The organism is Arthrobacter sp. Ha26, assembly GCF_059091705.1.
Map to the genome: position 1 here is coordinate 1 of NZ_JBNHGX010000005.1, position 55,500 is coordinate 55,500.

Here is a 55,500-nt window from a genome sequence, read left to right on the forward strand (position 1 = left end):
ACTTGGCACACTATTGAGTTCTCAAACAACAGACACACCCGGCACCACCCAAACAAACGTTCAAGATCGCTCCGGAGCAACTTTTCAAACTTACCCGATCTACCAGTCCGACGCAAATCCGCATTTCAGGATTTTCATCGGCAGGAAGACCATCCCCGCCGCTTTCCAGCGCCCTAAAGGGCCACCAGATTTTGGTTTAGATTTTGGGGGTTTGGCCGCCCGGGGTAAACAGCTCTTCGCTGTCTCCCTCGCGGCGACTTAGAAAACAATACACCCCCACGGGCGCCACCGCAAATGCTCACCGGGAGGGGTCGGAACCCCTGTCTTTCCGCGGCATAACAGGCCACGAAGGCACCTGGATGCGCGCCCGCCGTCGTGATTGGTCCATGTGTGCTGCACCACGGCCCTGATTCCCGACGGACTCAAGGATCCGGAGCTCCGAACGGCTTAACGGCAGAAGGGCCGGCAACCGTGAGGTTGCCGGCCCTTCTCAAGCAGCTGGTATCAGCAGGGCTGAATTACCAGGAAGACTTGGTGATGCCCGGAAGTTCGCCCTTGTGGGCCATGTCGCGGAAGCGAACACGGGAGATACCGAACTTCTGGAAGGTTCCGCGGGGGCGGCCGTCGATGATGTCGCGGTTACGCAGACGGATCGGGGACGCGTTGCGGGGCAGCTTCTGCAGGCCCAGGCGGGCCGCTTCGCGTGCTTCGTCGGTTGCGTTTTCGTCAACCAGGGTCTTCTTCAGCTCGAGGCGCTTCGCAGCGTAACGCTCAACGATGACCTTGCGCTGCTCGTTGCGAGCAATCTTGGACTTCTTAGCCATGTTTAGCGCTCCTCTCGGAATTCGACGTGCTGGCGGATCTTGGGGTCGTACTTCTTCAGGACCATGCGGTCCGGATCGTTACGACGGTTCTTGCGGGTTACGTAGGTGTAACCCGTGCCCGCAGTCGACTTGAGCTTGATGATCGGACGTACGTCCTTGTCCTTAGCCACTAGAGCTTCACCCCACGAGCGAGAATGTCGGCGACGACAACGTCGATGCCGCGTACGTCGATGGTCTTGATGCCCTTTGCAGATACCTGCAGAGTGACATTACGGCGCAGGGACGGAACCCAGTAGCGCTTCTTCTGAATGTTCGGATCGAACCGACGCTTGTTGCGGCGGTGCGAGTGCGAAATGCTGTGCCCAAAGCCCGGCTCGGCCCCGGTCACTTGGCAGTGTGCTGCCATGACTTCTCCTCAAGAATTGAAAGTAATGATCCGCATATCTGCTGCTGGACCATGCTGCTAAGGGCGGCCCAAAAGTGAAGAAGGGCAACGGTTAGTCACGCAACTTGAGCCCCTAACTACCGGCCGCCCTGGAGAAATTACCGGGCAACCGGAGCAATTGCGCACGCTCCGCGCACTTAGCGCCTACCAAGTCTACGAGTTCACGCAATTAAAGACCAATCAGGGGGCCGGCGGGTGTATAAGCACCGGGGTCACGACCGACGGCCAGTTGCCGGCAACTCCGGGATTCAGGGCTGGAGCCGGGTGAGCTGCGGGTGCTTCGGCGTGAGGCCATCGCCCGAGGACTTTCCGGTGACCCGGCGCACCACCCAGGGCCCGGCGTACTCGCGGAACCAGCGGGCGTTCGCGCGGACGGCGTCCAGTCCGCTGAGCTCGGGAACGGGGGTCATGGGCGGGATGTCGATGGAGTGGTCGTGCTCCAGGACGTCCAGCACGCGCTTGGCCATATTGGCGTGGCCGGCCGCGGACATGTGCATGCGGTCCTGCGCCCACATGCCCCAGTCGTAGTATTCGCTGAAGCGCCAGTAATCCACCAGCAAGGCGCCATGGTCTCCGGCGATGCCGCGGACCAGTTCGTTGTAGATGGCTGTCCGCCCCCGCATGGTGCTGAACACCTTCGAGCCGCGGGCGTCGAAGCCTGTAAACATCACCACGGTGGCACCGGTGGCGCGCAATTTGGCGATGGCGTCGTCGTACTCCACGAGGAGGTCGTCAATGTCGATCCGGGGCCGGAGGATGTCGTTGGCTCCCGCATAAATGCTCACCAGGGTGGGATTAAGTTCGACGGCGGCGTCCACCTGCTCAGCCAGGATCTGCCTGAGCTTCCTGCCGCGGATGGCGAGATTGGCGTAACCGAAGCCGGGATCCACGGCGCCCAGTTGCTCGGCCACGCGGTCCGCCCAACCACGGACACCGTTGGGGCGGGAGGAATCGTCGTCGCCCACGCCTTCGGTAAAGGAGTCACCAAGGGCTACGAACCGGGTTGTGAAATCCATCAGGTCAGTTTGCCATCCGTTGCTGGGGGCAACCAAGTTCCTGTGCCGCGGCGGGGTTCGCGGCTTTGCGGGCTAAGCCCCCGGAATCTCCCGCAAAATCCAGTGGTCCGAATCCAGCCGGCCCACCACTTTCTCGCCAATCCGCGCCAGGTCCAGGACATCCTGCTCGCTGAGGGCATCGAGGAAAAGATCCCGAACCGTCTCAACGTGCCCTGGCGCCAGGCCCACAATAGTCGCCATACCTTCATCGGTCAGGTGGGCTGTCGTCACGCGGGCATCGTGGGGGTGCGGCCGGCGTTCCACCCATCCCCGCTTCTGCAGCTTGGTGACCACATGCGACAACCGCGACAGGGAAGCGCTGCTGCGGGCCGCCAGTTCGCTCATCGGCAGGAAGCGGTCCTCCGCCTCGGACAGCATGGCCAGGACGGTGTAGTCGAAAAGGGACAGTTTCCCCGCTGCATGGAGCTTCGTATCCAGGGCCGCCGGCAGCAGCGTATTGATACTTACCAGGGCGAGCCAGGCACGGCGTTCGTCGGCGTTAAGCCAGCGGGGTTCGGTCATGAGCCCATTCTACGGTGGGTTGATCTTTCAAGTAGCGCCGGGGACGGCGGCCGGTAGTCTGGGGCCATGTATGTTGTCTCACTGAGCTACCGGGTTCCCCAGGACATCGTGGATTTCCACAACGATGCGCACATCGCCTGGCTGCAGAAGGCCTTCGACGACGGCGTGTTCATCGCTGCCGGCCGCAAGGTCCCGCGGACCGGCGGCCTGCTGCTCTCCCGGGCCGACCGTGCCACCCTGGACGCCAGCCTGGCCCAGGACCCCTTTTACAGCAATGGTGTTGCAGACTTCGAAGTTGTGGAGTTCCACGCCGGCAGGGTGGCTCCAGGTTTTGAAAACCTGCTGGACGGCTAGGTTTACAGCGCGGCGCCTGCAGCCTCCCGGACCAGCTTCTTCAGGCCGCCTTTGCGCGGCACCTCGACCGGTTCGGGCCACCGCGGCCTCAGCGCATCGCCCAGGGTGACTCCCCGCAGCTTGCGCCCGAACAGGGGCAGGACCCAGTCGCGGACCCACCGCCGCTGATGGCGTTCCCATTCCCGAAAGCTGGGCCTGGGCAGCGGGTCCCAGTCCTTGGGCCGGATCTTGTGTGGGACGCCAAGCTGGTCCAGCACCTGCCCCGCCAGGTACTTGTGCCCGGTTTTTGACATATGCAGCCGGTCGGAATCCCACATCCGCCGGTCGTGGAATGCGTCCAGGCACCAGTAGTCCACGAGGACTGCTCCATACTTTTCGGCAATGGCCCGGACCCGCTCGTTGTACAGGGTGTTGCGCTTCTTCAACGGCTCGAGCAGCGCTGAAACCTTGACATCGAAGCCCGTGAAAAGCACCAGCGTGGCACCCGTCCCGGCGAGTTCAGCCACGAGCTTTTCGTAGTCGGCCATAAGGGCGGCCATGTCGGTCTTGAGGTCCAGGATGTCGTTGCCGCCGGCATAGAGCGTCACCAGCGTGGGCCGCATCCGCAACGCCGGTTCCAGTTGCTCGGCAATGACGTGCCGGAGCCGCTTGCTCCGGATGGCCAGGTTGGCATACCGCCAACCTGGCTGTGCCTTCGCCAGTTTCTCGGCTACCCGGTCTGCCCAACCGCGGACCCCGTTGGGCAAGCGCTCGTCCCGGTCCCCCACACCCTCGGTGAAAGAGTCGCCCAAGGCAACAAAAACGCGCCGCCCGGACTCAGGAAGCAAAGGTTCAGGGACCACGGACCAAAGCTAGCGGGCCAAGGAAAAGCCGGAACGACGCCGGGATGAACAGTGTGCGCGGGCGTCGGGTGCCCTCCCTGCGAGACAGCGGAGGCCAACCGCGCCAAACCCAGCCGCCGCAGCTGGCCCGCCTCCCATCATGGTGTGCGGGACCCGCTGTCCGTCTGCATCCCTCCGTGGACCGGACGGAACTCCCAGGTGTAGGAGCCGTCCGCTTTCAAACTCATCCTCAGGTGGCCCCAGGTGTCGCTGAACTTCCGCTGGACGTAGGCCGGGTCACTGGTGAACGAGCGGAGCCCGATACCGCCAGTGGACACCTGGAACTGCTGCATGCCGTCCGGTACACATTGGTCCGCGTTGTTCACCGGGCAGGTCCGCTCATAGTTGTGCTGGGAGCCGGATAGCAACACTTTCACCCGGTTGTTCCAGAACATGTCGATCCAAGGCTTCGCCTGGGTGAAGCGTGTGTGGCTGGACGTGTTGGACGTGAAATATGGGTCATGGTAGACGGCGGCCAGATGCTTCCCCGCCGCCTTAGCCGCCTTCAAGTCAGCGTCCATTTCCGCGGTCATAGCCTGCGCGCGGGACGAGTTGTACCGCCACGTTGCCGTGGGCACGACCAGGATATGCCAGTTCCCCTTGTCGAACGAATACCACTCCATAGCATCCTGGAACCGGCCCAAAGTGGTGCTGGTAGCGGACTTGGTAGTGTTCACGCATTGGCCATCCATGAACCGGTCCACGTCGTCATTGACACCCGGCTCCAGATCGTGGTTCGGGCCAGCGGTCCAGTAGGTCTTGGCCTTCAACCCGCCCCACAGCGTGTTCCACGCCGCCAGCGCGGAGCAGGTCCCCTTGTCGTACTGGAAGTCGCCGATGGCGAGGAAATTATCCAATGAACCGTCGTTGAGGCCGCCGATGATGCTGGCAGCGTTCTTGCCGGACGCTGAGCTCGTCGACGTATTTCCCGAAGGGTTCATATCGCCAACGGCGGCGAACTCGAAAGAATCACCCGACGGCGGAGTGGTCGGGGTAGGGGTCGGGGTGGCAGTCGGGGTAGGCGCCGCGGTCGGGCTCGTCCCTCCTGCTGCCGGGTAAACACGTACCCAGTCCACGCGCATTTCGCCCGCACCGTCAGCAGTGGAATCCGGGAACCAGTCCAGCTGCAGCGTCTGGTGCATGCTGCCTGGAGGCTGATGGGTCGGATCGTTGTCCTCGAACCACTTCACGCCATCCACGTAGCCGACCATCCCGGCGGGGGACCAGTCCACTGCGTAGTTGTGGAACTGGGAAACGTCCAGAGTCTTGCTGGCCCTGGTCTGGGAGTTGCTGCAGGAGAAGTGCTGGAAGAACTTGATCACGTTCCAGTCGCCCGATGTTTCCGCGTAATCCACTTCACCGTCGCAAGGCCAGTTTCCGCTGTCCGGCCACAGGATCGAAACCATGTGGTACTCATTGTCGCCAGACCCGGCGGCGCGGACCTCCCACCGCCCGTACTTCTGTTTGGCGAACTTCGCCGACATGCCCGCGGTGGTCCCGTCCGGGGTTCCGTTCATGACCATTTTGGAGCCGTCCACCTTCACCTGCTGCGGGCTGCGGATGCCTTTGCCCGCGTGCCCTGCACTGTTATACACGCTCCATTTGGTTGCGTCCGGGGCTCCTGTGTAGTTGAACTCGTCCCCGGCGACGGGTGCGCCCCAGTTCTGGGTGGTAGCAGCCTGGACCCCGCCCGGGTCAGTGGGCGCGGGCGTGGGGGTAGCGGTGGGGGTTGGCGTCGGGGTGGGTGCTGTCACCGCGTCAGCGGCCGTGGTGACCACCAGCTTTGGACGGAGTGCCGCGTCCAAGGCTTGGTTCGATTTAAAGCCCAGCCACTTCTGGGCGCTGGACTCCAGCCTAAAATTCTGCTCGCCGCCGGTCGCGGTGACGCCCTTGGTAACGTCCCATTCCACCCACGCGCCCGTGGCGAACCCGCCGGTCTTGCCCAGCCAGGTCCCGCGCGCCGGCGCGTTGTTCCAGGTGACGCCCGTTTCGGTCCAGGTGCCGCTCGTGGTGTAAACGTCCACAAACTCAGTCGATGTTGCCGCCGCCTCCGCGTATGCCCGCAGTTTTGCCGAGACGATGTGTTCCCCGGCGGGGACCTGGACGTTGAACCGCAGCAGGCTGTTCCGCCAGACGCTTGTCCGGCCCTCCGTGGACCATCGGACGCTGGTCCCGAAGTTCTCCGTTGGCCGGTCGGCTTGGACGTAAGTGTCGGCGATCGGTGTGAATGTCAGCGCTCCCACCGCGTTCGCCACGCTGCCCACTACGGCGAGTGAAATGACCATGACTAGAAGTGTCAGGGCAGAGATGATCGACAGACGGATAGTTTTCATGGAATGAGACCTTAATGTTCCAGTTGAAGTATCCGTAGTGTAATGCTTGTCACACCTAATGACACGGCATTAATTCGTTCGGGCAGTTCCCGAATATGTTTGTTACGACGGCGGGTGGCCGAGGCCGCTGTTACCCTTCCGCTTTGCCCTGGCGCCAATACCCCATGAAGGCAACCTGCTTCCTGTCGATCCCCACGTCGCGCACAAGATACCGGCGCATGTCCTTGATAACGGCAGCTTCGCCGGCGATCCAGGCGTAGAAAGGCATGGCACCTGCGGGCATGTCGGGGTTTTTGCTGGCCCGGATTTCGGCGGTCTCCATGCGGGTGGGAGTCTCCCAGAGGATGTCCACATCCACGTTGACGTCCTCGGGTTCGGGGCCTGCACCGCCGTCGGCCGCTTTGATGCCCACCCAGCCGGGCACAGGGACGGCTTTGCGCACAGCATCCTGAAGCAGTTCGCCGTGGGGACGGGAGCGTCCAATGGAGGCGCCGCGTGCGAGCCAGGTGATTTCGACGTCGGCGGGTGAGGTCAGTTCGAGGAAGTCCCCGGCTTCGGGGACTTCCAGGAACGCGTGTCCGGTCATGTATTCGGGCAGGCTTTCGAGGATGGCGGAGATGGCCGGGACGGCGGTTTCATCGCCGGCGAGCAGGATGCGCTGCGCCAGTCCGGGCCGCCATTCGATGCCGGAGTAGATCTCGGCTGTCACGCAGTGGGCGGCGCGGTTGTTGGGTCCGATGATCGTAATGGCATCTCCGGGCTTTGCGTTGAGTGCCCAGTTAGCCGCAGGGCCGCCGTGGCCATAGTCATCGAAGTGCATCACGAAATCGACCTCGATCTCCGGGTACACGGCATCCAGACGGGCGCGGCGCACGGTGTAGGTGCGCATCGAGCCGCGAACGGCCGGATCCATGGCCAGCCATTCGCTGTACCAGCCAGCCTCTGCCATCTCAAAGACCGGAAGCGGGAGCGGTGTGCCGTCCGCGGCCAGCGACGGGATCATGAGCTTGATCCGAAGGTCAAGCGTGTCTCCATGGACGCCGAAGTCCCGCAGCGAGTACCCCCCGAAAGTGATCCGGCGGAAGTTGGGGCTAAGTTCCTGGACAGAGGATACGGTGACCTCGAAGGCCAGGGTCATCGGTTCGGCATTCATCGCCTTTGTGGAGGCAACTTCTCGGGTCTTCATGAAACAAGCTCCAGTTCGGTGGCAGGGACGTGGTGACGGCCGATGGGGATGATCAGCGGAGTTCCGGATACAGGGTCCGGGATGACCCGGGATTCAAGGTTAAATACGCTGCGGACCAGGTCCTCGGTGACCACGTCGCGCGGGTTGCCCACGGCCACTACTGCACCGTCCTTCATGGCGATGACGTTGTCTGCGTAGCGGGCGGCGAGGTTCAGGTCATGCAGGACGATGGCCACGGTGGTCCCGCGCTTGCGGTTCAGGTCGGTCACGAGGTCCAGGACTTCCACCTGGTGCGCAAGGTCCAAATACGTGGTGGGTTCGTCCAGGAGCAGGACGTCGGTTTCCTGCGCGAGGGCCATCGCGATCCAGACCCGCTGGCGCTGGCCGCCGGACAGTTCGTCCACGTCCCGCTCGGCGAGGGCCAGCGTTTCGGTGGCTTCCAGCGCACGCTGCACAGCGAGATCATGTGGGGACATGTCCCCCTCCCTCCAGCCGCGGAAGAGGCCCTGGTGCGGGTAGCGCCCGCGGCCCACCAGGTCACGTACGGTGATGCCGTCGGGGGCGGTGGGATGCTGCGGGAGGAGGCCCAGGGTCCGCGCCAGTTCGCGCGCGGGACGGGCGTGGATGTCCTTGCCGTCCAGGGTGACACTGCCGGCCGCGGGTTTCAGGAGCCGGGACAGGCCGCGGAGCAACGTGGATTTCCCGCAGGCGTTTGCCCCTACGATCATGGTCACCTTGCCTTCGGGGATCTCGGCGCTGAGACCGTCCACCACGCAGCGCTGATCGTATTTCAGCGTCAAATCCTTGGCGTTGAGAACAGCCACGTCAGGCATCCTTTCGGTTGGCCGTGACCAGGAGCCACAGCAGGAACGGGGCACCGAGTGCACCGGTGATCACACCCACCGGCAAAACAGTGCCGTCCAGCAGCAGGGGGGCAAGATTGGCGGCGAAGAAGTCGGCCGCGAGGACGATCAGGGCACCGACCAGGGCCGACGCCGGAAGGCTGGCCTTGCCGGTGAAGCGGCGGGCGATGGGCCCGGCGAGGAAGGCGACGAACGAGACGGGGCCGGCGGCCGCCGTCGCAACTGCCGCCAGCGTTACGGCGATGATGACCAGGGAAAGGCGGGCAGCGTTAACCCGGACCCCGAGGCCGGCCGCGGCGTCGTCGCCCAGCTCCAGGATCCGGAGCCGTCCAGCAATGACGGCAACAGCCGGGACCAGGACAACGAGGGCTAGGAACAGGACTCCGGTGCGGTCCCAGCTGGCGGAGTTCAGGGATCCGTTGAGCCAGACGAGGGCGTCGGCGGCGGTCCGGATGTCCGCGCGGGTCATCAGGAAGTTGACCACGGCGTGGAGGGCTGCCGCGATGCCGACGCCGGCGAGGACCAGGCGGTTGCCGGCGGCGTTCCCACGGCTGGTTCCGCGGATCGCGCCGCCCGTGGAGATGGCGTAAATGAGGGCTGCCACGCCGAGGGCGCCGGCCAGCGCAGCCCCCGACACGGCCGGGCCGGACGCGCCAAAGATAACGATGGCGACGACGGCGGCTGCGCTGGCGCCGTAGCTGATGCCGATGACGTCCGGGCTGGCGAGCGGGTTGCGCAGCATCGTCTGGAACAGCGCGCCGGCCAGGCCGAAGGCGACGCCGATCATGGTGCCGATGACCGCCCGCGGCAGCTTGTTCTCCATCACAATGAAGCTGGCGCCGGGGATCTTTTCACCGCCGGTCAGGTGCGCGATCACGATCCTGAAGAAATCGGGGATGGTCACGGTATAGCTGCCCAGCAGGACGGACACCGCGAAGAGGAGGACGACGGCGGCGGCCAGGACAGCAGTCCGGTTCAGCCGCAGCCTCCCCCGGCGTTGCCCTATCGGTTTTGGTCCCTCCGGCACCGTTTTGGCCACGTTATGTGACAGCGCAACGGGAGTTTTGGCGGCGCTCACAGTCCCGCCCCCTTGCCGCGGCGGATGAGCCAGACGAACACTGGTGCACCAACCAGGGCGGTCATGATGCCGGCGGGAACCTCACCGGGAAGCAGCACCACGCGGCCAATAATGTCCGCGCCGAGCAGCAGGGCCGGCGCCAGGACCATGGAGAACGGCAGGATCCAACGGTAGTCCGGGCCGGTGAGGAAGCGTACGGCGTGCGGAATAACGAGGCCCACGAAGCCAATGGGTCCGGCCAGCGCGGTGGCCGTTCCGCAGAGCAGCACGATGCCCAGCGCTGTCACGGCGCGGGCCAGGCCCACGCGTTGGCCCAGCCCGCGGGCGATGTCGTCACCGAGCGCCAGGCTGTTCAGGACCCGACCGGTCAGGAGCACAATGGCGGCGCCGACAGCCAGGAAGGGAATCCCGGGCAGGACTACCGACCAGTCACGGCCGGCCACGCCGCCTACCTGCCAGAAGCGGAACCGGTCCAGGGTGTCCTGGCTGGAAACCAGGATGACGTTCATCAGCGAGTACAGGCCTGCGCTGAGTGCGGCACCGGCGAGGGCCAGTTTCACCGGAGTGGCACCGTCCCGGCCAAGGGAAGCGATGAGGTAGACCACGACGGCGGCGATTGCTGCCCCGACGAAGGCGAACCAGATGTAGCCGGAGAACGTGGTGACACCGAAAAGGTAGATGCCGGTCACCACTGCCAGGGCGGCGCCGGCGTTGACGCCCATAATGCCCGGATCGGCTAGCGGGTTGCGGGCCACGCCCTGCATGGCTGCGCCCGCCAACCCCAATGCTCCCCCGGCCAGCAGGCCCAGGACGGTGCGCGGGATGCGGGCGTGGACCACGGCGTGGTCACCGTGCGCCGGATCGAAGGCGGCGAGGGCCTGCCACACGGTCTCCAAGGAAAGACCCCGGGCGCCGATGGCCAGCGAGGCCCCGGCCAGGAGTGCCAGCACAACGACGGCGGCCAGCAGCCAGGCGGCCCGCTTCCCGCTGGAACGGGGCCCGCGAAACAGGGCACGCGCTCCCCTTCCCCGCACGTAAGTGGCGGGAAGCAGCGCCTGGCGGGCCGCCGTCGTCGTACTCTGCATCATTGAAAGGTGCTTACTTCACTGCATCCGCTGCGGTGGCCAGCTGCGGCAGGAAGGTATCCAGCGACCACGGCAGGCTCAGCGGGGAGGACGCAGAGATGGACAGCGTGAGGGTGTTGTCCGAATCTGCCACCAGGGCGCCGTTCTTGATGGCGGGGATCTGGCCGAGCAGCGGGTCGGCCTTGATGGCGTCGGCGGTGGAAGCGTCCGGTACCCATGTCACGAACACGTCGGATGCAAGTTCGTTGGCTTTTTCCGCAGACCACGGGATGAAGAATTCCTTGGAGCCCTTGGACTTGTCCTCAACCACGGGAGCCAGCTTCATGCCGATTTCGGAAAGGAAGCGGGGGCGGTTGTCATTGGCGGTGTAGACGTTGACGCCGTCGCCCTTGGCCGGCTCGAGGTTGCCGTAGATGAAGCTCTTGCCCTCGATCTGTGGATATTTGGCGACCTTTTCCTTGATGGTTGCCTCGGTGTCCGAGATGAGCTTGGTTGCTTCGGCGTCCTTGCCGAGGGCCTTGCCAATGATGGAGGTGGAGTCCTGCCAGGAGGTTCCGTAGGCCAGTTCAGGGTGGGCCACTACCGGCGCGATCTCGCTGAGCTTCTTGTAGTCCTCTTCGGTGAGGCCGGAGTAGGCCGCCAGGATGACGTCAGGACTGAGCTTGGCAATTTCGGTGAAGTTGATGCCGTCGGCTTCGGAGTACTGGACCGGAGCTTTGTCGGAGCCGAAGCCGGCGCCGAGGTCTTCCAGGGCTGCGTCCTTCCAGGGGGTGGAGCCCTGATCGTTGCCGCCCCACTCGTTCTTGGGGACACCCGCGGGTACGACGCCCAGGGCAATGGCGACGTCGTCATTGACCCAGGAGACGGTGGCTACGCGGGTGGGCTGCTTCTCGATGATCGTCTTGCCGTAAACATGCTCGATGGTGACCGGGAACTGTGCGCTGCTGGAGTTCGGTGCGGCGTCAGGGGTGGAGGACGCGGGGCCCGTGGAGCATGCGGAGAGAGTGAGCGCCGCGGCGGCGAGGACGGCGGTGGCCTTGCCGGCTGACTTGAACAGCGTGCGGCGGGTGGCGCTCGGGCCGGAGAAGAGGGGGGAAGTCACGGAACTCCTTAGGTCAATGAAGCGAACCCGAGTAAGGCTAGCCTATCCTCAGGAGCATTACGAAAGGTTTGCGTAACTTAATCCAGCGATGGTGACAAAGGACACAGGCTCCTGGCCCCTTCGCCCCTTGGACACAAGCCCGTTCCATTTGGCAGGATGGCACTGCTGGACTGAACCCAGCCGAACAGAAGAAGGAACCGGGACAAATGAGCATGCTGGAGACCGCCGCGGTCGATGCTGCCATGGTTAGCGGGGTGGCCGCCCTGGCCTGCTCCGCGGAGAACAGCTGACACTCCATCCCCTTTTCCCCGCACTCCGGGGCTTCCATCCTTCTCGAAAGTTCAGCCATGCAATCAGTCACGCCCCAGCAAATCCGGTCTTCATTCATCAACGCCAGCCGTTCAGAGGCCGCCAAACTCACCCTGCCCAAGGACTTTGACTCCCTGGACTGGGACAGCCTCGACTTCCTCGGCTGGCGGGACGGAAAAATGCCCCTTCGCGGCTACCTCGTGGTGCCCGGTGCCCAGAGGCTCACCGGCATCATGCTGCGGGCGCCCGAAGGCGGTGCCCGGAAAAACCGCTCGGTGCTCTGCGAGCTCTGCCGCGACGTCTTCTCCAAGGAGGACGTGCTGCTCTGGGTAGCCAAGCGCGCAGGACAATCCGGGCGTGACGGCAACACGGTGGGAACGCTCATCTGCGCCGACTTCCTGTGCTCCGGAAACGTCCGCAGGGAACCGCCCGCGAATGAAATCAATCCCGACCCGGCCGCCGTCGTCCTCCGCCAGATCCAAGGCCTCAAGGACCGGACCGCCCAGTTCCTGGCAAGGGTACAGGCCGCATAGCCGGCACAGGCCAAACTCTGCGGGCAGGAGGAAGCCACCTGGCTATCGCAGCACGATGTCCACCGGGTTGGCCTCCGACCGCCAGGCTCCTTCTTCCCCGGGCCGCGGTTTGATGACGGGAGCCGTCAGCACTCCTGAACGGTTGGTCCGCCTGTCCCGCAGGATCTCCGTGACAGAGCCGAGGTGCCGGGACAGGTCGATCACGTTCTCCGGGGCTGCCAGCAGCAGCTGGAACCCGAATTCGTGCAGCGCCTTGATCCCGGCGCCCGCGAACTCCTCGGAGGCGAGCACAAAGGCCTCGTCCATCATTACTGTGCCGTAGGTGGTGAAGCCCTGTTCGGCGATGCCCAGCTGGTAGCTCAGGGCGGCCGCCATGATGAAGGCCGTGAAGCGCTGCCGCTCGCCGCCGGACATGGATCCGGTGTCCGCGTGCATGTAGACATCGGTCTTTTTGGCACCCCGGGGACCCACTGCCTCCCGGTGTTCCTTGCACTGGATGAACAGGTGGCCGCGCACGTCCAGCACCTCGGCCCGCCATCGACGGTCCTCCGGAGCCTGCGAGCCGAGCCTCTTTACCAGGGCCTCGAGGGACTTGTAGCGGGCGGTCAGCTCGGCGTCGTCGTCCCGTAGACCGTTAGCGCCGTCCGTCCCTGCGCCTTCGGACCGCCCGTTTTCCGTCTTGGCGGGCCGGATGTGCCGGGCCTTCAGGGCGTTCTGGATGGCATCCTTGAACTGCTTGGCCGTGGGCGGCAGGGTCTGTTTGATGTCAAGTTCCAGGAAGCTGCCTTCGTGGAAGTTGACCTGTGACAGGATGCCGTTCAGCGGCAGGATGCGGCTGGTGATGGAACGGCGTTCCTCGTCGAGCAGGTGCAGCAAGGTGCTGAAGGATTCATGGGTGCGCTGGTTGAAGAATTGCCGGAATTCAGCTTCCTGCGCGGGCAGTCCGTCGCTGACGATCGCATGGTAGCGGGTTTCAAATTCGCTGGCCGCGCCGATGGTGGTGCCATGGTCTGCGGAAATAGCGCTTCCCCACTCGCGCACGAAGCCCTCGAAAATACGGGTCAGGCGCTCGGCAGTGGCCTGCCCCCGCGATTCCGCGCTGTGCAGTTCGCCGAGAAGCGCTGTCCGTACCCGGTTGGCGAGGTTGTCCAGCTCGTGCATTTCAGTGACGTCGCCGAACTCAGCGAAGTACGGCTCCAATGCGGCCACCGTGGCGTCCGACGGCGGCGCCTGCGCAACGCGCTCCCGCGCAGCTTCCAGCAGCGCATCGGCAGCGGTCAGCTGCCGGTCCAGGGACTTGTATTCGCTCTGCAAGACGGCAGCCGCCTCGGTGCTGGACTGGTGCTTCTGCCGGACCGCCTCGATGGTGGCGCGGAGCGGCTCAAGGTCCGCCTGCGCGGCCAGGGCGTCTTTCAACCGCTGCTCGATCCGGGCAAGCTCCGCGGCCGCCACCGCCGCGGAAACCTGTTCCCAGGGGCGGTGGTCCTCCGCGATGCGGCGCAGCGCGTCAAGCTGCCGGCTCATGCCGTGGTGCGAATCCTCGCGGCTTTGGGCCAGCTCAGCCGCTTTCGCCACTTCCTGGCGCAGGTCCTCAACCTGGGAAGCCACAAGTTCCAGCTTGGCAGCATTGTCGAAGCCGAGGACGTAATCCTGCCGGCTGGTGAACCGGTCATCCTTTTCCACGGTGTGGCGGTTGCGCTTCACCACACCGCCCAGGCTGAGGCCGCGGTCCAACCCGGCCAGTTCGTCTGGATCCTCCACGCAGGGGTAGGCGAAGTCCAGCGCAATCCGCTCACGGATCCATCCTCCGGCTTCGGCCGCGACGCCCACGGTGAGGATGTCCAGCTTGGTCAGCAGGTCGCCGTCATGCACGTCCTCCACCGCAAGCGCACCGCCGCCGAGCGGCTTGGACACGTCAACGGCCCGCAAGGCACCGCGCACCGCGTGGTCATTGAGGTAACGCGTCACGGCGGCGAAATGCTCGCCCGGAACCAGCAGGGTGGTGGCGAGGTTCCGGAGCGCCCGCTCGGCGGCGGGACGCCACCGCTCCTCTCCTTCTGCCAGGTCCATAAGCTCACCGGCGAACGGCATCCGGTCCTCCGGAATGCCGGTTGCCGCGGCAATGGCCGCACGGTTTTCAATGCTCGACGGCGGCAGCAGGGATTTGCGCGTCTTCAGCGAAAGGAGCTCCTGCTCAGCCGCTGCCAGCTCCCGCTTCTTCGTTGCATGGGCGTCGAAGGCTTCAAAGCGGAGCTCCTGCAGGGCTTGGGAGTCATCCTTGAGCTCAGCGGCCCTGGCGGCCGCCTGCTCATGCGCCTGCTCCCAGCCGTCCTCAGTCCACTCGAGCTGCAGGCCGGCATCGGCCAGTGCCTGGCGCGCCGCCTCCTCCACCTGACGGCGAAGCTTCAGCCCCACCCGGGAGTTTTCCAGCGACTGCTCGATGGCGGAGATGGCGTTGCCGCCCTGGTTGTTGTAGTCCGCCTCCAGCTGGCGCAGTTCCTTCGCCAAGCCATCCCGGACAGTGCGTTCGGCACCGAGCTCCTTGGCCTTTGCCTGGGCAAGCTCCTTGAAGCGAGCCAGCGTTTTCTCGTGGACCGTGACGGCCAGTTTCTGCCTGTACGCCTCGAATTCCCCGCCCGCGAGGTCGCGCAGCCGGTTCGCGTCCAGCAGCGACTGCGCATACTCCCGGTTCAGGCCGGGGACCGGAGCCAGCTGGTCCCGCTGCTGCCGGACATCCTCCAGCCGCTGCCGGATGGACATCAGGTTGCTGAACTCCTCCACCACATCATCGGCTGCAGTAAGTGTTGCCGGGGCGTCGAGGACCTGGTCCCGGAAGAACGTGTTGACGCTGCCGCCCAGGCCCTTGCCCGCCTGGATGACCCGCAGGAGTGGCAGGGCCTGGTCCGAGTTGATGCCCAGCAGCCGGCGGAAGCGCTCGGCGAAAGCCTTGTGCACATCAAAAACCTGCGCGTCCGGGAAAACCATCTCCAGGCCCGCCTTGGTGAACCGTTTGTCCGCGATGCCTTCCAGCGCCTCCAGGTCCAGCGGGGCATGGTCGATCAGGTAGAAGCGGCCCACGCTGGACTCCGTGCCGTTCTTCGGCAGATCGAACAGCGCCGAGATGGTCACCCGGGTGCCGGCGGCGTTATCGAACGTCAGCGCGACGGCGGACCAGGTTGCACCGGGCCGCTGGAACGCACTCGCCGAGCCCTCCCCCACGGCCTTGTCGCCCACCTTGCCGCGCATGTACGTAAACGTGGTGCGCTTGTCCTCCACGGCACCACCGGAACGCTGGGCAGCCGCCTCATTGGACCGTGGCCGTGCATCAAAGACCCGCAGCATGGCATCAAACAGCGTGGACTTGCCCACGCCCGAGTTGCCGGTCAGCAGCGTCCCGTTCCGGTCCACGTGCATGGTGTGCGCCCCGTGGAACGTGCCCCAGTTGACCACCTGCACCAAGGCAAGACGCATCTGGCCAGGGTTCGTCACGTCGCCGATGGGCAGCATGCTGGCGATACTCACTTGGCTGCCTCCGCTTCACTCTGGTCAGTCGTAGCGAGGTTCGGCTCCCTGTCCTCATCGGGTGCGGTATCGCCGTCGAGCTCTATCAGGGCCTCGGTGCCCGTGGGGTCTGTTGTGGCTGCTGCCAGGGCTTCTATTTGGGCGGGGATGTCGCCGATGTTTTCGAACGGGAGGGCCAGGGGCAGGGCGTTGGAGATGGTGTAGACGTCGTCCAGGCCGGTGGGGAGGAGGAGTTGGCGGGCCAGGAGCTTGGTGATGGCCCTGTTCACCACGTCCGAATCGCGCAGGGCATCCTGCTGGCCTGCGGGCTGGTAGTGGGTAACCAGGTCGGCAATTTCTTCACGGGTGATGGTGGGATCTGTCTGGGCGGTGACATGCCGGTCCAGGAGCAGGCGCATCCTTAGCAGCACGATGGTCTCCACCCGGCTAAGCGCACGCTGCTGCCGGAGGATGGTGGAGCGGGCACTGCCGCCGATGGCGTCCGGATCGACCGGGCGCAGGACAGCGATCTTCCGTTCATGGTCCAACTGCAGGGTGAGGAACAGCTCGGACAACCGGCTCCGAAGGATGACCTGGTGATCCAACAGGACCGTCCAGAGTTTTTCGTCGCGCCCGCCGTCCACGTAGGGGCCCTTGAGGAGCTTTACCAGTGCCTGCCGCACCTTCATGGAGAGCACGCCGGTATCGCCGGGAAACAGCGCCGCACCGTCTACAAACGTGTCGCGGGGAGTGACCTGGAACGGATCCTGCCGGGCTTCGGCTGGCTCGACCACCGGGTCGGAGGCGGGCTCGACCAGCGCGTCGGAGGCGGGCTCAACCTCCGGGGCGGCCGCCGTCGTCAATTCGTCAGTCATGGTCAATCCTTTTTGAGCGTGACCAGCGGCAGGTAGGCCCTGCGCGTGGTGCCGTCGATCTGTTCGAAGTCCAGGGCGTCCACCGCTTGGGTGTTGAACTCAGCGCCTTCGTGGAGGGCGTGCGAGAGGAGTGCCCGGATGGTGTTGATGTGCTTCTCGTCCGGCGGCAGCTGCTGCCAGGCCTCGGAAAGGGTGGACGCGCCGGCCATGGCGGACCGCACCACCTCAGGCTTCGCCTTGCCGGTCCTCGGCGAGCGCACGCGGTCGGAGTCGCTGAAGGCGATGGGGTCTGCCAGCCTGGGTGGGGCGGCGAACTCATCAGGATCGAAGAGCTTCACCATGGACAACGACTCGAACCCTGCGTTAAAGAGGACAGGCCCGCGCACCAGGCCGGGGCGCTCCCGTTCATACGGAAGGGAACGGATGGCCTGCTCAGCTTCGCGCAGGACCTGCCGGAGCCGGACTGACTGGCGGAAGTCGTCACTTTGGACGTACGTGTTGAGGCTTTCGCTCAGTTTGCCGTAAATCCGCTGGATCTGGCTGTGCTGCTGCCGGAGTTCAGCTACCAGGTTCTTCAGGGTCTCCCGGTCCTCGGGCGAAAGGTCGTCCGCGAACTGCCGGCTGAGGACTTCCCCGATGGCGGACCGGAACCGCAGCTGCTGCTGCGGATCCTCCAGGAACGCCGTGAAGGAACGGAACGTCCGGCCTTCCGGGCTCTGGCGGAGCCGCTTGTCGGCGTCCAGCACCTGGGCCATGGTGGCCCCTTTGGTCAGTGACTCCTCGATGATCTGGTTGCGCAGTTCGCCCACCAGTTCCTCGATCCGGTCACGCATCTTCTTGTAATCCGCCGGCAGGCTCGCAGCGAGGTCCAGGATGTTCCCGGCAGCCTCCACAGCTTCGTCGTCATCCAGCAGGCCGTCGAACTCGCCGGTGCTGATGTCACGGATCAGCTGCCGGCGTTCCCCGATCTCCTCTTCCAACGCCTCAAGGCGGGCGCTCTGGTCCGGGTTGGTCTCGTTGGCGAGCTTTTCCACGTCGCCGAGCAGCGTTCCCAGGCGGGACCCGTTGAGGGTGGACCGCTCACTGGACAGGCTGTCCAGGAAGGCGAGCACGCGGGCCGCCGGCTCGGTGACCTCGTAGACGATCTGGCCGGACTGGTTCCGGCGCGTCAGGAACTGCCGCCGCGTCCACTCGTCACCGAAGGCTTTTCCGTTGGCCCCACCACCCAGCCCGGGCTCCCGCCGGCGGAGCTCCTCAAGGAAGGAGTCGACGTCGGCATGGAATTCCTCGAGCGGCAGCTGCGGCCGGGTGCGGGTAAAGGACGCCTGCAGCACCGCAATCACCCAGGGTGCGGAGCGCGTCAGAGCCCACGCAGGTCCTTTGGTGAGGAGTTCGAGGTCCCGGAGCCGGGCGCTGATGGCGTCAGCGGATGACCTGGCGGAGCGGGGCACACACTCTCCTTGGACGGTTTAAGGGGCTGGGACAAAGGGCACGGACGGAAAAGTGCCAACTACAAGGTTAACGCAGGCACCCGCAACCGCTCCGTGACCTACTTCGGCGTAGTATCTCGATCCCATATCAAGAGCTTCCGGGGCCTGCTGCGGCTCTGGCCGGGCGTGCCTTCTGCCCCTACGCTCGTGCTACTGACTTCAGACCACGCAACGTCGCAGCAGGGGGATTCATGCAGTTCGATCTAAGTTCGGTGGAAAACGCAACCTTGGTATTCATTGGCACGCTCGTGTTCGGCCTTGTCCTGGCCGGGTTCGTACTGACCGCCGGGCTGGCAGCGCTGGTGCTGCTGGGCGCCGGCAAGCTCAGCTGGACGGTGGTCTCCAGGACGCTCCTCGCCGTGGTCCATGGCATCAACGCCGGCTGGGACCGGCTGGTGCACCACGCGACTGCAATGGATGCCGGCGCGGACTTTCAGCCTCAACCAACCCCTAGCACCGGAACCTACCCGCGGGTAATATTGAGAGACAGCTGAAGGGTTCTCCAAGCCGGCGGATCCGTGGCTGAGCCTGCTATCCGGCCAAGGAGATAACCCATGAGCTCCGCCACTGAAAGCCCCTCAAAGTCCACTTCCGCCCCCGCGGGAACCAAGGCCGCCACGGACGCGCCCGCCGAAGATACCCCGGTCCCGGCCGGCAACATCGGCGCAGGCGTCACAGCGGATGAGGCGCGGGCGGTCGCGGAGGCCGCCCGGGAATCCGGCTGGGACCGCCCCAGTTTTGCCAAAGGCCTCTACCTTGGCAGCTTCGACCTGGACCTGGTGCACCCCTGGCCCACCCCGGACCCTGGCGACGTGGAACGGGGCGAGGCATTTATGGCGCGCCTGACGGATTACGCACGGACCATGGACGGCCGGATCATCGAGCGGGACGCCAAAATCCCGGACGAGTACCTCAAAGGCCTGGCAGAGCTCGGCGTTTTCGGCATGAAGATCCCGGCGGAGTACGGCGGCCTGGGCCTGTCGCTGGTGTACTACGGCCGGGCGCTGGCGCTGCTGGGCAGCGTCCATCCAAGCCTCGGCGCCCTCCTTTCCGCGCACCAGTCCATCGGGGTGCCCGAACCGGTCAAAGTCTTCGGCACTGCAGGGCAAAAGCAGGAGTTCCTGCCGCGGTGCGCGGCCGGCGCCGTCACTGCCTTCCTCCTTACCGAACCAGATGTGGGCAGCGATCCCGCCCGGATGGGCAGCACGGCAACACCTACGGACGACGGCGAGGCGTACCTTCTGGACGGCGTCAAGCTATGGACCACCAACGGAGTCATTGCCGAGTTGGTGGTGGTGATGGCCGTGGTGCCCGCCCGCACCGATGCGGACGGTACCCGGCATAAGGGCGGCATCACCGCGTTTGTGGTGGACATGGACTCCCCGGGAATCACTGTGGAGAACCGGAACGCCTTTATGGGCCTGCGCGGCATTGAAAACGGCGTCACAAGGTTCCACCAGGTGCGCGTTCCTGCAGCCAATCGGCTGGGCCGCGAGGGCCAGGGCCTCAAAATTGCGCTCACCACCCTGAACACGGGCAGGCTCTCCATCCCGGCGCTCTGCGTAGCCTCCGGCCGCTGGAGCCTGAAAATCGCGCGGGAGTGGTCGAACGCGCGGACGCAATGGGGCCGGCCGGTAGGCGAGCACGAGGCAGTGGGCAAGAAGATCGCCTTCATTGCAGCGTCCGCCTTCGCGCTGGACGCCGTGTTCGAGCTCTCCGCCGAGCTTGCGGACGCCGGCCAGAAGGACGTCCGGATCGAGGCCGCCCTCGCCAAGCTCTGGTCCACGGAGATCAGTTGCCGGATCGCCGACGAACTGGTCCAGATCCGCGGCGGACGGGGCTTCGAGACGGCCGAATCGCTCGCGGCGCGCGGTGAACGGGCCGTCCCTGCCGAGCAGCAATTGAGGGATCTGCGCATTAACAGGATCTTTGAAGGTTCCTCCGAAATCATGCGGCTGCTCATTGCCCGGGAAGCGGTGGATGCGCACCTTGCCGCCGCAGGAGACCTCGCATCCCTGGACGCCAGCCTGTCCGACAAAGCCAAGGCCGCCGTCGGCGCGTCCGGCTTTTACGTCCGCTGGCTGCCCAAGCTGGTGGCCGGGGCAGGCATGGACCCGCGCTCGTATGGGGAGTTCGGCCGCCTGGCCAAGCACCTGCGGTTCGTGGAGCGCTCGTCGCGGCGCCTGGCCCGGCAGACGTTTTACGGCATGGGCCGCTGGCAGGCAAAGCTGGAACGCAAGCAGGCATTCCTTGGCCGCGTGGTGGACATCGGGGCGGAACTGTTCGCCATGACCGCGTGCTGCTCGCGCGCAGAGATGCTGCTCCACACCGCACCGGAGAAGGCCGCAAGCGCCTACGAGTTGGCCGACGCCTATTGTGAGCAAGCACGCGTGCGGGTTGAGGAGTACTTTGACCAGCTGTGGCGAAACACGGACGACGGCGACCATCGGCTCACCCGCAAGGTCCTCGCCGGCGAGTACACCTGGCTGGAGGCCGGGGTGCTGGACCAGTCCGAAGGCACCGGCCCATGGATCGCTGACGCCTCCCCCGGCCCGTCCCGGCGCGAAAACCTGCACCGCAACTACCGCTGACCCGCGGGTCACAAAATAGTAAGCATCCTTGCTATCTCTGCGGCCCGATGGTTGAGTGGAACCATGAGCAGCTCAACAGACCCAGAGAACCTGCCCCCGCGGCGAGCGCGCGAGGATGTTGACCGAAACGGAAGCTACCGTGCCGCCTCGGCCGATGACGATTCCACGCGCACCTTTAATCAGGTGCCTGCAACCGACTCCGCACCCACGTCGAGCTACGAACAGGTTCCGGCGGGCCGCCACGAACGCTCCACCGGCGCCTACGCCGAGCGGGACTACGTGCCAGCGGCCGCAGCGCCCGCTGTGGACCCCAACCTGACGGACCGGCAGACGGCCGTGGCCCGTGAAAAAGAGCAGTTCGGCGGCATCAAGGTGGGCTCGGCGTTCTTTGGCTGGCTCACCGCCACAGGCATGGCCGTGCTCCTGACAGCCCTTGTAGCGGCGGCCGGAACAGCTGTAGGCCTGGCCACCAACACTGACGTCAATGAGGCAGTAAACCAGGCCGCCTCGAACAGCGGCACCGTGGGCTTGGTCGGCATCATTATGCTGCTGGTCATCCTCTTCCTTTCGTACTACTGCGGCGGCTACGTGGCAGGACGGATGGCGCGGTTCAACGGTGCCAAGCAGGGCCTGATGGTATGGATCTGGGCGCTGATCGTCGCCGTCCTGGTAGCGATCCTGGGTCTCGTTGCCGGACAGCAGTTCAACGTGCTGGCCAACCTCAACAGCTTCCCGCGGATCCCCATCAACGAAGGCCAGCTCAACACCATGAGCATCATTGCGGCGGTGGTGGTTGCCCTGGTGGCCCTGCTCGGGGCCGTGCTGGGCGGACTGGCCGGCATGCGGTTCCACCGCAAGGTGGACAAGGCAGGCTTTACCCCGGATGCGGACTACGACGACGAGTAGTCAGGCCAGGATCTTCCCGTTCAGATAGAACCAGCGGCCGTTTTCCCGGACGAACCGACTCACCTCGTGCAGGACCCCGCGCTCGCTGCCGTGCCGGAAGTAGGCCTTGAACTCCACAGTTCCCTGGACATCCAGCGGACCTCCCCGCTCGGTGGACAGGATGTCCAGGCGCCGCCACTCCATCCCGGGGTCCAGGTCCAGGTCCTTCGGGGCTTCGGACGGGTGCCAGGTCCGGAGCAGATACTTTTCATCAAGGAGCGCGAATGCGCTGTAGCGGGACCGCATCAGCTGCTCTGCGGTAGCTGCCTCTGCCGTTCCGGAGTGGAACCTGCCACAGCACAACCGGTACTGCTCACCGGACAGGCACAAGCAGTTCATGCTTCCCGTGTCCTCCGCCATCCGTGCTCCGCCTCCCTTTTCCGCCGCCGTGTGATAGCCCGCTTTTCCCGTCCGACTATAGGCCCGGACGGTTGTCATAGGGGATAACAGCTTTAAAACAACCTCGCCCGGCCGACGGGTCCGGCGGCATCGCCCACCAAAAATCCGTATGGTGGAGAAGGAGCTGTTGACCAGGCCCAGGGACGCCTGCCCCGGCCCCGCTGCCGGCAGAGAGGAGAGATGACGTGGAGAATCCGGATACGCTCATCCTCAACCTGACCTTTTTGGGCACCGTGGGAATCGCCCTCCTGATGTTCGGGGTCCTTTTCCTGCTGGGCGTCATCACCCTGGTCCTCGCCGGGATCGGCAGGCTTGCGGCCGTCACCCTGATGGCCCTGTTTGGGCGGCGCTTCCGCAGGGAAAGTGTGCCCTTGGTCCGTCTCGGCGGTGCCGCCAGGACAACCTCCGACGACGGCCCGGGGTCTTCCGCCGCGGCTTCGGCCGACAGCGCGCAATCCACTGCACAGGCTTCAAAGCCGGACGGTACCCCCCGTGGCTGGCGGGCTGCACTTAAGCCGGCCCGCCTGCGTTCGGCGCTGCGCACCGCCGTCGTCCGTCATCCCGCCTTGGCGTCCGCCCGCCGCGAACCTCCGGTCCTCGCCGAGGATTGGGCCTCCGCCGTTGCCGAAGCGGATGCACGGGCCATGGCGCGTGCACGTGCCGCCGCGCCGGAAATCAAGCTTTCAGTCCGGGACCTGCCGGATCCCCGGGTTCCTGCCGACAAAGTGGTGGAGGTTGCTCCACTGGTGGAGTCCAAACTTGATGACCCCCGCGCCGCACACGCCCCGCGGTCGTTCACCAAGCCGCAGGTCCCCCAACCGCTGTCACCGCTGGACACGGGATCGCTCGTGTCCCTGTCCGGCCCGGCGCAGGTGCTCAAGAGCAGGGCAGCCAACGGCAAACAGCCCTTACCCTGAGCAACCATCTGGGTTAGCGTGAAACCCATGGAATTCAGATACCTCGGAAACAGCGGCTTCAAAGTCTCGGAAATCACCTTCGGCAACTGGCTCACCCACGGCTCCCAGGTTGAGAACGACGTCGCCAGCCAGTGCGTGCGGGCCGCGCTGGATGCAGGCATCAGCACCTTCGACACGGCCGACGTCTACGCCAATACCGCCGCGGAAACGGTCCTGGGCGAAGCCCTGAAGGGCGAGCGCCGTGAGTCGCTGGAGATCTTCACCAAGGTCTACGGCCCCACCGGCCCCAAGGGCAAAAATGATCTGGGCTTGTCCCGCAAGCACATCATGGAGTCCATCAACGGCTCGCTGCGGAGGCTCCAGACCGATTACGTGGACCTGTACCAGGCCCACCGCTACGACTTTGAAACCCCGCTGGAAGAGACCATGCAGGCGTTCGCTGACATCGTCCGGCAGGGCAAGGCGCTGTACATCGGCGTGAGCGAGTGGACCGCCGAGCAGCTGCGCGCGGGCCACGCGTTGTCCAAGGAGCTCGGCTTCCAGCTCATTTCCAACCAGCCGCAGTACTCCATGCTGTGGCGGGTCATCGAGGCGGACGTTGTGCCGGCGTCCGAGGAGCTGGGCATCTCCCAGATCGTGTGGTCCCCCATGGCCCAGGGCGTCCTCAGCGGCAAGTACCTGCCCGGCCAGCCGGCTCCCGAGGGCACCCGCGCCACGGACGAAAAGGGCGGCGCCAAAATGATCCAGCGCTGGATGCGGGACGACGTCCTGGCCGGCGTGCAGGAGCTGAAGCCCGTCGCGGAGGAAGCCGGGCTCTCCATGCCGCAGCTCGCCGTCGCCTGGGTGCTGCAGAACCCCAACGTGGCGTCGGCCATCATCGGCGCCTCCCGGCCCGAGCAGATCGCTGACAGTGTTGAGGCCGCAGGGGTGAAGCTGGAACCGGACGTCATGAAGAAGATCGACGACGCCATCGGGTCCCTGGCCGAGCGCGACCCTGCACAGACCAAGTCGCCGGCCGCCCGCGAAGCCTAGGATTCCTGGTGGCTGATTCCCTGGACCTGCCGGGCCTCGCCGTCACCGGTTCCACCGGAGGCCTGGGCGGAATGGTGGCGCGGCAGCTCGCCGCGGCCGGTTCCGCCCAGCGCCTACTGGTGCGCGACGCCGCCCGCGCGCCGGAGCTGGAGAACGCGGCGCCCGTGGTGTGCAGCTACAGTGATTCGGCTGCTGCCCTGCGGGCCCTGGACAGCGTGAAGGTCCTGTTTATGGTCTCCGCAGCGGAGGACGAGGACCGGGTGCAGCAGCACTACGCCTTTGTGGACGCCGCCGCCGAGGCAGGGGTGCAGCACGTGGTGTACACGTCGTTCTACGGCGCGTCCCCGGACGCCACCTTTACCCTGGCACGGGACCATTACGCCACAGAGCAACGGATCCAGGATTCCGGGATGGACTACACCTTCCTCCGGAACAACCTCTACCTGGATTTCCTGCCGCTCATGGCCGGGGAGGACGGCGTGATCCGAGGTCCCGCCGCCGAAGGCGTGTTTTCCGCCGTTGCCCGCGAGGACATCGCGGGCTGTGCCGTGGCCGTACTCCGCGACCCCGCCATCCACAAAGGCAAGACCTACAACCTCACCGGCCCCGAGGAAGTCACCATGGGCCAGGCTGCCCGGATCCTCACGGAAGAAACCGGACGGACCATCTCTTACCAAACCGAAACCGTGGAGGAAGCGTACGCATCCAGGGCCTCCTATGGGGCGCCGCCCTGGCAGGTGGACGCGTGGGTGAGCACCTACACCGCCATCGCCGCCGGGGAGATGGCGGGAGTTTCCCCGGACGTCCATGGCCTGACGGGGCAGGACCCTTCGAGCCTTGCGGAGTTCCTGAAGCGGCCGCAGCTTTAGCCACTTGGGGCGTTGACGGGCCGGCGGCGCGGGCGTAAACCTGAGGCAAGGAACGCTCCCTGCAGGAGCGCTCCAAACCGCAGGAACCGCAGCCCAGCAGAATGGCAGCGCCATGACCCAGATCCAGCCAAACCCGCAAACCGCCCACCAGCCTGCTGCCCCGCCGCAGCAGGCCCCTGCCGCTGCTGACCCTGCAGCCGGACCAACCACCGGGCCGCTCACTCCTGAGGAACTCCAGTTGGGCGCCCGGAACCACTCGATGCCGCTGGAGGCCCTCCGGCGCGACATCACACCACCGGGGCTCCACTATGTGCTCACCCACTTCGACATCCCGGACATCGATACCGGGTCCTGGCACCTGCGGATCAGCGGTGCGGTGGAGCGGGCCCTTGAGCTGAGCATGGCGGCGCTGCGCAAGGATCCCGCCATCACGGTGCCGGTCACCCTGGAGTGTGCAGGAAACGGCCGCTCGCTCCTGACTCCACGGCCGCTCAGCCAACCGTGGATCCTGGAAGGAGTGGGCACGGCGGCCTGGACGGGTGTTCCGCTCGCCTACCTCCTCGGGAAAGCGGGCATCCTTCCGCACGCCGTGGAGGTGGTGTTCACGGGCGCCGATGCCGGGATCCAGGGCGGCGTCACCCAGCGTTACGCACGGAGCCTGCCGATCCGTGAGGCCTTGCGTGCCGACGTCGTGCTCGCGTACAAGATGAACGGCAGCGAACTGCCGCCCCAGCATGGCTACCCGCTCCGGCTGGTAGTCCCGGGCTGGTACGGCATGGCGAGCGTGAAGTGGCTGGAAACCATCGAGGTGGTCACCGCGCCGTTCGCCGGCTACCAGCAGCAGGTGGCGTACCGCTACCAGGAGTCGGCGGACGACGACGGTACGCCGGTTTCGCGGATCAGGGTACGTTCGCTGATGGTTCCGCCGGGCATCCCGGACTTTTTCACCCGGAAGCGGGTGATGGCGCCCGGCCCTGTGATGCTGCAGGGCAGGGCATGGTCCGGGCACGCCGCTGTTACTGCCGTTGAGGTTGGTATCGACGGAAAGTGGCTGCCCGCGCACCTTGAAGAAGCTGCGGGCGGGTTTGCCTGGCGGAAGTGGACCCTGCCCTGGGTGGCGGATCGGGGCGAACATGAGCTGGCCTGCCGGGCCACGGATGCGTCCGGCGCCACCCAGCCCTTGGAGCAGAACTGGAATTACCAGGGGCTGGGCAACAACATGGTACAGCGGGTCAGCGTCCGCGTGGAGTAGCCGCCCTCCGGGCCGCTGTCCGGTGAGCTGCCGTTGCGAGTAGCGGGGCTATACTCGGTGCCAGCCATGACAAGCCTTCCTTCCTCCCCCGCCAGCGTCCGAATTGATGCGTGGCTGTGGGCCATCCGGGCCTACAAGACCCGCTCCGCGGCAACGGCTGCCTGCCGAGCGGGGCACGTCCGGCTGAACGGCAGCCCGGCGAAGGCTTCCGCCACCCTGGTCAACGGGGATAGCGTGACGGTGCGAATGCCGGGGTACGAACGCATCCTCGAAGTACGGCGCTTGATCAACAAACGGGTGGGCGCCGAGGCCGCATCACACTGCTTCACGGACCACACTCCGCCGCGTCCCGCCGCCCCGGCGCTGGGCCTTCCGCAGCGCGACCGGGGCGCCGGGCGGCCCACCAAGAAGGACCGGCGCGAGATGGAACGCCTGCGCGGTCCCGCTTAGGCTTGTTCCGCAGATTCCGACGGCCTTCCCGCTTTGTTCTTGGGCCGCGCCCTCACGAGGTTCGCGAAGGGCAGCTTCCCATACTCCTCAACAAAGGCTGTGTGGTAATCCGCTTCAGCCTCATTGAGGGCTTCGGCGGGCAGTTCCTTCCAGGTGATCAGCAGCTGCCCGGCCTCCTTGAGCTGCCAGACCAGCCGGCCGTCCCAATGCCCCGGAGGCTTGCCCTGCCCGAAGTCCAGGAACTCCTGGATCTGGCGCCTTAGCCCCCGGTTACCTTTGCTGCCCGGGCCTGCTTTGCCGATGTAAAGGACGACGGCGGCGTCCACCCACGCAGCTTTAAGGTCCGGCTCCGGCAACGATGGATCCTTCTTCTTGAAGACGCCCGCGGTGCTCTTCTTCAGGAAGTCCGGGTGGAACCCCTCCGGCCTCAGGACCATGAAAACGCCGGTTCCCTGCGGGATCCGCATGGCGTCAAGATCCGCGAATTGCCTGAAGCCCGCGAAGCCCTCGTTTTTCAGGCCCTTCCTGGTGAACTGCATCCCTACATTGAACAGCATGGCTGCCGGGCTGTTGCCGCTTTATCCACTGACTGGTTGTTCACTGTGGGTGTGGGCACAACGCCGCCAGCCAAAGGGAGACAGAACTTCTCCTGCCCACCCCCAAGCCCGGAAGCGTAGAGTGGCATAAGACGCCTGTTTCTGGACGCCTTGCTGCTGAGGAGAAATCGTGACGATTGATTGGGACGAAAAGAAAGCCCTGCTACAGGAACCGAACATCGCAAAGGTAACCCAGCTTTGCGACGAATTGATGGAAAAGAAGCCGGGCTCCACTGTCCCCTACATCGACCCTGTGCACGACGAGGATGAATGCCGGATCGTCAGCCTGCAGGTCAGCCCCGGGAAGGGCACCGAGTCCGGTTTCGTGTCGCACTACAACGATGATGAGGCGGCCCGCCGGGCCACCCAGATCTATGAACTCGCTGAGCTGGACCCACGCTACGTGATGCCGTGGAACGCCTACCCCTGGGTCCGCGACCCGGGCATGCCATCGGCGCTGAGCGTGCAGGAAAAAACTGACGGCCTGAGGCCCTTCCGCCAATTCCTCAAAATTAACTCGCGGGTTTCCGCGATCATCGCCCACGGCACGGACGCTTCCACTTTCCTCACCCTGTTCGAAAAGACCTACCATTCATCGCTGAAGAACAGTGGCATCAAAATTTACAAGGCCTCGGCCCTCGGGGGCCGGGCCTTTGCCGTCTCCGAAGCCAAGCAGGAAGAGCTGCTGACCAAGAGCGTGGAGATCTACAAGGACGCCATGCAGCGGGCGGGCATCCAGCACCTCTGAACCGGGCTACGCCGATGGATGTACTCGATTGGCTACTCGACGGCGATCCCGCCATCCGCTGGCAGGTCCTGCGGGACCTGACGGTCGCTTCGCCCACGGAGGTTGCGGCTGAACGGGTCCGGGTTGCAACGGAAGGGTGGGGCGCCAGGCTCCTGGCCTTGCAGGACAAGGACGGACAATGGGCCGGCGGCACGTACTGGCCGGCGAACGACACCGACCCCAGCCAGCCCTGGACGGCGACAACATACAGCTTGCTGCTCCTTCGGGACTTCGGCCTCGACCCCGGGAGCCGGGAAGCCCGCCAGGCCGTTGCGCTGGTCCGTGAGAACAGCCGCTGGGAGGAAGGCAACCAACGCTTCTTCGACGGTGAGGTGGAACCCTGCATTAACGGGATGACCGCCGCCCTGGGAGCTTACTTCGGTGAGAACGTGGGCAACGTGGTGGAGCGGCTGACCCGTGAACAGCTCGCTGACGGCGGCTGGAATTGCGAGGCCGGACGAGGCTCCACCCGCTCCTCATTCCACACCACCATCTGCGTTCTGGAGGGGCTTCTTGACCACGAGCGGTCCACAGGGGGAACACGGCAATCCCGGGAGGCCCGGCACCGCGGAGAAGAGTACCTGCTGGAGCGCGGGCTGCTGCGCCACAAGTCCTCCGGTGAACTCATCAGCAGAAACTGGCTGCGCTTCTCTTACCCCACCCGCTGGTACTACGACGTCCTCCGCGGGCTCGACTACTTCCGCGCCGCCGGGGGCACGCCGGACCAGCGTCTGGATGAGGCCATCGACATGGTCCGGTCCAAGGAGCAGCCGGACGGCCGGTGGCTGCTGGAGAACACCCATCCCGGAAAGGTCCACTTTGCGCTGGAGGACGGCGACGGACAACCCAGCCGGTGGAACACCCTCCGCGCACTGCGGGTGCTCCGGTGGTTCGACGGCACATAAGAGCCGCCCCTGCTCAACCTTCCACTAACCTGCGGCGGTGCTTCAGCTCCTTGACCCATGACTTGGTGACCAACTCCGGAAACGGCGAGCCGGCGTCGTCGTTACCCCTTGGCCCGCTCAAACCGCGGAAGGCCGTCCCCGATTCCAAATCCGCGATCAAGGGGCCCGAGGCTTTCAGCGCGATCTCCACTGCATGAGCGGCGGCGCGGTCGGTCAGACCCAGCTCTGTAGCCCAACCCACAAAATGGCGGCGCGAGATCCCGGTGCGTTTTCCGTTCATGGCCAGCGCGAGGGTCTTGTCGCCGTAAACCACCGTGGAGGGGATGTCGTAGACCGGGGCGATGGTCCACTCCCCGTGCGGCTGCTGGACCATGGACACGTTCTTCGCGTGCAGGTCACCGTTGCCGGTCAGCCACGCGAAGGCGGCCTGGATCGCCAGGTTCCGGAGGGCGGGAAGCGGCGCCGAACAGTAGTCAGCGAGGGCGTGGCACACCTGGCCGTACCCTACGTTGTACTTGTCCGCCGGGTAGAGCTTCAGTACCTGCGCCCCGTCCTCCACCGGCAGTCGCCTCACGCCGGCTGATTCGTTTCCGGCCTCGGGTGCGGGTTCGGAATCGGGCATCCGGTCGAAGCGTTCCACCAGCAGTCCTGGCCGCCCCACGACATCCCGGATCAGCTGGACACGGCTGAGCGGGATCCGAAGTTTGGCGGCGTAACGGAACATCACCAGCTCGTTCTCCACCACATGCGGGAACTCGGGCGCGTTCAGTTTCAGGATGAACTGGCGCCCGGTACTGGCCACGGGCACCGAAATCATGCCGGCGGAGAGCTTGTCCTGCACACCGGCCAGGGCCACCGGGTCAATGAGGTCAGGGTCGCCAAGCAATTGGTCGAAGTCGACAGGCCGGTGCGGATCCAACTGGACGGCGTGCTCTTCCCGGTTCAGGGGCTCCCCGTGCCCGACGATCTGGACGTCGCCCACCGGATTACCCCCAGCGGCAATCAGCAGGGACAGATCGTCGTCCGCGCTGGTCTTGATGGAACGCCGCAACGCGTTGAGCCGTCGGCCCTCCGGCAGCAGCCCGGTGAAATAGGGCGGGGCGGCCCCGGCGGCAGAGAAGACAGGCTCACTGGTGAGCGGCAGGGAAGTGGCGACGGCGGGGCCGCCGCTTTGGAGGTAGGCGGGCAGATAGCTGAACTTCGTGCCGCCATCGTGCCGCTCAAGACGAGCGGCCAGCACGCCCGCTTTATAGACATCGGCAATGCGGTGCCTCACGCCTGTTCCTCCTGCCGGCCGGGCGCTGCAGTCCTGCCTTGACGGCCGGCCGGCCGTGACCGTGTAGCCAGCTGCAGCTCCAGCCCGAGTGTGTCCAGCAGTGCCAGGAGTGAATCCAGCTGCACGCTGGGTTTGCCCTGTTCCACGAACCGCACGAAACGTTCAGATATCCCGGCCAGTTCGGCGAGATCGTGCTGCGTCAACCGGAGGACCGCGCGTCGGGCACGCACTTCGGAAGCGAGATTGTCAGAGAAGGAAGCGTTGATGAGAACTCCTTCGGCACGAACGTTCCGATTACTGCTTGCCCGAGAACTGTATCGCGATACCTGGTGTCAGCACAGGGGAAATCCGGCACGAACGTTCCGCTCGTGCACCGATGCCCGCCCTGGGCGGGACATCCCGGATGCCCTATGGCCGGCTCCTGACTTCTCATGCGGCGGGCGGCCTGGCCTGGGGCGCCGACTTTGTCCTGCTGGGCTATCTGGCCGCCAACTCCTATGAGGCGGTGGCCAAGGCAGCCGGCCGGGACATCGCAGCCGTGCTGGCTGCGGTCGCTGTAGCGGCACTGGTGGCCTGGCGTCTGCGCTCCTCGAAGAGCGGACAAACACGGCCGCCGGCGGCGGGGCAAAATACGGAGGGCGGCTAGACGTTCCCCTCCCGCATTGACATCCCGTGTGACCCCTGCCATATTTAAGGCGTGAACCTGTCAGACAGCCGGACAGCAGGACAGCCTGCAGTCCTTCCGCTCGCACGGCTTAGTGCTGCCGAAGCAGTGTTCAACGCCATCCGTCAGGACATTGAGTCGGGGCGGATGGAGGTGGGGAGCAGGCTCAGCTCGGAGGCCACGCTTTCCCAGCAGTATGGCGTGAGCCGGTCAGTGATCCGTGAAGCGCTCCGCTCCTGCACCGCACTGGGACTCACCGTCACCAAAACAGGCAAGGGAACGTTCGTGGTTTCCAACAAGGTGGCCAATGATCTCACCCTCGGCCAGTACTCTGCCCGGGACCTGACGGAAGCACGCCCCCACATCGAAGTTCCCGCAGCCGGGCTCGCCGCGGAGCGCCGCACCGACGAGGAGCTCGAAACGCTCCGGCAAATCGTCGCCGCAATGGCCACGGAAACAGACCCCGAGTCCTGGGTAGCGCTGGACTCCAGCTTCCACGCAGCCATCGCCCAGGCCAGCGGCAACAGAGTGTTCGCCAGCGTGGTGGCGGACATCCGTGGTGCACTGGCCCACCAGTCCGAGACGCTGAACATGGTGGCTGACCGGCAGCATGCCTCGGACATGGAACACCAGGAGATCCTGGCCGCCATCGAGGCGGGCTCCGGCGAGAAGGCGCGTGCCGCCATGGCCCACCACCTGCAAGCCGTGGGCCTGGCCCTCGACGCCATCCTTAACAACTGACAACCGCACCACACCAACCCAAGGACTCCATGCCCTCCCCTGTGTTTTCCACTGCCCACACCACTGCCCCGGGCCCTGTTCCGGGCAGCAGCGACGGGAGGGAAGCGCAACAGCTTCCCGCCCACGAGCCACTGGTTGCGGTGGTCCGTGACGGCCTGGTGGAAAGTGTGCACTACGGCTCTGCGATCGCTCTCGCAGCAGACGGATCAACGGTGGCCTCCGCCGGCGATCCCCTCACACCGTTCTACCCCCGGTCCTCGCTCAAGCCCCTCCAGGCCGTTGCTATGGTCCGCGCCGGGCTCGACCTGCCGGCCGATCTCCTGGCACTGGCAGCGGCCAGCCACTCCGGCGCAGCCGAGCACCGCGACGGGGCTATGCGCATCCTGGAGCTTCATGGTCTTGGTGTCAGCGACTTCGAGAACAGCTCAGATCTCCCCTACGGCGTGAACGAGCGCGAAGAATGGCTCCGGAACGGCGGCGGGGCCACCCAGCTCACACAGAACTGCTCCGGAAAGCATGCCGCCATGGCCGCAACCTGCGTGATCAACGGGTGGCCGGTCGAGGGCTACCTAGACCCCTCGCATCCCCTCCAGCAGCTCGTTTCCGGAACCGTCCGGGAGCTCACCGGCGAGGAGCCCTACGCCTTCAGCACCGATGGCTGCGGCACTCCCCTGTTCGCCCTGACCCTCCGCGGCATGGCCCGCGCGTTCGGGCGCATCGCCCATGCTGCAGCGGACTCCCTTGCCACGCACGACGACGGCGGGCCGGCTACACAAAGTGCGGAAGCCGCCGTCGGGCTCGCCATGCAGCGGCACCCCGGAATGGTGGCCGGGGCAGGCCGCGACGTCACCGACCTGATGCGCCTGCTCCCAGGCTCGGTGGCCAAGGACGGCTTTGAAGGCGTGCAGCTGGTGGGCCTGGCGGACGGCGGCGCCGTGGGCGTGAAGATTTCCGACGGCGGCGACCGCGCCCGCATGCCCGCCACCGTGAAGCTGCTTGAAGCACTGGGGGCTGCGCAGGAGAACGGCCTCGACGACGGGCCGCTCTCCGCCATCGCAACCGCTCCCGTCCTGGGCGGAGGCCGCCACGTGGGCCTCCTGCAGGCAACCGACTTTCTGACCCAAAATCCCCTGTCCGCACCAGTCAACGAAGCCCAGTAAGGACACATGACTACCATCGACACCGCCGGGAACCCGGCACACACCGCCACCCCCACCCGCTCCGAGCACGATCTCCTCGGAGACCGCGACGTCCCCGCGGGCGCGTACTGGGGCGTGCATACCCTCCGGGCCGTGGAGAACTTCCCCATCACCGGCCAGAAACTCTCCTCGAACATGCACCTGGTCCGGGGCCTGGCAGCGGTCAAGCTTGCCGCCGCCCGCACCAACCGGGAACTCGGGCTGCTGGACGCCGAACGCTCGGACGCGATCGAGCAGGCATGCCAGGACATCCTGGCGGGCAAACTCGCCGACCAGTTCGTAGTGGACGTCATCCAGGGCGGCGCCGGTACGTCGTCCAACATGAACGCCAACGAAGTGATCGCCAACCGCGCCCTCGAAATCCTGGGCCACCCCAAGGGCGACTACGCCCGGCTGCACCCCAACGACCACGTGAACCTCTCCCAGTCCACCAACGACGTGTACCCCACGGCCGTGAAACTGGGAACCATCTTCGCCGCCCGGGAACTGCTGGACGCCCTGGCCGAGCTCGAGGAAGCCTGCGCCGCCAAGGCCCTGGAATTCCGCACCGTCGTGAAGATGGGCCGCACCCAGCTGCAGGACGCCGTCCCGATGACCCTCGGCCAGGAATTCGGCACCTACGCCATCACCATCGGCGAGGACCGCCTCCGCCTTGCCGAAGCCGAACTGCTGATCCACGAAATCAACCTCGGCGCCACCGCCATCGGCACCGGCCTAAACGCCCCCGCCGGGTACGCCGAAACCGCCTGCCGGCACCTGGCCGAAGTCACCGGCCTGCCGCTGGTCACCGCCGTGGACCTCATCGAGGCCACCCAGGACGTGGGCGCCTTCGTCCACCTCTCCGGAGTGCTCAAGCGCGTGGCCGTGAAGCTCTCCAAGATCTGCAACGACCTCCGCCTGCTTTCCTCCGGCCCCCGCGCCGGCTTCGGCGAGATCAACCTGCCGGCCGTCCAGTCCGGCTCCTCCATCATGCCCGGAAAGATCAACCCGGTGATCCCGGAAGTGGTCTCCCAAGTGGCCTACGAAGTGATCGGCAACGACGTCACCATCACCATGGCCGCCGAAGCCGGGCAGCTCCAGCTCAACGCCTTCGAACCCGTCATCGTCCACAGCCTCCACAAGAGCATCTCCCACCTCGAGGCAGCCTGCCGCACCCTTACGGCCCGCTGCATCCTGGGCATCACCGCAAACACCGAGCACCTCCGGCGTACGGTGGAGCAGTCCATCGGCCTGGTCACCGCCCTCAACCCCCACCTGGGCTACGCCACCGCCACCGCCATCGCGCAGGAAGCACTCGCCACCGGCAAGGGCGTGGCCGAACTCGTCCTGGAACACGGGCTCCTCACACAAGCCCAGCTTCTGGAACTCCTCAGCCCCGAACGCCTCGCCAACCTCAGCAAGTAGTCCCCACCCCCCGTCCCCTCCGGATCCCAAAGGACTCCCCATGACAAACTCCCCAATACCTGACCACCTCATCGACGGCGGGCATGCGCATGCTTCCGAGACTGCGCTGCATGCCGAGGACAAGGGCTATCACAAGAATTTGAAGCCCCGTCAGATCCAGATGATCGCGATCGGCGGCGCGATCGGTACCGGCCTGTTCCTGGGCGCGGGCGGCCGCCTGAACGCTGCCGGCCCGTCGCTGGTCATCGCCTACGCGGTGTGCGGGTTCTTCGCGTTCCTGATCCTGCGCGCCCTGGGCGAACTGGTCCTGCACCGGCCTTCCTCAGGCTCGTTCGTCTCCTACGCCCGGGAATTCTTCGGCGAAAAGGCCGCGTTCGTTTCCGGCTGGTTCTACTGGATCAACTGGGCCACCACCACCATCGTGGACATCACCGCCGCGGCCCTGTACATGAACTTCTTCGGCAACTACATCCCCTGGATGGCCGCCGTCCCGCAATGGGCCTGGGCCCTGACCGCCCTGATCGTCGTCCTGGCCCTGAACCTGGTCTCGGTAAAGGTCTTTGGCGAAATGGAATTCTGGTTCGCCCTGGTCAAGGTCGCCGCCCTGGTCATCTTCCTCATCGTCGGCACCTACTTCGTCATCTTCGGCACCCCCGTGGACGGCCAGCAGGTCGGCTTCAGCCTGCTCTCCGATAACGGCGGGATCTTCCCCAACGGCCTGCTGCCCATGATCATCCTCATGCAAGGCGTCCTGTTCGCCTACGCCTCCATCGAACTCGTCGGCACCGCCGCCGGCGAAACCGAAAACCCCGAAAAAATCATGCCTAAAGCCATCAACTCCGTAGTCTTCCGCATCGCGGTGTTCTACGTCGGCTCCGTGATCCTGCTGGCCCTGCTGCTGCCCTACACCTCCTACCAAAAAGGCGTCAGCCCCTTCGTCACGTTCTTCGGCTCCATCGGCATCCAGGGCGTGGACGTCATCATGAACCTCGTCGTCCTCACCGCCGCCCTGTCCTCCCTCAACGCCGGGCTCTACTCCACCGGCCGGATCCTGCGCTCCATGTCCGTCAACGGCTCCGCCCCCCGCTTCGCCTCCCGCATGAACAAAGCAGGCGTGCCCTACGGCGGAATCGCCATCACCGCCGGCGTCTCCCTCCTGGGCGTGCCGCTGAACTACCTCGTCCCGGCCGACGCCTTCGAAATCGTCCTCAACGTCGCCTCCGTCGGCATCATCATGACCTGGGCCACCATCGTCCTGTGCCAGATCCAACTCAAACGCTGGGCCGACAAAGGCTGGCTCGAACGCCCCACCTTCCGCATGTTCGGCGCCCCCTACACCGGCTACCTCTCCCTGCTCTTCCTCGCAGGCGTCCTGATCATGGTCTTCATCGACTCACCCCTGACCATGCTCGTCACCGCCATCGCCTCCATCCTCATGGTCTTCGGCTGGTACGCCTGCCGCAAACGCATCCGCGAAATCGCCGAAACCCGCGAAGGCCACACAGGCCTCTCCCCGGTGGTCGCGAACCCGCCGGCGGCGACATTCAAGAAGTAGTCACGCCCTAAGGCGCCCGACGGCGGCACCCCAGGTTCTGGAAGTACAGAACCTGGGGTGCCGCCGTCGTTGGTTGATGTTCCAGTTGCGGGGCTAGCGTGACGGGTGGACCACCATCGCGGAGCCGCCGCCGCGCCTGGCCGGCTCGGCCGCAGCAATGACCTTGTTGTCGTCGAGGAACTCGATGGCTGTGGCGGCCCCGATTTCGGCGGCGGACGTGAAGGAATCGCCCGACGGTGCCAACGTATGGCCAAGACGTGACGTCAGCACGTCGCCGTACTTCTCGATGAAGGCCGGTTCGGCGCTCACTTTCTCGGTATTGCGCTGGGTGGCCCGTGGTGCTGCGATGGAGTCGGCAATGTCCATGCCAAGGTCGATCCGGTTAACCAGCGTCTGCAGCACGGTGGTGATGATCGTTGAGCCGCCCGGTGAGCCGAGTGCAAGGAACGGTTCGCAGTCCTTCAGCACGATGGTGGGCGACATGGACGACCGGGGACGCTTGCCGGGCTCGATGCGGTTCGGGTCCGTGGGGCTGTACACGGTGGAGAAATCCGTGAGCTCGTTGTTGAGGATGAATCCGCGGCCGGGTACTACGATGCCTGACCCGCCGGTCTGTTCGATGGTGAGGGTGTACTCCACCACATTTCCCCACTTGTCGGACACTGTGAGGTTGGTGGTGGACACGTTCTCCGTGTCCTTTTCATCCGCGAGCGCTGCCGGCTCGACGGGGCAGACGCCGTCGTAGGAGGACACATCCCCGGCCGGGACGGGCTTTGGAGCAGCCTGCATGGGATCGAGCCCGCACGCGCGCTCCTTGCCGAATACCGGATCAGTCAGCGCCTTGGTGGGGACGTCAACGAACGCAGGGTCGCCCAGGTATTTGGCCCGGTCCGCGAATGCCAGCGCGCTTGCCTCGAAGTAGTGGTGCAGGACGGCCGCCTCGTCCTTGGCGAGTGCGGGAAGGTCAAAGACCTCCAGGATGTTCAGTGATTCTCCCACCGTGGTGCCGCCGCTGCTCGACGGGGCCATGCCGTAAACGTCGTAGCCGCGGTAATTCACGTGGGTCGGGTCCTGGTCCAGCGCACGGTACTTCGCAAGGTCCTTGGTGGTCATGAACCCGGCAGGCACGGGCAATTCCGTGTCCTGGGATTTTGGCGGGTTCTGCACTGCCTCCACGATGTCCTCTGCGAGCGAACCGGTGTAGAAGGCATCTGTGCCCTTGCCGGCCAGGAGACGGTAGGTATCAGCCAGGTCGTGGTTCTTGAAGACTGAGCCTACTTTGGGCAGTTTTCCATCGGGCAGGTACAGGTCCTTGGTGGAGGTGAAGGCTTCGAAGCGCAGCTGATTGTCCGCAGTCTGCTGCCTGAAGGTCTCGTCGACCTCGAAACCGTCTGTTGCCACATCGATGGCTGGTTCCAACGTTTCCGCCAGGCTCATGCTTCCCCACCGGTCCAGCGCCCGTTCCCACGTGGCCGGGGTGCCCGGGACACCTACGGAAACGCCGCTGGTGACGAGTTCAGGTGTGAAGTTGTACGGCGCGCCCGTTGCACTCTTGGGGTCAACGAAAGCATTTGTTGGCATCGCCGCCGGCGCCGTCTCGCGGCCGTCGATGGTGCTCACCTTGCCGGACTTCGCGTCGTAGTAGACAAAGTAGCCGCCGCCGCCGATACCGGCAGAATAGGGCTCCGTGACTCCAAGGGTGGCTGCGGCAGCGACGGCGGCGTCGACGGCGTTGCCGCCCTTGCGGAGGACTTCGATAGCCGCAGAGGATGCGTCCACGTCCACAGTACTTACAGCACCGCCGTAGCCCTTGGCGGTAGGCATTTTTTTGCTGTCATCGTCAGTCCCGAAATGGGCTGAGGCAGGACCTGCCAGGGCTCCTGTGGTTACGCTCATTGCCAGCGCCGCCGTTACAGCCGCAAACCGGCGTCCCAAATTTGGCATGATAGCTCCTGAACGGGTTTGAGTGATGTGGGTCACGCTACTCCTCGGGCACGGGACACTCAACGTAATGGCCTACCCAACGGGGTACCCCAAAAACGTCATGCAACCGGCCGGCAACGTCCCCGCAAGGGTGCATCGCATATGCTTCCTGTGCAGCTCATAACCGCGCGCGCACCTCGTGCGTTCAACGACGAACAGACCGGGAGACGGCATGACCAACTGGCGGATCAGGGACTTCCACTCATCGGACCTGGACGGGATCCTGCACCTCTGGGAGACGCTCAAGTCCCACAACGTCGAACCCGTCTATGCCCTCTCCGAGGTCCTCGCCTCCTGCGAAAAGGACCACGCCGTGGTGGCGGTACAGGGCGACCAGGTGGTGGGAGCCGCCGTCGGACGCGCCGCTCACGACCAGGGCTGGATCGTCTTCCTGGCCACCCTGCCCGAATACCGCGGCCGCGGCATCGGCACCTCGCTGCTGGCCGCCGTCGAAAACCGCATGGCCCCGCACGGGCTGAACAAGCTCTCGGCACTGATGCCCGAATCCGAGACCCGCGTGGAGGCATTCCTGGGCCGCGGCTTCGCCCTAAAAAAGAACTTGCGCTACTTCGAACGCACCATCCCCGTCCAGCGGCAGGAACTCGGCGCACTGGGCCAGCTCGGCGGGCGCGTCCTGGCCCGCGACCTGTGGGAAAACGTTGCCGGCATGCGCAAGGAAAAGGAACTGCTCGAGCGCCGCCTGGTCCTGCCCCTCGCCGAGGCAGACCTCGCCGACGAATTCGGCGTAGTGCCGCCGCGCGCCGTCGTCCTCTTCGGCCCGCCCGGCACCGGCAAGACCACCTTCGCCAAAGCCATCGCCTCCCGGCTGGAGTGGCCCTTCGTGGAAGTCTTCCCGTCCCGCCTCGCCGCGGATCCCCAAGGCCTGGCCGGAGCGCTGCGCGAAACGTTCCTGGAAATCGCCGAACTGGAGCACGCGGTTGTTTTCATCGACGAGGTGGAGGAGATCGCCTCCCAGCGCTCCGGCGAACCCCCGTCGCCGCTGCAGGGCGTCACCAACGAACTCCTCAAGATCATCCCGGCTTTCCGCGAACAGCCCGGCCGCCTGCTGGTCTGCGCCACCAACTTCATCCGCGCCCTGGACACCGCCTTCCTGCGCCACGGCCGCTTCGACTACGTCATCCCCATCGGACTGCCGGACCGGCAGGCCCGTGAAGCGATGTGGCAGCGCTTCATCCCTGCCCCTGTGGTGGACGCCGTGGACGTGGAACTCTTGGTGGAACGCACCGAGGGCTTCTCCCCCGCCGACATTGAGTATGCTGCGCGGAGCGCGTCGCAGCGTGCCCTGGAAAACGTTGTTTACGGCGAAAACAGCGACGGCAGGGTCGCTTCCGGCGGCACGGTTTCTGTCCGTGAGGCGGTGCGGAAGGGGCCTTCCACACAGGATTACCTGGACGCCATCGCCGAGACGAGGACCACTGTGAGCGCGGAAGTGCACCAGGAGTTCCTGGAAGACATCGACGCACTGGGGCGCGTGTAGCTTTTAGGTATGTCCTCCAACCCCCTGCGCCATGCCATGGCCCGCATGGGCGGCCGTGACCCGCATGAGAAGCACCGGGCCGCCACGCCGCTTGAACTCTTTTTCGACCTGACGTTTGTGATTGCGTTTGGCGTGGCCGGCAGCCAGTTTGCCCACGAAGTGGCGGAAGCTCACTTCATCCCGGGCCTGCTCGCGTTCTCCTTCGCGATGTTCGCGGTGATCTGGGCATGGATCAACTTCACGTGGTTCGCCAGCGCCTACGACACCGATGACTGGATCTTCCGGGTGGTCACCATGATCCAGATCGTGGGTGTCCTGATCCTCACCATGGGCATTGAGCCGTTGTTCCATTCAATGGCGGAGGGAAAGCACGTAGACAACGCGGTGATTGTTGGAGGCTACGTGGTCATGCGGCTCGCGCTGGTCACCCAGTGGCTGCGGGCAGCACGGCAGGACCCGGCCGGCCGTGACACCTGCCTTCGCTACGCCAAGTACCTTGTGGTGGTGCAGCTTGGATGGATCGCAGTAGTTTTCATCGAGGCAGACATTCCCACCACGCTCTTTATGGTCCTGCCGTTGATCGTGCTGGAGATGGCCACCCCCTATGCTGCGGAGCGCAAGGCCCGGACGCCGTGGCATGCCCACCACATTGCCGAACGGTACGGACTGCTGGCCATCATTGCCCTGGGTGAATGCCTCATCGGGGCCATCGAAACACTCCGGGCCATCGTGGCCCACCATGGCTGGAGCGTCGATGCCGCGCTGGTGGGCTTCGGCGGAACGGCCCTGGCGTTCGGCATGTGGTGGATCTACTTCCTGCTGCCCGCCGGACGGGCGCTCCACCTGCGCCGTCACAGGTCCTTCCTCTTCGGCTACGGCCATCTTCCGGTCTTCGCAGCGATCGCCGCCACCGGCGCAGGGCTGCACGTGGCCGCGTACTACATTGACCACGAGGCACACATCAGCGCAACCATCGCCATCGCTACCATCGCCATCCCCGTGGCACTGTTCAAGGGCTCGCTGACCTGGCTGTACAGCGTGATGGTCGGCCCGGACCGGACGGTCATCACCGTCGCCGTGGGGGTGCTCATAACGCTGGCGGCGTCAGTTGGCCTGGCGGCGGCCGGGGTCTCCGTTCCGATATGCCTGCTGGTGATTGTGCTGGCGCTCGGCGCTTCGATTGTTATTGACGAACGCCGCGGCTCGGAGAGGCTCCATCACGCCCTTGAGAAGCTGGAAGCGGAAACTACCGCCCCTCAGCAGTCCTAGCGTTCGGCGCGGCGGCACCGGGGGCGTCTAGTTCCTCGTAGGACAGGTTCTCGTAGTCTGTGGTGTCCTCCTCATCCAGCCGGTCGTCCAGCTCTTCCAGCAGCCACGGATTCACACGGGCGAGGATCTTCCTGACCTCCTCCACCTCGACGGCGGCATAAAGCACCGGCCGTGCGTCGCGGTACTTGGTGACCGGGGGTTTGTCCGGCCACTTGTCCGCAAGCGCCTTCACGCGCTCCGGCAGGGAGTTGTGGGCGTTGTCCGCAATCTTCACCAGTGCGGCGTCGTGGTCCTGGGCGATCTCGCGGATCCCGGACTGGTAGTCGTCCGGGTTCTCGTGCAGCCGGTTGGTGACGCGTTCAATGATTTCCACTGCCCGCTCGGAGACGCCCATCTCCAGGAGGGCCTGGCGCGTGATCGGTGTATCTTCGGCGATGTCGTGCAGATACCCGGCAATCCGGATGTCGTCATCGAAGTCCGCCAAGGCGTCACCAACGGCCAGGACGTGTTCACGGTAGGGCCGCTTCAGCTTGTCCTTCTGGCGGTTATGGGCCACTTCGGCCAGGACTTTGGCGGTCTCGACAGTGAACCTGGGCGCCGGAGTGTGGTCTGGAATGTGCTCGTCTGACATGTCCCAAGCCTAGGCTGGCTCGATGCCTACTGCTTGCCATACTTCCGGTGCACTGCCTGTTTGCTGACGCCAAGGCACAGGGCTATGGCCTCCCAGGACAGGCCGGCCTGCCTCGCGCCGCGGACGAGGGCCGACTCGGTGCAACCAATGTTGACGCCATGATTCTCCTGCCCGGCAGCGCTCTTCAATGCCTACCTCCCGGAGGCGCCGATACCTGTCCACACCCAAGGTTCCCGCGGCAGAGCGGCGGAGCGGAAGTTGCCCAGTGCCTGCTCAATCGGCCCGGCCGGAAGCCCCAGCGATTCCAGCAGCCGGTCGCGCACGGCTTCGGGGGGAGCGCCCTCCGCCGCCAGGTCGCTTAGCGTCACCGCGCCGTCCCGCTTTGCCAGCCTGACGCCGTCGGAATTTACCACCAACGGAACATGCGCATATTCCGGAACCGGAATATTCAGGAGCGAAGAAAGATAGGCCTGCCGCGGTGTGGACGGAAGGAGATCATCACCCCGGACTACCTGGTCGATGCCCTGCTCGGCATCGTCCACAACCACGGCCAGATTGTAGGCGGTCACCCCATCGTTGCGGCGCAGCACGAAGTCATCCACGACGCCCGTATAGGTCCCGTGCAGCACGTCCTGAACGGTGTACTCCGCTACGTCGGCCCGAAGCCGTAGGGCGGCCGGCCTGGTGGAGCGCTTGAACTCCAACTCCGCCGGATCCAGGTTCCGGCAGGTTCCCGGATAGGCACCCTGCGGCGCATGCGGAGCCGACGGCGCCTCCTGGATTTCCCGGCGGGTGCAGAAGCATTCATAGGTGAGGCCTGCCGCCTCGAGCTTTGCGATCGCGGCGGCATACAAAGCGCCCCGGGCAGTCTGGCGCACGACGTCGCCGTCCCAGGTCACGCCGATCGCCGCCAGATCCCGCAACTGCTCCGCTTCCGCGCCGGACCGCGCCCGGTCCAGGTCCTCTACCCGCAGCAGGAAATTCCGGCCCGTGGAGCGGGCAAACAGCCATGCCAGGACGGCGGTCCGAAGATTGCCTACATGGAGTTCACCGGAAGGGCTGGGAGCGAAGCGGCCGGCTGAGGTCATGGATCCAGCCTATGCGGGGCCAGCGCCCCGAAACGTGATGGCGGGTTGCCTGGAAGGTTGCAGGAGGTGATGGCGCGATGCCCTGTGGGGACAATCCGGGGATGAAAGGGGGGCAGGCGTACGCGGACAAGCACAAGAGCCCCTCAGCTACCGATGACTTCGGGGGTCCGACGTCGGTAGCTCAGGGGCTCTTGCCGTGGTTGCAGAATGACCGTGGTGTGAACAAGTGTCAATCAGCGGCTGCCTCCTTGCGGGAAGTTGTGTCCAGATGCCGGGTGGTGTGCCGGGGAACCTGTAGCCTGCGGGGATCAGCGGTAGCTTCCATCCCTTGTTGCCATAATTTCAGCAGAGACCCTACAGTTGGTACAACCAGCAGGACTTCAGTTGATCACTCTGACCAATCTTTGAGGTTCCCGTCGACAGGAAATGATCAGATTGCAGGAACTGGACGCCACCGACAAGCGGATCCTGAACGCCTTGGACGTGGATCCGCGCGTTCCCATCATGGTGCTGGCGCAGCGGCTGGGCCTGGCGCGCGGGACGGTGCAGAGCCGGCTGGAGCGGATGACGGAGTCGGGGGCTCTACGGCCCAACAGCAGCAGGGTGCTGCCGGCGGCACTGGGCCGGGGCGTAGCGGCTGCCGTCAGCGCCGAGCTGGACCAGAGCCATCTCAACGAGGCGATTGCCGCGCTCCGGAAGATCCCCGAAGTCCTGGAATGCCACGCGCCGGCAGGCGACACAGACCTGCTGATCCGCGTGGTGGCCACCAGCCCGGACGATCTCTACCGGGTGTCGGAAGAGATCAGGCTGTGCCCGGGAATCGTCCGGACCTCCACGAGCATGTTCCTGCGCGAGGTCATCCCTTACCGAACAACCGGCCTGCTCGCGGAATAGCCGGCGGAGCAAGCCGGCGGGGAGCTCTCCCCATCGCTGCATGGCGCCGGCCCGATTAGGCCGGCACGGAAGAACCAACCGGGGGGAAGCATGGCGGGGAACTTTTACGGCGCGGACGTGGCGCAGCTTCGACAGCTCGCCAAGGACCTCGCCGGCGGCGCCAACCGGCTGAACGTCCTGGGCCAGCAGCTGGGCAGCAGCATCAGTTCCAGCAACTGGCGGGGGCACGACGGCGACCGCTTCCGAACCACCAAGCGGCAGGATTTCAGCGAGGTCACGTACTTCCTGACCTCGGACTCCCCGGAAGAATATTTCGAGCTTATTCGGGACGGCGTGGAGCGCTATGGGATGGACTCCGACCCCGCCGAGCGCTGGATTTCATCCCGGATAGCAAACCCGGAAGGAAAGAGTGACTACTCGCTCGCCCCGGGAACGTCCACAGGGCTGGCCGTGGGCTACGACCTCCGGCACGACGGCGCCAAAGACACCCAGGTGATCATTGTCCATGTGAGCCCAACGGCGTAGCCGGTCCCGGAGCGAAGCTAAGCGCGGTCCTACACCGGCGGACCGGCGTAGGACTTCAAGTTCTTCATCACCAGGGTGGACGTGAGCCGTTCCACCCCGGGCAGCGAGGTGAGTTCGGCGTCGTAGAAGCGCTGGTAGGCGGGCAGGTCCTCGGCGATGACCTTCAGCAGGTAGTCGGGTGAACCGAAGAGCCGTTGCGCCTCCACCACGTTGGGGCTCTCCGCCACCAGGTTTTCGAAGACCTCCATTGTGGCGCGGTCCACCTGCCGCAGGGTAACAAACACGATTGCCTCGAAGCCCAGCCCCACCGCGGAGGGATCAATGTCCGCCCGATACCCGCGGATCACGCCCGATTGCTCCAGGTCACGCAGCCGCCGATGGCACGGCGCCACCGTCAAACCGACTTTGGCGGCGAGCGCAGTGGCGGTCATCCGGCCATCCCCTTTAAGGTGGCGCAAAATATTCCTGTCAATATGGTCAATCACGCAATAACCTTACCGCCGGAGAAGCCTTGGGGGCGAAAAAGGACAGCACTTCTGCGCCGAAACTATCTAGGGTTTGTCCTGACGCATCACCTGGCAGGAGAAGAAATGAACCCGGAGCTGTTTTTGGCCTTTGTGCTGGTGGCCGCGGCCCTCGCGTGTACGCCGGGCGTGGACTGGGCGTACTCCATCGCGGCCGGGCTGAGGCAGCGAAGCTTTGTTCCCGCGGTGGCAGGGCTCTGCGGCGGATACGTCCTCCATACGGTCCTGCTGGTGGCGGGCCTGGCTGCCCTGCTTACGGGAATGCCCGGAGTTTTGGGCTGGATTACCCTGGCCGGCGCGGCGTACCTGATGTGGCTAGGCATCAGCACGCTCCGCTCCTGGCGCGGCGCCAGCTTCACGGCGGGTTCGGGGCGCACCGGCAGTGAGGGCACCCGGCTCCGCACGTTCCTGCAGGGCATGGGTACCAGCGGCATCAACCCCAAGGGCCTCCTCTTTTACGTGGCGCTTGTCCCCCAGTTCGTGAGCGCCGATGCGCCCCTTCCCGTGCCGGTGCAGTCGGGCCTGCTGGGCATGACGTTCGTATTCCTCGCGGGCCTTGTCTATACCGCCGTCGCCCTGCTGTCCCGCACCCTGCTGCAGAGCCGGCCGGGGGCTGCCCGCCTGGTGACCCTTGCCAGCGGCGTGATCATGGTGGCACTTGGCACGGTGCTGCTCGGCGAGCAGCTCGTGCCGGTTCTCAGCGGGGCGTAGGGTCCGTTACTCGTCGCTGAGTTTCTTCCAGTCCTGTTCCCAGATCCGGCGCATCTCCTCGTCCTTGCGGATGGGCACAGGCGCGGCGATCTCCTTCTGCGGCACCTGGTCCTCGCGGCGACGCCCCCAGTCCCGGGGATTAAGGGAGCGCCTGCTGGAGTCCAGCACCAGCAGCGCCCGGTCCGTCAGGGCGTCATTGCGCAGGGTCAGGTGCGTCTTGCGCCGGCGCAGGACCTCGGCAAGGGCCTGGTGTGCGGCCTCGAACCGGCCCTCGCGGCGCAGCGCCCGCGCCCGCACCAACAGCAGGGCGGCGGAGAGATCGTCAGCGTTGAGCAGGCCTTCGGTCCAGTCGATCACGGTGCGGCTCCTGCCCAGGGTCAACGCGAGTGAGCAGCGGGCCAGCGCCATGGGGAGCGATGGCGGCAGCCCGGCCAGCGCGTCCAGCGCCGCCTCCGTACGGCCCGTCTCGCGGAACGAGTGCGCCAGCGCAAGGAATACGGACTCCTCGCTGAACAGGACCGGGATCTCCACACGCTCGGCCAGTTCAATCCGGGTGACGATCCTGGTGAGGTACGTGGACGAGTAGCGGTTCGCTTCGTCGTCGTTCCTGGTGGTGAGGCCGCGCTGCAGGAGTTCCGAGGCGCGAAGGTATCCTCCGTGCTTGTACACGAGCAACCCGGACATCAGGTAGCAAAGCCCTGCCCAGCCGGGGTAGGAGCGGGCCAGCGTGATCAACCGGTCGGGCTCCCGGCTGGTAAAAACGGCCTCGTGAACGGCCTTGGCCGGTTTGGGCAGCATCCGTTTCAGCCGCGGGATCTCCCCGTCGATGGACAGCAGGGCGGGATGGCGCCCGCCGAGCACACCGGTGAGCATGCCGCCCACTCCCCCTGCCAGGTCATGGACAGGCGTGCGCAACTGGGGCTGGCCGAACGGTGTGAGGTCGCGGCTGTCCCAGTAGATCGGTGCAGGGTCCCCGGCGGTCATCTTTCCATGCTAACCGCGACTCCCGACAGCCGGGCAGGCCCCGAAAAACCCCCCGGGCGGTAGGCGGTTGGATCCGGCACTTGTTCAAACGGGGGATTAACGGAAGGGTAGTAAGCACCCTTAGCAGTTCCACCGTCAGTAAAGGAGAACGCCATGCACATCGACAAGTCCCAGATCCTCGAGCTGCTCCGCAAACAGGGAGACGACGACAAGGCCGCCCAGGCCGAGTCGGAACTGCCGGACCAGGTGGACACCGAACAGCACGCAGGGCTCCTGTCCAAGCTCGGCATCAATCCCGCAGATCTGCTGGGAAAGCTTCCCGGCGGCCTTGGGGACAAGCTGGGCGGGCTGGGCCTCTGAGTCAGGACCTCTCCATAAACCATTCGGTGAACGCCGAGGCCCGGCCGCTGGAGTCCAACTGGATGACCCAGAGGTTGTCGTACACGGGCCGGCCGCCTGAATAAGTGGTGACGCCCTGGACGAATGCGGTGCTGCCGTCCGCGCCCAGCAGTTCCCAGCTGAACGTCCAGTCGCCGGGTTCGTCCCTGGCGGCGAGCCAGCCTTCGACAATCCCGTCCTGCCCCTGCCATGCCTGGGGATCGTTGGGCCGGGTTTCATACCGGGCATCCTCCGTGAAGAGGGCGCGGATATCCTCCGCCCGGTTGCTGGCCCACGCCGTCTGGTATTTGTCCATCCACGCTTGCACAAGCCCGCGGGCAGAAGTCTGCTCAGTCATGCTGCCGTTTTACGCCCTCCTGCAGGGGGCTGCAAGCGCTTCAGCCGTTCGCGGCGGCGACCCACACGCCGATAACCCAGGTGCTGGCGGCGAGGCATGCGAGCCCGAACTCGGCGAGCATGCCCAGTCCCGTCGCCTTCAGGGCGGCCCAGCTGGAGGTGGCCGCCGCACCGAGGTTCCTGGTCCGGAGGAATTCGCTGAGCAGCAGGCCCGCGGCAAAGCCCACGAACAGCCCCACCACCGGGATGATGAACATCCCCACCACGGCGGCGACAAGGGCTGCCCCGATGCTCCGGCTGGGGATGGCGTGCTCCTTCAGCTTCCTGCCCGTAAGGACAGCACTGGCCGCCATGCCTGCCACCAGGAACACCATGGAGATGGCGAACACCACCCACCCTGCAGTCCCGGCGCCGCCCCAGATGGCCCACGCCAGAAGGCTTGCGCCAATCAGGATGCTGCCCGGAAGCACCGGGATGACCGTGCCCGCCACGCCCACAAGAATTGCCAGGCCGCACAGGATGGTCACCACAGTTTCCGAGTTCATAATTCCCAGTCTATGGTCGCGCGTGCTTAACCCCCGACGGCGGCACCTCCCGCGCAGGGGGAGGCACCGCCGTCGTCATTTCCGTCAGGCCAGGGCTGTTACTCCGCTTCCACCGCAGCGGCCACGGCGGCGGTCACAGCAGGCGCAACCCTCGGGTCCAGCGGGCTGGGCACGATGTAGTCCGCCGAGAGGTCCTCGGCCGCAAGGCCGGCGATGGCGTAGGCAGCGGCGAGCTTCATGGCGGGGGTGATCCGGCGGGCGCCGGCGTCAAGCGCGCCGCGGAAGATGCCCGGAAAGGCCAGCACGTTGTTGATCTGGTTGGGGAAGTCACTGCGGCCGGTGGCCACCACGGCGGCGTACTTCACGGCGACCTCGGGCAGGACCTCGGGGTCCGGGTTGGAGAGCGCGAAGACGATGGCGTCCTGGTTCATCAGGGCCAGGTGCGCCTCATCCAGCTTCGAGGAGGAGACGCCGATGAAGACGTCGGCTCCGTTGAGGGCCTCGGCGGGGCCGCCTTCCACGCCGCGGGGGTTGCTGCGGCCTGCGATGTCCGCCTTCTTGCTGGCGGGATCGGCAGCGAGGTCCTTGCGTCCGGCGTTGATGATGCCGCGGGAGTCCAGCAGGACCACATCGGTGATGCCGGCGGCCAGCAGGATTTCGGCGACGGCGATGCCGGCAGCCCCTGCCCCGGAGACCACCACGCGAAGGCTGTCCAGTTCGCGGCCGGTCACCCTTGCGGCGTTCGTCAGCGCAGCGAGGGCGACCACCGCGGTGCCATGCTGGTCATCGTGCATCACGGGGCAGTCCAGCGCCTCGATGAGCTTTTCCTCCAGCTCGAAGCAGCGGGGCGCGGAGATGTCCTCGAGGTTGACGGCTCCGAAGCTGGGGCGCAGGCGGACGAGGGTCTCCACGATTTCATCCACGTTCGTGGTGTTGAGGACCAGCGGAATGGAATCCAGGTCACCGAAGGTCTTGAACAGGGCGGACTTGCCTTCCATCACGGGCAGTGAGGCGCTGGCTCCGATGTTGCCCAGACCCAGGACCGCAGTGCCGTCGCTGACCACCACCACAAGGCGTTCGGCCCAGGTCAGGGTGCGGGCAAGTTCCGGCTTGGCGTGGATGGCGCGGCTGACCTCTGCCACTCCCGGCGTGTAGGCGATGGACAGGTCGCGCTTGTTGGACAGCGGGACGGTGCTGGCGATGGAGAGCTTGCCGCCCTGGTGGGCGTCGAAAATCTCGGCTTCGCTCAGGGCGGTGGCTGCGGAGTTGTCGGTGGCTGCAATTGCGTCAATGGACACGTCGTTGTCTCCTGGTGCTCGCCGTGGGCACACGGCACATGGGGCCCAGGCCCACCAGGACCTGAGGCAATGGAAGAGGTGCGGCGGATTACCCAGGGGTGGCGGGTCCGTGGGAGCGTCGGGGATGCTCCCTGCTGCTCCGTTTTCCCCATGGTAGGCAGCCCAAGGGGAGGGACTGGCGCGATTTGACGCGCACCATGGCGGCTAAAACGATTAATCAGACGTTTTCGTGATGCAGGTCACCGTAATAAGCCGTATTTAATCGCCTATTGGTCTAGACCGGTTACGCGGTCTGATGAAGTGTGTAGCTGCCTTCCGCAGCCGGCGCGAGCCGGTTGCACGCCTTTTTGAGGTCTTCCTCGGCTTCAAACAGGGACAACCGGCGGTTCCTGACGGACTGGACCAGACCAGTGACCGTCAACAGGAGCACCCGGGCCACAGTGGTGTCGCCGCAGGCAGCAGCCACCACTTTTTCGCCCAGTGCGTCGATGTCGCGCAGCAGCGCAGTGGTGTCCCGGTCCGGCAGGTACACCCCGCGGCTGAGGCATTGCTCTACCGCCGGTTGCATCACCCGCATGTGGAAGATTTCCATCACCAGGCCGCCCAGCGCACGGCCGCGGAACCTTGCGGCCGTGGTGCGCCCTGCGACCTGCAGCTCGCCGAGCTGGTGCCGGTACAGCGCGAGCATCAGGTGGGTCGGGGTGGGAAAGTAGCGGTACAGCGTCCCCAAGGGAACGTCAGCTTTGGCCGCCACCTCCGTGAGGTCCACTGAGTCCAGGCCCTTCCGGGCAAAATTGCCCGCGGCCTCAAGGATGCGGGAATAGCGCAGCCGCTGACGCGGGGCTGAAGGCATGGCGGCCATGGGCGGATGGTCTGGAAGAGTCTCAGGCATCTGTATTCCGGGTTGTGTTTTGACGGTGCAGCAGCCAGGAGCGTCCCCATCCCGGACCGCCTGCGATCCGGTTCAACTATACGGCACACGCTTATGCCGTAATTAGTCAGCCTCCTTAGTTCCTCCGGCCCCGCTGGTCAGCGGACACCCTTGATCTTCACCACAAAAACAGCACCGAGCAGGCCGATGACCGCCGCAGCGAGGAACAGGGAGCGGTAACCGCCCCAGGACGTAACAGCAACCAAAGCCAGTGCGGGCGCCACCACCTGGGGCAGGGAGTTGGCCACATTGATGATGCCCATATCCTTGCCCCGGTCCAGCGCCACGGGCAGGACCTGGGTCAGCAGCGCGTAGTCCACCGCGACGTAGGCCCCGAAGCCGATGCCCAGGACCGCAGCGCCGGCCATGGCTCCGGGCCAGACCGGGAAGAAGGCCATGATCAGGCCGGCCATCGCAATGATGGCGGACGACCCGATCACAAACGGCTTCCGGCGTCCCACCCGGTCGCTCCATGGGCCCGCCACCACGGCGGTAACCATCACCATGAGCGCGTAAATGCCGGTGAGGACCAGCACCCCGGCCGGGGGGTCCTCATGCTTCAGGATGTCGCGCAGGAAAAAGAGCAGGTAAACGATGGTGAGCTGGTTGCCCACGTTCACCAGGAAACGGGTCAGCCCGGCCCAGGCAAAGTCCGGGTACACCCGGGGACTGATCCAGAACCCACGGAGGAAGGTAACCAGCCGGAACGGGGGCAGGACGCCGTCGCGCAGCACAGGGTCATCGCGGTGCATCAGATATGGGAGCACGGACAGGAGCAGGGCGGCGGCGCACAGCCAGTACCCCACCATGAAGTTGCCGGACACAGCGGCGCCGAACACCGCGCCCATGAGGATGCCCAGCGTCTGGCCCAGGGCCGCGAGCCCGCCCACTTTGCCGCGCTGGAGCACCGGCACCCGGTCCGGAACCGCTGCCGTGATGGCTGCATAGGCCGCGTTCGCGCCTAGTTGGACCACGCACCAGAAGGCCACCAGCAGCGCCACCGTCGTGGCGCCGGACATTGCAAGAAGCGCGATGGCGGCGAGCACGGCGCCGGCCAGCACCCAGGGCGCCCGGCGGCCGAATCCGGACCTGGTGCGGTCCGAAAGCGCTCCGAAGAGCGGATTCGCCACCAGTGAGACCGCGGCGCCGCAGGCGGTGGCAAGGGAAAGAACCGCTTCCTTGCTGGACTCATCGATACTGATGGCCTGCTGGCCAATGAAAATATTGATGGGGCCGAAAAACGCGCAATTGATCCCGACGTTGACCAGGACGAGTCCGGTGACCCAGCGGGGCTTGACCAAGCGTGTGGGCTCGGCAAACGCTGCCGCAGGACCGTCCGGCCCGGTGCCACGATCAGGGGGAGCTGGAGTATTGGACAGGCTCATGGCGCTTCCCCCGTACGGCTGATTGGCTAGGGATCCAGACTATCGTGGGCGGTACCATGCCGCCCAGGTCCTAAGCCAGCGGCAACCGTGACCACAGCGGATATCGGAATTCGGAGCAGCAAGGAGAACCACATGAGTGCAGAGCCCACCCCCGGCACGGCTGGTACCACCGTCAACACCGCAGACCTCTACGACGAACGCGGGGATGACCTGGCCTCGGTGTCCTTGCAGTTCCAGTCGCTGGGCGGCCGTTCACACTTCAGCGGACAGGTACGGACCATCCGCTGCTTCCAGGACAATGCCCTGGTGAAGTCCACTTTGGCCACGCCGGGGAACGGCAACGTGCTGGTGGTTGACGGCGGCGGCTCGTTGGGCACGGCGTTGATGGGGGACATGATCGCCGAGAGCGCCGTGGCGAACGGCTGGGCCGGCGTCGTGATCCACGGGGCGATCCGGGACCGCGAGGCGATCGCCGTGCTTGACCTGGGTGTAAAGGCACTGGGCAGCAACCCGCGCAAAAGCGCGAAGGCCGGGGCCGGCGAGGTTGACGTGGATGTGCAGATAGACGGCGTCACGATCCGTCCCGGCGTTACCATCTGGTGCGATCCGGACGGCATCCTCGTGGAGCGCTAAGGCACCAAGCGGGAACCTTTCGGCCAGGGAATATGTCCCGGCGTAAGATAGTTACTGAAAGCAACTATTAGAGCTTAATTCTTCCCTGGAGTATCCATGTCCCAACCCCCTGCCGTGCGCGCCGCCGGAGAGACCCTTACGCAGCGCCAAATCGTCACCGTTATGGTCGGCCTGATGCTGGGCATGTTCCTGGCCTCGCTGGACCAGACCATCGTGTCCACGTCCATCTACACCATTGCCAACGACCTGGACGGGCTCTCGCTGCAGGCCTGGGCCACCACGGCGTACCTCATTACCTCCACGGTAAGCACACCGCTGTACGGCAAATTGAGCGACATCTTCGGCCGCCGCCCGCTGTACCTCACGGCCATTGTGATCTTCCTGGCGGGATCCCTGTACGCCGGCTCGGTCCACTCCATGACCGAACTGGCCATTGCCCGCGGCGTCCAGGGCCTGGGTGCCGGCGGCCTGCTGGCGCTCGCGCTGACCATCATCGGTGACATCGTCTCCCTGAAGGACAGGGCCAAATACCAGGGCTACTTCATGTCCGTCTTCGGCATCTCCTCTGTGCTGGGCCCGGTGGTGGGCGGCGCGTTCGCCGGTTCGGCCACCATCCTGGGCTTTGACGGCTGGCGCTGGGTGTTCTTCATCAACCTGCCCATCGGCCTGGCGGCACTTGCAGTCGTATTCCTGTTCCTGCACCTGCCGGCCAAGCACATGAAACAGAAGATCGACTACTGGGGTGCGGCCGCCATCACCCTTGCCATCGTGCCGCTCCTGCTGGTGGCAGAGCAGGGCCGCAGCTGGGGCTGGGCGTCCCTGAACTCCTTCCTCTGCTACGGCCTGGGCGTGGTGGGCATCGCCTGGTTCCTGCTCGCGGAAAAGCGGGCGGGCGACTACGCACTGATCCCGCTGCGGCTCTTCCGGAACGCAACCTTCGGCCTGTCCTCGCTGCTGAACTTCATCATCGGCATCGGCATGTTCGGGGCCATCGCCATGCTTCCGATGTACCTGCAGCTGGTCAAGGGCCTCACCCCCACCGAAGCCGGCCTGATGATGATTACGTTCACCGTTGGCATCCTCGCCGGCTCCATCACGGCCGGGCGCACCATCTCCTCATCCGGCACCTACCGGATCTTCCCCATCATGGGCACGGCCATCCTCACCGCCGCTGCCGTGGTGATGGGACTGTCCCTCGGCGTGGACACGGGCCTGTGGGTTCCGGGCGTGATCGCGGTGTTCTTCGGCATGGGCCTGGGCTTTTGCATGCAACCACTCACCCTGGCCATGCAGGTGTCCGTGCCGCGCCGGGACATGGGCGTGGGTACGTCCTCGGCCGCGTTCTTCCGCTCGATGGGCGGCGCCGTAGGCACGGCAGTGTTCATCTCCATGTTGTTCAGCCTGGCCGCCAGCAGAATCGCCGACAGCATGAAGTCGGCAATGGCGAGCGCAGACTACCAGGCCGTCCTGCGGGACCCGGCCGTGGCCGCCGACCCGGCCAACGCCAAGCTGTACGAATTCTTCAAGAACGGCGCGTCCAACGATTCCCTCAATGACACCAGCTGGCTCCACACCGCCAACAGCACCCTGACCCGCCCCATCACAGAGGGCTTCGCTTACGCAATCGACGCCGTCATGCTCACCGCCGCCGTCCTCACCGGCATCGCATTCCTGATCAGTTTCGCATTGCCGAACAAGAAGCTCTCGGACCCTAAAGCAGCTCCCCAGGAACCAGCGGCGGTCCACTAACCGCTCCGGCGTTCAGGCCCCGTCACGGCAGGCAGTCTTTGGGACTGCCTGCCGTTGCCTTTCCCCGGAATCGCGGGCTGGCTGACCTTGCAGGGAGGCAAAAGAGCGCTCCGGGTGACGCGCTTGACTGGATCACGTGGCCATGGCGTGGAACACTGTTTACCGCGTGTGCGCCGGCCTGGTGGCCGGTTCCGCAGCCGACGACGTCCGCACCGCATCCATCCGAACCCCAGACCAAGGGAGCACCATGCCCACTGCCCAGGAGCAGACCACCGCCCAGATACCGCGGCGGGTGATCTGGCTGGCGCTCGCAGGTGCGGTGGGCGGATTCCTGTTCGGCTTCGACTCGTCCGTGGTCAACGGCGCCGTGGATGCCATGAAAGCCGAATTCGCGCTGTCCGAAGCGGTTACGGGCTTCGCGGTGGCCATCGCCCTGCTGGGCTGCGCCGCGGGCGCCTTCCTCGCCGGCAAGGTGGCCGACCGCTACGGGCGCATCCCTGCCATGAAGCTGGGGGCAGTGCTGTTCCTGGTCAGCGCCATCGGCACCGGATTCGCCTTCAGCGTCTGGGACCTGATCTTCTGGCGCCTGGTGGGCGGCCTGGGGATCGGCCTGGCCTCGGTCATTGCCCCCGCCTACATTTCGGAGATCTCCCCGCGCAAGGTCCGTGGCCGGCTCGCATCGCTGCAGCAGCTCGCCATCACCACGGGCATCTTCGCGGCACTGCTCTCCGACGCGCTTTTCGCCACCAGCGCAGGCGGTGCGGACCAGGCGTTCTGGCTGGGAATCGAGGCCTGGCGCTGGATGTTCCTGGCAGCCGCCGTGCCGGCAGTGGTGTACGGCTGGGTCGCCTACACCCTTCCCGAGTCCCCGCGGTTCCTGGTTTTCCTGGGCAAGGAGGACGAGGCCCGCAAGGTATTCGACTCCATTGCCCCGGCGGAGGACACCGACCGGCACATCCGCGAGATCCGCGAAGCCATCGAGGAGGACCAACTCGCCGGGCAGAAAGGCTCACTGCGTGGCAAGGCATTCGGGCTGCAGGCAGTGGTCTGGGTGGGCATCATCCTCTCCGTCCTGCAGCAGTTCGTGGGCATCAACGTGATCTTCTACTACTCCACCACCCTCTGGAAGGCCGTGGGCTTCCAGGAGAAGGACTCGCTCGCCATCTCGGTGGCCACCTCGATCACCAACATCCTGGTCACCCTCGTGGCTATCGCACTGGTGGACAGGATCGGCCGCCGGCCCATACTGCTGGCCGGTTCCGTGGGCATGGCGGTTTCCCTGGGTGCCATGGCCCTCGCGTTTTCCTCCGCGGTGGGTTCCGGTGACGATATTTCCCTGCCCGGCGCGTGGGGCCCGGTGGCTCTGGTGGCCGCGAACGTTTTTGTGATCAGCTTCGGGGCGTCCTGGGGCCCGCTGGTGTGGGTGCTCCTGGGCGAGATCTTCCCGTCCCGGATCCGCGCCCGCGCACTGGGGCTTGCTGCCGCTGCGCAGTGGGTGGCCAACTTCGCCATCACGCTCAGCTTCCCGGTGATGGCCGCCGGTTCGCTGCCGCTCACGTACGCCATGTACGCACTGTTCGCGGCGGCGTCGTTCTTCTTTGTGATGTTCAAGGTGCCCGAAACCAACGGCATGTCGCTGGAGCAGGCAGAGACGCTGTTCGTGGCGAAGGGCTCGAAGAAGGCCTAGCAACGCGGCACCACCTCCCGCAGCTCACGGGTCAGAGTGTCAGTTTCATGCCTTCGTGGCTGGCTTCGAAACCGAGCCGCTCATAGAACCGGTGCGCCGCGCTGCGCGTTTTGTGCGTGGTCAGCTGCATCAGGGTGCAGCCGCGGCGGCGGGACTCTTCGATGGCCCACTGCACCATGATGTTGCCGATGCCCTGGCCGCGGAGGCCGTCGGCCACCCGGACTGCCTCGATCAGCGAGCGCCAGGCACCCTGCCGGGAAATGCCTGGCAGGAAGCTGAGCTGGAAGGTGGCAACAAGGGGCGCCTGCGCGGCCCCCGGAGGCAGCAATTCGCCCACGATGAGCAGATGGGAAGGGTCGGCGTCGATCGCTGCGAATGCCCGCTCGTAAGGGGACATGTCCTCGGTGCGTTC

General features: G+C 65.5%; 56 protein-coding genes and 2 pseudogenes (1 of these 58 only partly in view). 27 read left to right on the forward strand and 31 right to left on the reverse strand.

Features of this window, described 5'->3' with window-relative positions; translation table 11 throughout:
• On the forward strand, positions 1-262 hold a 262-nt coding region (locus tag AC5RVY_RS12655), incomplete at its 5' end, for a hypothetical protein (protein WP_493955064.1).
• Between the two features lie 256 nt (positions 263-518).
• Here the strand turns inward: AC5RVY_RS12655 and rpsN are convergent.
• The 5 genes from rpsN to AC5RVY_RS12680 form a co-directional block, all read right to left on the reverse strand.
• Complete coding sequence (rpsN, locus tag AC5RVY_RS12660; RefSeq protein WP_009358853.1) at positions 519-824, reverse strand: 30S ribosomal protein S14; 306 nt, start codon at positions 822-824, stop codon at positions 519-521.
• A gap of 2 nt (positions 825-826) precedes the next feature.
• On the reverse strand, positions 827-994 hold the full coding sequence (gene rpmG / locus AC5RVY_RS12665; RefSeq protein WP_013602737.1) for a 50S ribosomal protein L33: 168 nt from the start codon (positions 992-994) through the stop codon (positions 827-829).
• The gene (gene rpmB, locus AC5RVY_RS12670; RefSeq protein WP_003798559.1) at positions 994-1,230 is read right to left on the reverse strand and encodes a 50S ribosomal protein L28; all 237 of its coding nucleotides are present in this window, start codon (positions 1,228-1,230) and stop codon (positions 994-996) included. Before rpmB ends, rpmG begins: the two co-directional genes overlap by 1 nt.
• A 287-nt stretch (positions 1,231-1,517) precedes the next feature.
• Positions 1,518-2,285 (reverse strand): SGNH/GDSL hydrolase family protein, encoded by a 768-nt coding sequence (locus tag AC5RVY_RS12675; RefSeq protein WP_493955065.1) that lies wholly within the window; start codon positions 2,283-2,285, stop codon positions 1,518-1,520.
• 72 nt (positions 2,286-2,357) lie between these two features.
• Positions 2,358-2,846 (reverse strand): MarR family winged helix-turn-helix transcriptional regulator, encoded by a 489-nt coding sequence (locus tag AC5RVY_RS12680; RefSeq protein WP_493955066.1) that lies wholly within the window; start codon positions 2,844-2,846, stop codon positions 2,358-2,360.
• A gap of 66 nt (positions 2,847-2,912) precedes the next feature.
• Here AC5RVY_RS12680 and AC5RVY_RS12685 point away from each other — a divergent pair, with 66 nt between their 5' ends.
• Positions 2,913-3,200 (forward strand): YciI family protein, encoded by a 288-nt coding sequence (locus tag AC5RVY_RS12685; protein ID WP_493955067.1) that lies wholly within the window; start codon positions 2,913-2,915, stop codon positions 3,198-3,200.
• Positions 3,201-3,202: 2 nt separating this feature from the next.
• On the opposite strand, the gene AC5RVY_RS12690 is transcribed toward AC5RVY_RS12685, so the two are convergent.
• The 7 genes from AC5RVY_RS12690 to AC5RVY_RS12720 all read right to left on the reverse strand — a co-directional run bounded on the left by AC5RVY_RS12690 (position 3,203) and on the right by AC5RVY_RS12720 (position 11,728).
• Positions 3,203-4,042, reverse strand: a complete 840-nt coding sequence (locus tag AC5RVY_RS12690; RefSeq protein WP_493955068.1) for an SGNH/GDSL hydrolase family protein — start codon at positions 4,040-4,042, stop codon at positions 3,203-3,205.
• A 137-nt stretch (positions 4,043-4,179) separates the two neighbouring features.
• Complete coding sequence (locus tag AC5RVY_RS12695; protein ID WP_493955069.1) at positions 4,180-6,414, reverse strand: CBM96 family carbohydrate-binding protein; 2,235 nt, start codon at positions 6,412-6,414, stop codon at positions 4,180-4,182.
• A 130-nt stretch (positions 6,415-6,544) separates the two neighbouring features.
• A complete protein-coding gene (locus tag AC5RVY_RS12700; RefSeq protein WP_493955070.1) occupies positions 6,545-7,600 on the reverse strand; it encodes a siderophore-interacting protein in 1,056 nt (351 codons plus the stop codon).
• The gene (locus tag AC5RVY_RS12705; protein WP_493955071.1) at positions 7,597-8,424 is read right to left on the reverse strand and encodes an ABC transporter ATP-binding protein; all 828 of its coding nucleotides are present in this window, start codon (positions 8,422-8,424) and stop codon (positions 7,597-7,599) included. Before AC5RVY_RS12705 ends, AC5RVY_RS12700 begins: the two co-directional genes overlap by 4 nt.
• Position 8,425: 1 nt before the next feature.
• Complete coding sequence (locus tag AC5RVY_RS12710) at positions 8,426-9,448, reverse strand: FecCD family ABC transporter permease (protein WP_493955355.1); 1,023 nt, start codon at positions 9,446-9,448, stop codon at positions 8,426-8,428.
• An 89-nt stretch (positions 9,449-9,537) separates the two neighbouring features.
• On the reverse strand, positions 9,538-10,629 hold the full coding sequence (locus AC5RVY_RS12715; RefSeq protein ID WP_493955072.1) for a FecCD family ABC transporter permease: 1,092 nt from the start codon (positions 10,627-10,629) through the stop codon (positions 9,538-9,540).
• Between the two features lie 10 nt (positions 10,630-10,639).
• Complete coding sequence (locus AC5RVY_RS12720; protein ID WP_493955073.1) at positions 10,640-11,728, reverse strand: iron-siderophore ABC transporter substrate-binding protein; 1,089 nt, start codon at positions 11,726-11,728, stop codon at positions 10,640-10,642.
• A 347-nt stretch (positions 11,729-12,075) separates the two neighbouring features.
• On the opposite strand from AC5RVY_RS12720, the gene AC5RVY_RS12725 reads away from it, so the two are divergent.
• Entirely contained in the window at positions 12,076-12,570 is a 495-nt protein-coding gene (locus AC5RVY_RS12725) for an FBP domain-containing protein (protein WP_493955074.1), read from the forward strand.
• A 42-nt stretch (positions 12,571-12,612) separates the two neighbouring features.
• Here AC5RVY_RS12725 and AC5RVY_RS12730 read toward each other — a convergent pair whose 3' ends face one another.
• The 3 genes from AC5RVY_RS12730 to AC5RVY_RS12740 are packed head-to-tail and all read right to left on the reverse strand — an operon-like array spanning position 12,613 to position 18,397.
• Positions 12,613-16,092, reverse strand: coding sequence for an ATP-binding protein (locus AC5RVY_RS12730; RefSeq protein ID WP_493955075.1), 3,480 nt, complete (start codon positions 16,090-16,092; stop codon positions 12,613-12,615).
• Positions 16,089-16,946, reverse strand: a complete 858-nt coding sequence (locus AC5RVY_RS12735; protein ID WP_493955076.1) for a DUF4194 domain-containing protein — start codon at positions 16,944-16,946, stop codon at positions 16,089-16,091. The genes AC5RVY_RS12730 and AC5RVY_RS12735 overlap by 4 nt, the downstream gene beginning before the upstream one ends.
• A gap of 2 nt (positions 16,947-16,948) precedes the next feature.
• Positions 16,949-18,397, reverse strand: coding sequence for a DUF3375 family protein (locus tag AC5RVY_RS12740; RefSeq protein WP_493955077.1), 1,449 nt, complete (start codon positions 18,395-18,397; stop codon positions 16,949-16,951).
• A 230-nt stretch (positions 18,398-18,627) separates the two neighbouring features.
• Here AC5RVY_RS12740 and AC5RVY_RS12745 point away from each other — a divergent pair, with 230 nt between their 5' ends.
• The 3 genes from AC5RVY_RS12745 (at position 18,628) to AC5RVY_RS12755 (ending at position 21,933) form a co-directional block, all read left to right on the forward strand.
• Positions 18,628-18,930: a hypothetical protein gene (locus tag AC5RVY_RS12745; protein WP_493955078.1), complete on the forward strand. Its 303-nt coding sequence runs from the start codon at positions 18,628-18,630 to the stop codon at positions 18,928-18,930.
• Between the two features lie 60 nt (positions 18,931-18,990).
• The gene (locus tag AC5RVY_RS12750) at positions 18,991-21,027 is read left to right on the forward strand and encodes an acyl-CoA dehydrogenase family protein (protein WP_493955079.1); all 2,037 of its coding nucleotides are present in this window, start codon (positions 18,991-18,993) and stop codon (positions 21,025-21,027) included.
• A gap of 63 nt (positions 21,028-21,090) precedes the next feature.
• Positions 21,091-21,933 carry a TIGR04086 family membrane protein gene (locus AC5RVY_RS12755; protein WP_493955080.1) on the forward strand — a complete coding sequence of 281 codons (843 nt, stop codon included), beginning with the start codon at positions 21,091-21,093 and terminating at the stop codon, positions 21,931-21,933.
• Here the strand turns inward: AC5RVY_RS12755 and AC5RVY_RS12760 are convergent, their stop codons facing one another.
• Positions 21,934-22,311, reverse strand: coding sequence for a YchJ family protein (locus AC5RVY_RS12760; RefSeq protein WP_493955081.1), 378 nt, complete (start codon positions 22,309-22,311; stop codon positions 21,934-21,936).
• A gap of 245 nt (positions 22,312-22,556) precedes the next feature.
• Here AC5RVY_RS12760 and AC5RVY_RS12765 point away from each other — a divergent pair, with 245 nt between their 5' ends.
• The 5 genes from AC5RVY_RS12765 (at position 22,557) to AC5RVY_RS12785 (ending at position 26,891) form a co-directional block, all read left to right on the forward strand.
• Entirely contained in the window at positions 22,557-23,288 is a 732-nt protein-coding gene (locus AC5RVY_RS12765) for a hypothetical protein (RefSeq protein ID WP_493955082.1), read from the forward strand.
• A 27-nt stretch (positions 23,289-23,315) separates the two neighbouring features.
• Positions 23,316-24,320: an aldo/keto reductase family protein gene (locus AC5RVY_RS12770; protein WP_493955083.1), complete on the forward strand. Its 1,005-nt coding sequence runs from the start codon at positions 23,316-23,318 to the stop codon at positions 24,318-24,320.
• 8 nt (positions 24,321-24,328) lie between these two features.
• Positions 24,329-25,189 (forward strand): SDR family oxidoreductase, encoded by an 861-nt coding sequence (locus AC5RVY_RS12775; protein WP_493955084.1) that lies wholly within the window; start codon positions 24,329-24,331, stop codon positions 25,187-25,189.
• Between the two features lie 112 nt (positions 25,190-25,301).
• Positions 25,302-26,441, forward strand: coding sequence for a sulfite oxidase (locus AC5RVY_RS12780; RefSeq protein ID WP_493955085.1), 1,140 nt, complete (start codon positions 25,302-25,304; stop codon positions 26,439-26,441).
• Between the two features lie 66 nt (positions 26,442-26,507).
• Positions 26,508-26,891 carry an RNA-binding S4 domain-containing protein gene (locus AC5RVY_RS12785; protein WP_493955086.1) on the forward strand — a complete coding sequence of 128 codons (384 nt, stop codon included), beginning with the start codon at positions 26,508-26,510 and terminating at the stop codon, positions 26,889-26,891.
• On the opposite strand, the gene AC5RVY_RS12790 is transcribed toward AC5RVY_RS12785, so the two are convergent.
• Entirely contained in the window at positions 26,888-27,430 is a 543-nt protein-coding gene (locus AC5RVY_RS12790; protein WP_493955087.1) for a hypothetical protein, read from the reverse strand. The genes AC5RVY_RS12785 and AC5RVY_RS12790 overlap by 4 nt on opposite strands.
• A 187-nt stretch (positions 27,431-27,617) precedes the next feature.
• Between AC5RVY_RS12790 and AC5RVY_RS12795 the strand changes: the two genes are divergently transcribed.
• Positions 27,618-28,235, forward strand: coding sequence for a uracil-DNA glycosylase family protein (locus tag AC5RVY_RS12795; protein ID WP_493955088.1), 618 nt, complete (start codon positions 27,618-27,620; stop codon positions 28,233-28,235).
• Between the two features lie 14 nt (positions 28,236-28,249).
• A complete protein-coding gene (locus tag AC5RVY_RS12800; RefSeq protein WP_493955089.1) occupies positions 28,250-29,179 on the forward strand; it encodes a hypothetical protein in 930 nt (309 codons plus the stop codon).
• 13 nt (positions 29,180-29,192) lie between these two features.
• On the opposite strand, the gene AC5RVY_RS12805 is transcribed toward AC5RVY_RS12800, so the two are convergent.
• Together AC5RVY_RS12805 and AC5RVY_RS12810 are read right to left on the reverse strand one after the other, a co-directional pair.
• Positions 29,193-30,455, reverse strand: a complete 1,263-nt coding sequence (locus AC5RVY_RS12805; RefSeq protein WP_493955090.1) for a type II toxin-antitoxin system HipA family toxin — start codon at positions 30,453-30,455, stop codon at positions 29,193-29,195.
• Positions 30,452-30,721, reverse strand: a complete 270-nt coding sequence (locus AC5RVY_RS12810) for a type II toxin-antitoxin system Y4mF family antitoxin (protein ID WP_493955356.1) — start codon at positions 30,719-30,721, stop codon at positions 30,452-30,454. Before AC5RVY_RS12810 ends, AC5RVY_RS12805 begins: the two co-directional genes overlap by 4 nt.
• 110 nt (positions 30,722-30,831) lie before the next feature.
• On the opposite strand from AC5RVY_RS12810, the gene AC5RVY_RS12815 reads away from it, so the two are divergent.
• From AC5RVY_RS12815 to AC5RVY_RS12835, 5 genes are read left to right on the forward strand one after another with little or no spacing between them, the layout of a single operon-like run.
• Positions 30,832-31,101, forward strand: coding sequence for a hypothetical protein (locus AC5RVY_RS12815; protein WP_493955091.1), 270 nt, complete (start codon positions 30,832-30,834; stop codon positions 31,099-31,101).
• Positions 31,102-31,152: 51 nt separating this feature from the next.
• The gene (locus AC5RVY_RS12820) at positions 31,153-31,860 is read left to right on the forward strand and encodes a FadR/GntR family transcriptional regulator (RefSeq protein WP_493955092.1); all 708 of its coding nucleotides are present in this window, start codon (positions 31,153-31,155) and stop codon (positions 31,858-31,860) included.
• Positions 31,861-31,889: 29 nt separating this feature from the next.
• The gene (locus tag AC5RVY_RS12825) at positions 31,890-33,020 is read left to right on the forward strand and encodes an asparaginase (RefSeq protein WP_493955093.1); all 1,131 of its coding nucleotides are present in this window, start codon (positions 31,890-31,892) and stop codon (positions 33,018-33,020) included.
• Between the two features lie 6 nt (positions 33,021-33,026).
• Positions 33,027-34,463, forward strand: coding sequence for an aspartate ammonia-lyase (locus AC5RVY_RS12830; RefSeq protein ID WP_493955094.1), 1,437 nt, complete (start codon positions 33,027-33,029; stop codon positions 34,461-34,463).
• 40 nt (positions 34,464-34,503) lie between these two features.
• On the forward strand, positions 34,504-36,018 hold the full coding sequence (locus AC5RVY_RS12835; RefSeq protein WP_493955095.1) for an amino acid permease: 1,515 nt from the start codon (positions 34,504-34,506) through the stop codon (positions 36,016-36,018).
• Positions 36,019-36,111: 93 nt separating this feature from the next.
• Here AC5RVY_RS12835 and ggt read toward each other — a convergent pair whose 3' ends face one another.
• Positions 36,112-37,962: a gamma-glutamyltransferase gene (gene ggt / locus AC5RVY_RS12840; protein WP_493955096.1), complete on the reverse strand. Its 1,851-nt coding sequence runs from the start codon at positions 37,960-37,962 to the stop codon at positions 36,112-36,114.
• A gap of 211 nt (positions 37,963-38,173) precedes the next feature.
• Here ggt and AC5RVY_RS12845 point away from each other — a divergent pair, with 211 nt between their 5' ends.
• Both AC5RVY_RS12845 and AC5RVY_RS12850 read left to right on the forward strand, forming a co-directional pair.
• Positions 38,174-39,499: an ATP-binding protein gene (locus tag AC5RVY_RS12845; protein WP_493955097.1), complete on the forward strand. Its 1,326-nt coding sequence runs from the start codon at positions 38,174-38,176 to the stop codon at positions 39,497-39,499.
• 9 nt (positions 39,500-39,508) lie between these two features.
• Entirely contained in the window at positions 39,509-40,768 is a 1,260-nt protein-coding gene (locus tag AC5RVY_RS12850; protein ID WP_493955098.1) for a low temperature requirement protein A, read from the forward strand.
• Here the strand turns inward: AC5RVY_RS12850 and AC5RVY_RS12855 are convergent.
• From AC5RVY_RS12855 to gluQRS, 3 genes and pseudogenes are all read right to left on the reverse strand, one after another.
• Complete coding sequence (locus AC5RVY_RS12855) at positions 40,746-41,399, reverse strand: HD domain-containing protein (RefSeq protein WP_493955099.1); 654 nt, start codon at positions 41,397-41,399, stop codon at positions 40,746-40,748. The genes AC5RVY_RS12850 and AC5RVY_RS12855 overlap by 23 nt on opposite strands.
• Before the next feature lie 26 nt (positions 41,400-41,425).
• Positions 41,426-41,536, reverse strand: a pseudogene (locus tag AC5RVY_RS12860) (AsnC family protein); the annotation flags it as partial.
• Between the two features lie 54 nt (positions 41,537-41,590).
• Entirely contained in the window at positions 41,591-42,487 is an 897-nt protein-coding gene (gene gluQRS / locus AC5RVY_RS12865) for a tRNA glutamyl-Q(34) synthetase GluQRS (RefSeq protein WP_493955100.1), read from the reverse strand.
• Between the two features lie 426 nt (positions 42,488-42,913).
• Between gluQRS and AC5RVY_RS12870 the strand changes: the two genes are divergently transcribed.
• Positions 42,914-43,381, forward strand: coding sequence for an Lrp/AsnC family transcriptional regulator (locus tag AC5RVY_RS12870; RefSeq protein ID WP_493955101.1), 468 nt, complete (start codon positions 42,914-42,916; stop codon positions 43,379-43,381).
• Between the two features lie 228 nt (positions 43,382-43,609).
• Positions 43,610-43,906: pseudogene (locus tag AC5RVY_RS12875) on the forward strand (hypothetical protein); the annotation flags it as partial.
• A 29-nt stretch (positions 43,907-43,935) separates the two neighbouring features.
• Here AC5RVY_RS12875 and AC5RVY_RS12880 read toward each other — a convergent pair.
• On the reverse strand, positions 43,936-44,391 hold the full coding sequence (locus tag AC5RVY_RS12880) for an Lrp/AsnC family transcriptional regulator (protein WP_493955102.1): 456 nt from the start codon (positions 44,389-44,391) through the stop codon (positions 43,936-43,938).
• A 105-nt stretch (positions 44,392-44,496) separates the two neighbouring features.
• On the opposite strand from AC5RVY_RS12880, the gene AC5RVY_RS12885 reads away from it, so the two are divergent.
• Complete coding sequence (locus AC5RVY_RS12885; RefSeq protein WP_493955103.1) at positions 44,497-45,141, forward strand: LysE family translocator; 645 nt, start codon at positions 44,497-44,499, stop codon at positions 45,139-45,141.
• A gap of 6 nt (positions 45,142-45,147) precedes the next feature.
• Here the strand turns inward: AC5RVY_RS12885 and AC5RVY_RS12890 are convergent, their stop codons facing one another.
• Positions 45,148-46,125, reverse strand: coding sequence for a hypothetical protein (locus tag AC5RVY_RS12890; RefSeq protein WP_493955104.1), 978 nt, complete (start codon positions 46,123-46,125; stop codon positions 45,148-45,150).
• A gap of 153 nt (positions 46,126-46,278) precedes the next feature.
• Here AC5RVY_RS12890 and AC5RVY_RS12895 point away from each other — a divergent pair, with 153 nt between their 5' ends.
• A complete protein-coding gene (locus AC5RVY_RS12895) occupies positions 46,279-46,485 on the forward strand; it encodes a hypothetical protein (RefSeq protein ID WP_493955105.1) in 207 nt (68 codons plus the stop codon).
• A 1-nt stretch (position 46,486) separates the two neighbouring features.
• On the opposite strand, the gene AC5RVY_RS12900 is transcribed toward AC5RVY_RS12895, so the two are convergent.
• From AC5RVY_RS12900 to AC5RVY_RS12920, 5 genes are all read right to left on the reverse strand, one after another.
• Positions 46,487-46,861, reverse strand: a complete 375-nt coding sequence (locus tag AC5RVY_RS12900; protein WP_493955106.1) for a nuclear transport factor 2 family protein — start codon at positions 46,859-46,861, stop codon at positions 46,487-46,489.
• Between the two features lie 40 nt (positions 46,862-46,901).
• A complete protein-coding gene (locus tag AC5RVY_RS12905) occupies positions 46,902-47,405 on the reverse strand; it encodes a DUF456 domain-containing protein (RefSeq protein WP_493955107.1) in 504 nt (167 codons plus the stop codon).
• Between the two features lie 98 nt (positions 47,406-47,503).
• Entirely contained in the window at positions 47,504-48,703 is a 1,200-nt protein-coding gene (locus AC5RVY_RS12910) for an NAD(P)-dependent malic enzyme (RefSeq protein ID WP_493955108.1), read from the reverse strand.
• Positions 48,704-48,986: 283 nt separating this feature from the next.
• On the reverse strand, positions 48,987-49,595 hold the full coding sequence (locus tag AC5RVY_RS12915; RefSeq protein WP_493955109.1) for a TetR/AcrR family transcriptional regulator: 609 nt from the start codon (positions 49,593-49,595) through the stop codon (positions 48,987-48,989).
• Positions 49,596-49,732: 137 nt separating this feature from the next.
• Positions 49,733-51,019, reverse strand: a complete 1,287-nt coding sequence (locus tag AC5RVY_RS12920; protein WP_493955110.1) for an MFS transporter — start codon at positions 51,017-51,019, stop codon at positions 49,733-49,735.
• Between the two features lie 132 nt (positions 51,020-51,151).
• Between AC5RVY_RS12920 and rraA the strand changes: the two genes are divergently transcribed.
• From rraA to AC5RVY_RS12935, 3 genes are all read left to right on the forward strand, one after another.
• Positions 51,152-51,652: a ribonuclease E activity regulator RraA gene (gene rraA / locus AC5RVY_RS12925; protein WP_493955111.1), complete on the forward strand. Its 501-nt coding sequence runs from the start codon at positions 51,152-51,154 to the stop codon at positions 51,650-51,652.
• Positions 51,653-51,748: 96 nt separating this feature from the next.
• Positions 51,749-53,401 carry an MDR family MFS transporter gene (locus AC5RVY_RS12930; protein ID WP_493955112.1) on the forward strand — a complete coding sequence of 551 codons (1,653 nt, stop codon included), beginning with the start codon at positions 51,749-51,751 and terminating at the stop codon, positions 53,399-53,401.
• A gap of 247 nt (positions 53,402-53,648) precedes the next feature.
• On the forward strand, positions 53,649-55,088 hold the full coding sequence (locus AC5RVY_RS12935; protein WP_493955357.1) for a sugar porter family MFS transporter: 1,440 nt from the start codon (positions 53,649-53,651) through the stop codon (positions 55,086-55,088).
• Positions 55,089-55,119: 31 nt separating this feature from the next.
• Here the strand turns inward: AC5RVY_RS12935 and AC5RVY_RS12940 are convergent, their stop codons facing one another.
• A protein-coding gene (locus AC5RVY_RS12940; RefSeq protein WP_493955113.1) for a GNAT family N-acetyltransferase crosses the window boundary here: on the reverse strand, positions 55,120-55,500 show its 3' portion. The gene runs 168 nt beyond the window's last position; only the last 381 of its 549 coding nucleotides appear in the window; the start codon falls outside the window, past its right edge; its stop codon occupies positions 55,120-55,122.

Coding starts and splice junctions, on each gene's coding strand:
- AC5RVY_RS12885 (WP_493955103.1), top strand. CDS start 44,497: ATGAACCCGGAGCTGTTTTTGGCCTTTGTGCTGGTGGCCGCGGCCCTC.
- AC5RVY_RS12850 (WP_493955098.1), top strand. CDS start 39,509: ATGTCCTCCAACCCCCTGCGCCATGCCATGGCCCGCATGGGCGGCCGT.
- AC5RVY_RS12835 (WP_493955095.1), top strand. CDS start 34,504: ATGACAAACTCCCCAATACCTGACCACCTCATCGACGGCGGGCATGCG.
- ggt (WP_493955096.1), bottom strand. CDS start 37,962: ATGCCAAATTTGGGACGCCGGTTTGCGGCTGTAACGGCGGCGCTGGCA.
- AC5RVY_RS12890 (WP_493955104.1), bottom strand. CDS start 46,125: ATGACCGCCGGGGACCCTGCACCGATCTACTGGGACAGCCGCGACCTC.
- AC5RVY_RS12780 (WP_493955085.1), top strand. CDS start 25,302: ATGACCCAGATCCAGCCAAACCCGCAAACCGCCCACCAGCCTGCTGCC.
- AC5RVY_RS12915 (WP_493955109.1), bottom strand. CDS start 49,595: ATGCCTGAGACTCTTCCAGACCATCCGCCCATGGCCGCCATGCCTTCA.
- AC5RVY_RS12830 (WP_493955094.1), top strand. CDS start 33,027: ATGACTACCATCGACACCGCCGGGAACCCGGCACACACCGCCACCCCC.
- AC5RVY_RS12920 (WP_493955110.1), bottom strand. CDS start 51,019: ATGAGCCTGTCCAATACTCCAGCTCCCCCTGATCGTGGCACCGGGCCG.
- AC5RVY_RS12750 (WP_493955079.1), top strand. CDS start 18,991: ATGAGCTCCGCCACTGAAAGCCCCTCAAAGTCCACTTCCGCCCCCGCG.
- AC5RVY_RS12870 (WP_493955101.1), top strand. CDS start 42,914: ATGATCAGATTGCAGGAACTGGACGCCACCGACAAGCGGATCCTGAAC.
- AC5RVY_RS12825 (WP_493955093.1), top strand. CDS start 31,890: ATGCCCTCCCCTGTGTTTTCCACTGCCCACACCACTGCCCCGGGCCCT.
- AC5RVY_RS12905 (WP_493955107.1), bottom strand. CDS start 47,405: ATGAACTCGGAAACTGTGGTGACCATCCTGTGCGGCCTGGCAATTCTT.
- AC5RVY_RS12715 (WP_493955072.1), bottom strand. CDS start 10,629: ATGATGCAGAGTACGACGACGGCGGCCCGCCAGGCGCTGCTTCCCGCC.
- gluQRS (WP_493955100.1), bottom strand. CDS start 42,487: ATGACCTCAGCCGGCCGCTTCGCTCCCAGCCCTTCCGGTGAACTCCAT.
- AC5RVY_RS12895 (WP_493955105.1), top strand. CDS start 46,279: ATGCACATCGACAAGTCCCAGATCCTCGAGCTGCTCCGCAAACAGGGA.
- AC5RVY_RS12685 (WP_493955067.1), top strand. CDS start 2,913: ATGTATGTTGTCTCACTGAGCTACCGGGTTCCCCAGGACATCGTGGAT.
- AC5RVY_RS12745 (WP_493955078.1), top strand. CDS start 18,628: ATGCAGTTCGATCTAAGTTCGGTGGAAAACGCAACCTTGGTATTCATT.
- AC5RVY_RS12760 (WP_493955081.1), bottom strand. CDS start 22,311: ATGAACTGCTTGTGCCTGTCCGGTGAGCAGTACCGGTTGTGCTGTGGC.
- AC5RVY_RS12680 (WP_493955066.1), bottom strand. CDS start 2,846: ATGACCGAACCCCGCTGGCTTAACGCCGACGAACGCCGTGCCTGGCTC.
- AC5RVY_RS12725 (WP_493955074.1), top strand. CDS start 12,076: ATGCAATCAGTCACGCCCCAGCAAATCCGGTCTTCATTCATCAACGCC.
- rpsN (WP_009358853.1), bottom strand. CDS start 824: ATGGCTAAGAAGTCCAAGATTGCTCGCAACGAGCAGCGCAAGGTCATC.
- AC5RVY_RS12695 (WP_493955069.1), bottom strand. CDS start 6,414: ATGAAAACTATCCGTCTGTCGATCATCTCTGCCCTGACACTTCTAGTC.
- AC5RVY_RS12755 (WP_493955080.1), top strand. CDS start 21,091: ATGAGCAGCTCAACAGACCCAGAGAACCTGCCCCCGCGGCGAGCGCGC.
- AC5RVY_RS12800 (WP_493955089.1), top strand. CDS start 28,250: ATGGATGTACTCGATTGGCTACTCGACGGCGATCCCGCCATCCGCTGG.
- AC5RVY_RS12785 (WP_493955086.1), top strand. CDS start 26,508: ATGACAAGCCTTCCTTCCTCCCCCGCCAGCGTCCGAATTGATGCGTGG.
- AC5RVY_RS12770 (WP_493955083.1), top strand. CDS start 23,316: ATGGAATTCAGATACCTCGGAAACAGCGGCTTCAAAGTCTCGGAAATC.
- AC5RVY_RS12935 (WP_493955357.1), top strand. CDS start 53,649: ATGCCCACTGCCCAGGAGCAGACCACCGCCCAGATACCGCGGCGGGTG.
- rpmB (WP_003798559.1), bottom strand. CDS start 1,230: ATGGCAGCACACTGCCAAGTGACCGGGGCCGAGCCGGGCTTTGGGCAC.
- rraA (WP_493955111.1), top strand. CDS start 51,152: ATGAGTGCAGAGCCCACCCCCGGCACGGCTGGTACCACCGTCAACACC.
- AC5RVY_RS12790 (WP_493955087.1), bottom strand. CDS start 27,430: ATGCAGTTCACCAGGAAGGGCCTGAAAAACGAGGGCTTCGCGGGCTTC.
- AC5RVY_RS12900 (WP_493955106.1), bottom strand. CDS start 46,861: ATGACTGAGCAGACTTCTGCCCGCGGGCTTGTGCAAGCGTGGATGGAC.
- AC5RVY_RS12675 (WP_493955065.1), bottom strand. CDS start 2,285: ATGGATTTCACAACCCGGTTCGTAGCCCTTGGTGACTCCTTTACCGAA.
- AC5RVY_RS12845 (WP_493955097.1), top strand. CDS start 38,174: ATGACCAACTGGCGGATCAGGGACTTCCACTCATCGGACCTGGACGGG.
- AC5RVY_RS12855 (WP_493955099.1), bottom strand. CDS start 41,399: ATGTCAGACGAGCACATTCCAGACCACACTCCGGCGCCCAGGTTCACT.
- AC5RVY_RS12815 (WP_493955091.1), top strand. CDS start 30,832: ATGCCCGCCCTGGGCGGGACATCCCGGATGCCCTATGGCCGGCTCCTG.
- AC5RVY_RS12930 (WP_493955112.1), top strand. CDS start 51,749: ATGTCCCAACCCCCTGCCGTGCGCGCCGCCGGAGAGACCCTTACGCAG.
- AC5RVY_RS12700 (WP_493955070.1), bottom strand. CDS start 7,600: ATGAAGACCCGAGAAGTTGCCTCCACAAAGGCGATGAATGCCGAACCG.
- AC5RVY_RS12735 (WP_493955076.1), bottom strand. CDS start 16,946: ATGACTGACGAATTGACGACGGCGGCCGCCCCGGAGGTTGAGCCCGCC.